This is a genomic window from Gordonia sp. GONU (assembly GCF_024733855.1).
Taxonomy (GTDB): Bacteria; Actinomycetota; Actinomycetes; order Mycobacteriales; family Mycobacteriaceae; genus Gordonia; species Gordonia amicalis.
Genome location: NZ_JANRHB010000004.1, coordinates 1 through 57,671 on the forward strand (window position 1 = coordinate 1; position 57,671 = coordinate 57,671).

51 protein-coding genes and 1 pseudogene (1 of these 52 running past the window's edge) are annotated in these 57,671 nt (G+C 68.0%); 13 read left to right on the forward strand and 39 right to left on the reverse strand.

All coding sequences use genetic code 11. The features are described from left to right. Positions 1–706 (forward strand): annotated as a pseudogene (locus tag NWF34_RS05165) (DUF222 domain-containing protein); the annotation flags it as partial. A gap of 63 nt (positions 707–769) precedes the next feature. Beyond that, complete coding sequence (locus NWF34_RS05170; RefSeq protein WP_024500327.1) at positions 770–1,144, forward strand: DUF5655 domain-containing protein; 375 nt, start codon at positions 770–772, stop codon at positions 1,142–1,144. A 7-nt stretch (positions 1,145–1,151) separates the two neighbouring features. Here NWF34_RS05170 and nadC read toward each other — a convergent pair whose 3' ends face one another. The 4 genes from nadC to NWF34_RS05190 all read right to left on the reverse strand — a co-directional run bounded on the left by nadC (position 1,152) and on the right by NWF34_RS05190 (position 4,121). After that, positions 1,152–2,060 carry a carboxylating nicotinate-nucleotide diphosphorylase gene (gene nadC / locus NWF34_RS05175; protein WP_024500328.1) on the reverse strand — a complete coding sequence of 303 codons (909 nt, stop codon included), beginning with the start codon at positions 2,058–2,060 and terminating at the stop codon, positions 1,152–1,154. 14 nt (positions 2,061–2,074) lie between these two features. After that, complete coding sequence (gene nadA / locus NWF34_RS05180) at positions 2,075–3,139, reverse strand: quinolinate synthase NadA (RefSeq protein WP_024500329.1); 1,065 nt, start codon at positions 3,137–3,139, stop codon at positions 2,075–2,077. 173 nt (positions 3,140–3,312) lie between these two features. Then, positions 3,313–3,834 (reverse strand): DUF1990 family protein, encoded by a 522-nt coding sequence (locus NWF34_RS05185; protein WP_258324359.1) that lies wholly within the window; start codon positions 3,832–3,834, stop codon positions 3,313–3,315. After that, positions 3,831–4,121: a helix-turn-helix domain-containing protein gene (locus NWF34_RS05190; RefSeq protein ID WP_006438561.1), complete on the reverse strand. Its 291-nt coding sequence runs from the start codon at positions 4,119–4,121 to the stop codon at positions 3,831–3,833. The genes NWF34_RS05185 and NWF34_RS05190 overlap by 4 nt, the downstream gene beginning before the upstream one ends. A gap of 87 nt (positions 4,122–4,208) precedes the next feature. Between NWF34_RS05190 and map the strand changes: the two genes are divergently transcribed. Together map and NWF34_RS05200 are read left to right on the forward strand one after the other, a co-directional pair. Beyond that, positions 4,209–4,994, forward strand: a complete 786-nt coding sequence (gene map / locus NWF34_RS05195; protein WP_006438560.1) for a type I methionyl aminopeptidase — start codon at positions 4,209–4,211, stop codon at positions 4,992–4,994. A 17-nt stretch (positions 4,995–5,011) separates the two neighbouring features. Next, entirely contained in the window at positions 5,012–5,824 is an 813-nt protein-coding gene (locus NWF34_RS05200) for an NUDIX domain-containing protein (RefSeq protein WP_024500333.1), read from the forward strand. Here the strand turns inward: NWF34_RS05200 and NWF34_RS05205 are convergent. From NWF34_RS05205 to NWF34_RS05230, 6 genes are all read right to left on the reverse strand, one after another. Further along, a complete protein-coding gene (locus NWF34_RS05205) occupies positions 5,787–6,416 on the reverse strand; it encodes a DUF2567 domain-containing protein (RefSeq protein WP_024500334.1) in 630 nt (209 codons plus the stop codon). The genes NWF34_RS05200 and NWF34_RS05205 overlap by 38 nt on opposite strands. Next, positions 6,413–6,652, reverse strand: coding sequence for a hypothetical protein (locus NWF34_RS05210; RefSeq protein WP_006438557.1), 240 nt, complete (start codon positions 6,650–6,652; stop codon positions 6,413–6,415). The genes NWF34_RS05205 and NWF34_RS05210 overlap by 4 nt, the downstream gene beginning before the upstream one ends. A gap of 61 nt (positions 6,653–6,713) precedes the next feature. Beyond that, complete coding sequence (gene bioB / locus NWF34_RS05215; protein WP_024500335.1) at positions 6,714–7,751, reverse strand: biotin synthase BioB; 1,038 nt, start codon at positions 7,749–7,751, stop codon at positions 6,714–6,716. Between the two features lie 50 nt (positions 7,752–7,801). Then, positions 7,802–8,560 (reverse strand): dethiobiotin synthase, encoded by a 759-nt coding sequence (bioD, locus tag NWF34_RS05220; RefSeq protein WP_024500336.1) that lies wholly within the window; start codon positions 8,558–8,560, stop codon positions 7,802–7,804. Continuing rightward, a complete protein-coding gene (locus NWF34_RS05225; protein WP_024500337.1) occupies positions 8,557–9,798 on the reverse strand; it encodes an 8-amino-7-oxononanoate synthase in 1,242 nt (413 codons plus the stop codon). Before NWF34_RS05225 ends, bioD begins: the two co-directional genes overlap by 4 nt. Then, positions 9,795–11,111, reverse strand: coding sequence for an adenosylmethionine--8-amino-7-oxononanoate transaminase (locus NWF34_RS05230; RefSeq protein ID WP_024500338.1), 1,317 nt, complete (start codon positions 11,109–11,111; stop codon positions 9,795–9,797). The genes NWF34_RS05225 and NWF34_RS05230 overlap by 4 nt, the downstream gene beginning before the upstream one ends. A gap of 135 nt (positions 11,112–11,246) precedes the next feature. Here NWF34_RS05230 and NWF34_RS05235 point away from each other — a divergent pair, with 135 nt between their 5' ends. The 4 genes from NWF34_RS05235 to treY all read left to right on the forward strand — a co-directional run bounded on the left by NWF34_RS05235 (position 11,247) and on the right by treY (position 19,107). After that, positions 11,247–11,804: a TetR family transcriptional regulator gene (locus NWF34_RS05235; protein ID WP_006438552.1), complete on the forward strand. Its 558-nt coding sequence runs from the start codon at positions 11,247–11,249 to the stop codon at positions 11,802–11,804. 144 nt (positions 11,805–11,948) lie between these two features. Then, on the forward strand, positions 11,949–14,126 hold the full coding sequence (locus NWF34_RS05240) for an acyltransferase family protein (RefSeq protein ID WP_024500339.1): 2,178 nt from the start codon (positions 11,949–11,951) through the stop codon (positions 14,124–14,126). A 117-nt stretch (positions 14,127–14,243) separates the two neighbouring features. Further along, positions 14,244–16,766, forward strand: coding sequence for a glycogen debranching protein GlgX (gene glgX / locus NWF34_RS05245; protein WP_375295624.1), 2,523 nt, complete (start codon positions 14,244–14,246; stop codon positions 16,764–16,766). A 4-nt stretch (positions 16,767–16,770) separates the two neighbouring features. Further along, on the forward strand, positions 16,771–19,107 hold the full coding sequence (treY, locus tag NWF34_RS05250) for a malto-oligosyltrehalose synthase (protein WP_006438549.1): 2,337 nt from the start codon (positions 16,771–16,773) through the stop codon (positions 19,105–19,107). 34 nt (positions 19,108–19,141) lie between these two features. On the opposite strand, the gene NWF34_RS05255 is transcribed toward treY, so the two are convergent. The 9 genes from NWF34_RS05255 to NWF34_RS05295 are packed head-to-tail and all read right to left on the reverse strand — an operon-like array spanning position 19,142 to position 28,513. Next, complete coding sequence (locus NWF34_RS05255) at positions 19,142–19,993, reverse strand: hypothetical protein (protein ID WP_006438548.1); 852 nt, start codon at positions 19,991–19,993, stop codon at positions 19,142–19,144. Between the two features lie 27 nt (positions 19,994–20,020). After that, positions 20,021–21,193 (reverse strand): MlaD family protein, encoded by a 1,173-nt coding sequence (locus NWF34_RS05260; protein WP_159404767.1) that lies wholly within the window; start codon positions 21,191–21,193, stop codon positions 20,021–20,023. Beyond that, the gene (locus tag NWF34_RS05265) at positions 21,190–22,347 is read right to left on the reverse strand and encodes an MlaD family protein (RefSeq protein ID WP_210737803.1); all 1,158 of its coding nucleotides are present in this window, start codon (positions 22,345–22,347) and stop codon (positions 21,190–21,192) included. The genes NWF34_RS05260 and NWF34_RS05265 overlap by 4 nt, the downstream gene beginning before the upstream one ends. Next, positions 22,344–23,447 (reverse strand): MCE family protein, encoded by a 1,104-nt coding sequence (locus NWF34_RS05270; protein WP_006438545.1) that lies wholly within the window; start codon positions 23,445–23,447, stop codon positions 22,344–22,346. Before NWF34_RS05270 ends, NWF34_RS05265 begins: the two co-directional genes overlap by 4 nt. Next, a complete protein-coding gene (locus tag NWF34_RS05275; RefSeq protein ID WP_159404766.1) occupies positions 23,441–24,430 on the reverse strand; it encodes an MCE family protein in 990 nt (329 codons plus the stop codon). Before NWF34_RS05275 ends, NWF34_RS05270 begins: the two co-directional genes overlap by 7 nt. Then, on the reverse strand, positions 24,427–25,461 hold the full coding sequence (locus NWF34_RS05280) for an MCE family protein (RefSeq protein WP_006438543.1): 1,035 nt from the start codon (positions 25,459–25,461) through the stop codon (positions 24,427–24,429). The genes NWF34_RS05275 and NWF34_RS05280 overlap by 4 nt, the downstream gene beginning before the upstream one ends. Next, on the reverse strand, positions 25,458–26,777 hold the full coding sequence (locus tag NWF34_RS05285; RefSeq protein ID WP_006438542.1) for an MlaD family protein: 1,320 nt from the start codon (positions 26,775–26,777) through the stop codon (positions 25,458–25,460). The genes NWF34_RS05280 and NWF34_RS05285 overlap by 4 nt, the downstream gene beginning before the upstream one ends. A 10-nt stretch (positions 26,778–26,787) precedes the next feature. Further along, positions 26,788–27,654, reverse strand: coding sequence for an ABC transporter permease (locus tag NWF34_RS05290; protein ID WP_096274084.1), 867 nt, complete (start codon positions 27,652–27,654; stop codon positions 26,788–26,790). Between the two features lies 1 nt (position 27,655). Continuing rightward, positions 27,656–28,513 (reverse strand): ABC transporter permease, encoded by an 858-nt coding sequence (locus NWF34_RS05295; RefSeq protein WP_006438540.1) that lies wholly within the window; start codon positions 28,511–28,513, stop codon positions 27,656–27,658. A gap of 354 nt (positions 28,514–28,867) precedes the next feature. Between NWF34_RS05295 and treZ the strand changes: the two genes are divergently transcribed. Next, positions 28,868–30,601, forward strand: a complete 1,734-nt coding sequence (gene treZ, locus NWF34_RS05300) for a malto-oligosyltrehalose trehalohydrolase (RefSeq protein WP_006438539.1) — start codon at positions 28,868–28,870, stop codon at positions 30,599–30,601. 37 nt (positions 30,602–30,638) lie between these two features. Here treZ and ilvA read toward each other — a convergent pair whose 3' ends face one another. Further along, complete coding sequence (ilvA, locus tag NWF34_RS05305; protein WP_006438538.1) at positions 30,639–32,018, reverse strand: threonine ammonia-lyase IlvA; 1,380 nt, start codon at positions 32,016–32,018, stop codon at positions 30,639–30,641. Between the two features lie 186 nt (positions 32,019–32,204). Between ilvA and NWF34_RS05310 the strand changes: the two genes are divergently transcribed. Beyond that, the gene (locus NWF34_RS05310) at positions 32,205–33,197 is read left to right on the forward strand and encodes an SMP-30/gluconolactonase/LRE family protein (protein WP_040005062.1); all 993 of its coding nucleotides are present in this window, start codon (positions 32,205–32,207) and stop codon (positions 33,195–33,197) included. Here the strand turns inward: NWF34_RS05310 and NWF34_RS05315 are convergent. The 5 genes from NWF34_RS05315 to lspA all read right to left on the reverse strand — a co-directional run bounded on the left by NWF34_RS05315 (position 33,140) and on the right by lspA (position 40,556). After that, positions 33,140–33,409, reverse strand: a complete 270-nt coding sequence (locus NWF34_RS05315; RefSeq protein WP_040005061.1) for a hypothetical protein — start codon at positions 33,407–33,409, stop codon at positions 33,140–33,142. The genes NWF34_RS05310 and NWF34_RS05315 overlap by 58 nt on opposite strands. Positions 33,410–33,707: 298 nt before the next feature. Then, a complete protein-coding gene (gene dnaE, locus NWF34_RS05320) occupies positions 33,708–37,253 on the reverse strand; it encodes a DNA polymerase III subunit alpha (RefSeq protein ID WP_096274086.1) in 3,546 nt (1,181 codons plus the stop codon). A 192-nt stretch (positions 37,254–37,445) separates the two neighbouring features. Continuing rightward, entirely contained in the window at positions 37,446–38,870 is a 1,425-nt protein-coding gene (locus NWF34_RS05325; RefSeq protein ID WP_096274088.1) for a serine/threonine-protein kinase, read from the reverse strand. Positions 38,871–38,956: 86 nt separating this feature from the next. Further along, on the reverse strand, positions 38,957–39,883 hold the full coding sequence (locus NWF34_RS05330; RefSeq protein ID WP_006438690.1) for an RluA family pseudouridine synthase: 927 nt from the start codon (positions 39,881–39,883) through the stop codon (positions 38,957–38,959). Then, entirely contained in the window at positions 39,876–40,556 is a 681-nt protein-coding gene (lspA, locus tag NWF34_RS05335; RefSeq protein WP_051995453.1) for a signal peptidase II, read from the reverse strand. Before lspA ends, NWF34_RS05330 begins: the two co-directional genes overlap by 8 nt. Before the next feature lie 40 nt (positions 40,557–40,596). On the opposite strand from lspA, the gene NWF34_RS05340 reads away from it, so the two are divergent. Then, positions 40,597–41,541: a hypothetical protein gene (locus NWF34_RS05340; RefSeq protein ID WP_006438688.1), complete on the forward strand. Its 945-nt coding sequence runs from the start codon at positions 40,597–40,599 to the stop codon at positions 41,539–41,541. Between the two features lie 43 nt (positions 41,542–41,584). Here the strand turns inward: NWF34_RS05340 and NWF34_RS05345 are convergent, their stop codons facing one another. Beyond that, the gene (locus NWF34_RS05345; RefSeq protein WP_191835012.1) at positions 41,585–42,067 is read right to left on the reverse strand and encodes a hypothetical protein; all 483 of its coding nucleotides are present in this window, start codon (positions 42,065–42,067) and stop codon (positions 41,585–41,587) included. Positions 42,068–42,350: 283 nt separating this feature from the next. Here NWF34_RS05345 and NWF34_RS05350 point away from each other — a divergent pair, with 283 nt between their 5' ends. Beyond that, positions 42,351–43,307, forward strand: coding sequence for an asparaginase (locus NWF34_RS05350; RefSeq protein ID WP_096274092.1), 957 nt, complete (start codon positions 42,351–42,353; stop codon positions 43,305–43,307). A gap of 26 nt (positions 43,308–43,333) precedes the next feature. Here the strand turns inward: NWF34_RS05350 and NWF34_RS05355 are convergent, their stop codons facing one another. Together NWF34_RS05355 and NWF34_RS05360 are read right to left on the reverse strand one after the other, a co-directional pair. Then, on the reverse strand, positions 43,334–44,833 hold the full coding sequence (locus NWF34_RS05355) for a DNA polymerase IV (RefSeq protein ID WP_051995454.1): 1,500 nt from the start codon (positions 44,831–44,833) through the stop codon (positions 43,334–43,336). Between the two features lie 70 nt (positions 44,834–44,903). After that, entirely contained in the window at positions 44,904–45,359 is a 456-nt protein-coding gene (locus NWF34_RS05360; protein ID WP_006438684.1) for a nitroreductase family deazaflavin-dependent oxidoreductase, read from the reverse strand. Between the two features lie 119 nt (positions 45,360–45,478). On the opposite strand from NWF34_RS05360, the gene NWF34_RS05365 reads away from it, so the two are divergent. Further along, positions 45,479–46,171 carry a TetR/AcrR family transcriptional regulator gene (locus NWF34_RS05365; protein ID WP_006438683.1) on the forward strand — a complete coding sequence of 231 codons (693 nt, stop codon included), beginning with the start codon at positions 45,479–45,481 and terminating at the stop codon, positions 46,169–46,171. A gap of 14 nt (positions 46,172–46,185) precedes the next feature. Here NWF34_RS05365 and NWF34_RS05370 read toward each other — a convergent pair whose 3' ends face one another. The 11 genes from NWF34_RS05370 to pgeF all read right to left on the reverse strand — a co-directional run. After that, entirely contained in the window at positions 46,186–46,572 is a 387-nt protein-coding gene (locus NWF34_RS05370; protein ID WP_096274094.1) for a metalloregulator ArsR/SmtB family transcription factor, read from the reverse strand. A 6-nt stretch (positions 46,573–46,578) separates the two neighbouring features. Further along, on the reverse strand, positions 46,579–47,817 hold the full coding sequence (locus NWF34_RS05375; RefSeq protein WP_006438681.1) for an MFS transporter: 1,239 nt from the start codon (positions 47,815–47,817) through the stop codon (positions 46,579–46,581). Between the two features lie 86 nt (positions 47,818–47,903). Further along, on the reverse strand, positions 47,904–48,812 hold the full coding sequence (locus tag NWF34_RS05380; protein ID WP_006438680.1) for an RNA polymerase sigma-70 factor: 909 nt from the start codon (positions 48,810–48,812) through the stop codon (positions 47,904–47,906). An 8-nt stretch (positions 48,813–48,820) separates the two neighbouring features. Beyond that, positions 48,821–50,020: an NAD(P)/FAD-dependent oxidoreductase gene (locus NWF34_RS05385; protein ID WP_006438679.1), complete on the reverse strand. Its 1,200-nt coding sequence runs from the start codon at positions 50,018–50,020 to the stop codon at positions 48,821–48,823. Between the two features lie 68 nt (positions 50,021–50,088). Then, positions 50,089–53,250 carry an isoleucine--tRNA ligase gene (gene ileS / locus NWF34_RS05390; protein WP_210737828.1) on the reverse strand — a complete coding sequence of 1,054 codons (3,162 nt, stop codon included), beginning with the start codon at positions 53,248–53,250 and terminating at the stop codon, positions 50,089–50,091. Positions 53,251–53,635: 385 nt separating this feature from the next. Next, positions 53,636–54,454, reverse strand: a complete 819-nt coding sequence (locus NWF34_RS05395; protein WP_006438677.1) for a hypothetical protein — start codon at positions 54,452–54,454, stop codon at positions 53,636–53,638. Positions 54,455–54,487: 33 nt separating this feature from the next. Further along, positions 54,488–55,303: a DivIVA domain-containing protein gene (locus NWF34_RS05400; protein WP_006438675.1), complete on the reverse strand. Its 816-nt coding sequence runs from the start codon at positions 55,301–55,303 to the stop codon at positions 54,488–54,490. Between the two features lie 300 nt (positions 55,304–55,603). Beyond that, positions 55,604–55,945, reverse strand: a complete 342-nt coding sequence (locus NWF34_RS05405) for a YggT family protein (protein ID WP_006438674.1) — start codon at positions 55,943–55,945, stop codon at positions 55,604–55,606. A gap of 56 nt (positions 55,946–56,001) precedes the next feature. Continuing rightward, positions 56,002–56,718: a cell division protein SepF gene (locus NWF34_RS05410; RefSeq protein ID WP_096274097.1), complete on the reverse strand. Its 717-nt coding sequence runs from the start codon at positions 56,716–56,718 to the stop codon at positions 56,002–56,004. 115 nt (positions 56,719–56,833) lie between these two features. After that, a complete protein-coding gene (locus NWF34_RS05415; protein ID WP_035761022.1) occupies positions 56,834–57,598 on the reverse strand; it encodes a YggS family pyridoxal phosphate-dependent enzyme in 765 nt (254 codons plus the stop codon). A gap of 26 nt (positions 57,599–57,624) precedes the next feature. After that, on the reverse strand, positions 57,625–57,671 hold the end of the coding sequence (gene pgeF / locus NWF34_RS05420) for a peptidoglycan editing factor PgeF (protein ID WP_024500371.1). Its footprint extends 676 nt past the window's final position; only the last 47 of its 723 coding nucleotides appear in the window; the start codon falls outside the window, past its right edge; its stop codon occupies positions 57,625–57,627.

Consider the following 57,671-nt stretch of genomic DNA (forward strand, 5'->3'; position numbering starts at 1 on the left):
TGCTCGGCAAGAGTCACCGCGGGTTGCCGATACAGGTGATCGTCAAAGCCGACCTCAACGATCTGATCCGCGAAGCCGGGTTCGCCACCACCGCCACCGGCACCCTGATCCCCATCCCCGATCTAATCGACATGGCCGCCGACGCCCAATCCTGGCTGGCGGTGTTCAAAGACGCCACCGCCGTCCCGCTCTACTTCGGCCGCGGCAAACGCCTGGCCACCCGCGAACAGCGACTGGTGTCCTTCGCCCGACCCGACGGCGAGGCCTGCTCCACACCCGACTGCGACCTATCCGCCGCACACGTGGAAATGCACCACGCGCAACTGGATTGGGGTCTCGGTGGCCTCACCGACATCACCGACCTGACCCCGCATGCCCGAAACACAACCGCATGGTCGGCGATCAACCCGGACAATACACCACCCGCATGGTGCGGGAAGGACCCGATGAGGGCCGCTGCGTCTGGCGGCTCAACGCCGAACCCGGCGCACCCCCGAATCCCGAACGCATCAACCGGCGACCCGACCTACCCCGACGGTTCGCCGAGCACCTTGAACAGGTGCGCACCGAAATCCACGGACCCACAACGGCGTCCGGCGATCAGCCGCGCCTGCACCTGCGCCAGATCATCGACCTACGCAACGCCTCCGACGCCGAAGCCACCCTCGCCTCGATAATGCTCGCCGCCGCATACCCGCGCGCCTGAGAATCACGCTCGGGAAGAAATGGTGGACCGCCTTCGAAGATCACGTGCGATTCTGGAGCAAGCATGACCACGGACACCCCGCACGACGTCGAGGACTTCTTCGCAGGCTCGCCGGAGGGCCTGTCGATCCATGGCGCGGTCGAGGAAGCCATCCGTGATCTGGGAGACGACATCGCTGTCCGAGTCACCAAGAGCCAGATAGCTTTCCGACGCCGGACCGGCTTCGCCTACGTGTGGCGCCCCGGCATGTACGTGCGATCCGATGTGCCGGCGGTGTTGTCGATCGCCCTTCGGCACCGCGTCGACTCTGCTCGTTTCAAGGAGGTCGCGCACCCGTCACCGCACGTGTGGATGCATCATCTGGAGATGCGTGCCAGGGCGGACGTGGACGCGGAGGTCCGCCGGTGGCTCGGCGAGGCCTACGACGCCGCGGGCTGACCGTCGATCAGACCTGCGGCGCGGGGACGTCCAGCCCGAGGTCGAGCACCGTGACCGAATGCGTCAGTGCACCGACGGCGAGGTAGTCGACGCCGGTACGGGCATAGTCCTCGGCGACGTCGAGGGTCAGGCCGCCGGAGCTCTCCAGCTTGGTATGCGGCGAACGAGTGTTGCGTCGCTGCACGGCCATCTGGGTTTCCCACGGCTCGAAGTTGTCGAGAAGCACCAGCTGCGGTTCGAGGGGAAGGACCTCGTCGAGCTGGGCGAGCGAGTCGACCTCGACCTCTACGGGCAGACCCGGAGCCGCCGCACGAACGGCTTCCAACGCAGCCGCGACCGAACCGGCGGCGACGACGTGGTTGTCCTTGATCAGGGCGGCATCGCCGAGACCCATCCGGTGGTTGACTCCGCCACCGGCGCGCACCGCGTACTTCTGCAGCAGACGCAGACCTGGCAGCGTCTTACGCGAGTCACGGATCTGAGCGGACGTACCGGAGACCGCATCGACCCACGCCCGGGTCGCAGTCGCGATCCCGGACAGGTGGCAGATGAGGTTCAGCGCAGTGCGTTCGGCCGTCAGCAGAGCGGCCGTCGGAGCGTGGACGCGCAGGACGGTGTCGCCGGGTTGGACGACACTGCCGTCGGCGACAACGTCCGTCACCTCGAAATTGCCCTCGCCGATGACCTCGTCGAACACCGCGATCACCACCGGAACGCCGGCGATGACGCCATGTGCACGACTGACGATCGCGGCGTCGACGACGGAGCCGGCCGGGACGGTCGACGCGGTCGTGATGTCCGGTCCGTACCGCAGGTCCTCGTCGAGCGCGGTCCTGATCAGCGCACGGATCTCGTCGTCGACAACCAGTTCCAGCGCGCCGCCGGCCGACGCCTGACCGATGAAACCGTCACTCACCGCAGAGCTTCCGGTCACTCGCCCGAACCCGGGTTACCGATCGCGATCATCCGCTCGACGCTCTTCCGGGCCTTCTCCGCGACGTCGGTGTCGACGAACACCTCGTCGCGACCCTCACGCAGGCACCGCAGCAGCGCAGCCGGCGTGATCATCTTCATGTAGGGGCACGACGCGCGGTCGTTCACCGCCTGGAAGTCGACCCCGGGCGCGGCCTTGCGCAGCTGGTGCAGCATGCCGACCTCGGTGGCGACGAGAACCTGCTTGGCGCCGGTCTCGCGAGCAGCGTCGAGCATGCCGCCGGTCGACAGGATCTTGACTCGATCCTCGGGCACGGCACCCTCACCCGCCAGGTAGAGAGCCGAGGTCGCACAACCGCATTCGGGGTGGATGAAAAGGTCGGCATCGGGGTGCGACGCGGCCTGATCGGCCAGCTCGTCACCGTTGATGCCGGCGTGCACGTGGCACTCACCCGCCCAGATGTGGATGTTGTCGCGGCCGGTCTCACGCTTGACGTGCGCACCGAGGAACTGGTCCGGAAGGAACAGGACGTCGCGATCGGGGTCGATCGACGCGACGACGTCGACGGCGTTCGACGAGGTGCAGCAGATGTCGGTCAGACCCTTCACCTCGGCGGTGGTGTTCACGTAGGACACCACGACCGCATCGGGGAACTCGGCCTTCCAGGCGCGCAGTTCGTCGGCGGTGATCGAGTCGGCCAGCGAGCAACCGGCGCGCTCGTCCGGGATGAGGACGCGTTTCTCGGGGCTGAGGATCTTGGCGGTCTCCGCCATGAAGTGGACGCCGCAGAAGATGATCTCGTCGGAGTCGACCTCGGCCGCAATACGCGACAGGGCGAGAGAGTCACCGACGTGGTCGGCGACATCCTGGATGGCGGGAAGCTGATAGTTGTGCGCGAGCAGGGTCGCGTTGCGGGCACGTGCGAGGCGTCGGACCTCGTCCGCCCACTCCTGAGTCGGCTCCACACCGGCGTAGCCACCCGGTGCGTCGAACCATTCGGCATCGAGGAGCCCGGCTGCTGGCGCGGTCACGGCCGCCGGGCGATCACTGGTGATGCTCATTGCCACTCCTCTGGCTGTCCCGGGGGGCGTCTACGACCCCGGGTCATCGGGTCCCCGGAGCACGGGCCGTGTGTCCGAGGCATGGTTTTCGACTCATGGTCGAAAACACTATGCATCGTAACATTCACCACACCGGGTTCATTCCCGTCACCCTCGCGGCAGATCACGCACCCTCAGGCGCACATCAGGGCATCGAGGTAGCGTTCGGCGATCCGCGACTGCACCACTCGCCCGATCGGGCCGCCGATCCGCGTGAACCAACGACCTGGCCGGGAGAAGGCGACGACGTGCGCGATCACGGAATCGTCCGGAAGTCGCTGAACCCAGAACCGCTCCTCCCCGATCTCGGGATGCCCCGACAAGGTGCCGTACGCGAAGCCGCGTTCGGTCCCCGCATCGCTCGAGACCGAGTCGATCACCTCGATGACCCGGCACGCGGCGGAGATGCCCACCGGACCCAGCCCCAGACGCATCGTCACCACCGAGCCGACCGCGGCACGCGGGGTCGAGGCATCGACGCCCACTCCGGCACGACGATGCATGTCCCAGTTCAGGATTCGTCGCGCGGCCAGGTCGAAACATCCCTCGCCGGCACCGATCACACGCGAGCGGCGCAGATGGTGATAGCCCGCCGGTAGCTCTCCGGCGGTCGCACCGACCTCCTCGTAGGTGAGGTCCGACGGGTGCGGGGTCACCCGGCGCGCACCACCGCGGAGTCGAGGCCGGCGTCGCCGAGGACGGTGTCGGTGAACACCAGGGCCAGGTCGTCGAGGGAGGTGTTCAGCGACCGCGCGAGTGCAGCGATCGTGGCGAACGCGGGAGTCGGCATCCGGCCCGTCTCGATCTTGCGCAACGTCTCCGGAGAGATTCCGGCGCTGACGGCGACCTCACCGAGGGACCGGTCGGCGCGGAGTTCGCGCAGTCGTGCGCCCAGACGGCGGCCGGCGGCGATCTGTTCCGGGGTCAACGGGTTGCGGACCATGCACAGAGCCTAGCGGATCCGGTATACATATACCGATTGCTGGTATTTCTATACCAGTCCACTCATCCGATCGCGAAGGGAACGAGAATGGTCGAGCTGAAGTCGCCATCCGAGATAAGCGCCATGGGGGTGACCGGTGCGTTCATCGCGGACCTGCTCGCCGACCTCGCCGAACGAGCCGATGTCGGCGTCAACCTGCTCGAGCTCGAGCATCGCGCCCGTGACCTCATCGCCGAACGCGGCGCGCAGTCCTGCTACTGGGACTATTCCCCGTCCTTCGGCCGCGGCCCCTTCCGCAACGTCATCTGCCTCTCCGTGAACGACGCCGTGCTGCACGGGCTGCCCCACGACTACGTCCTGGCCGACGGCGATCTGCTGTCCATGGACATCGCGGTCTCGATCGACGGTTGGGTGGCCGACTCGGCCCGCAGCGTCATCGTCGGCACGCCCCGCCCCGAGGACCGGCGACTCGTACAGGCAACCGAGGAAGCGTTGGAAGCAGCCATCGACGCCGCCCGGCCCGACGCCCGGCTCGGCGACATCTCCGCGGCGATCGGGGCCGTCGCCAAGTCGTACGGATACCGCGTCAACACCGAGTTCGGCGGCCACGGACTCGGCCGCACGATGCACGAGGACCCGCATGTCGCGAACATCGGCAAGGCCGGTCGCGGAATGAAACTGCAGCCCGGGTTGACGCTGGCGCTCGAGCCCTGGTTCACGCTCGGCTCCGAGCGGGTCAAGTTCGACGCCGACGGCTGGACGATCCGATCGTTCGACGGCTCTCGCGGCGCGCACAGCGAACACACCATCGCGATCACCGACGGCGCGGCGCGCGTGTTGACGTCTCCGAATGGGCGGTCGCCGGGCGTCTGACCCATACAATCGACGCCATGCCAGCCGCCGGGTCCGACCCCTCCAGCTCCGACGGCCCAGAAGTGGTCAACGGCCCCGAAGCGTTCAGTGGCCCCGAAGCGTTCAGTGGCCCCGAAGCGTTCAGTGGCTCCGGCGTTCTGCGGGTCGAGGTCCTCAGCGTCGTCTTCCAGGTCCGCACTCCGCCCTCTGCCGACGGCTCCGACGTCCGCCCCGCGCTCTGCGTCCTGCTCTCTCGGGCCGGTACCGACGCCGAGCCCGGCCGGTGGTCTCTTCCGGGCGGCGACGTCGCCGGTGACGAGAAGCTGTCGGTCGTCGCTCGACGCCTCGTCGCCGACAAGATGGACGTCCGCGACATCGCTCACCTCGAACAGCTGTCGGTCTTCTCCGATCCCGGACGCGTTCCCGGCATCCGCACGATCGCCTCGACGTACATGGGCCTCGTCCGCTCGGACAGCCCGGTGACCCTTCCCGACGGCGCGGCCTGGTTCGACGTGGACGCACTGCCCCCGGTGGCCTTCGACCACGCCGAGATCATCGACACCGCCCGGCACCGGCTGGCCGCCAAGCTCTCCTACACCAACATCGCCTTCGCGCTGGCACCGAAGCAGTTCCCGATGTCGGAGCTGTCGGAGATCTATTGCGCCGCACTCGGCTACGCGGTGGACACGACCAACCTGCTACGCATCCTGAGTCGACGCGCCGTGGTGGTGTCGACCGGCACCGTCGGCAAGACCGGGCGATCCGGCGGGCGGCCGCCGGCGCTCTATGCCTTCGCCGACAACGAGTTACGCGTCACGGATGAGTTCGCGACACTGCGTCCACCGATGTGACCTCGGACCCTGACGGATCGTCACCGGCACGGTGATCGACGTCGAGATCGCCGACGCCGAGGTCCGCCGTGCGTGAGGACAACACGCAGACCAGGTAGACCATCGCGAAGGCGAACGGCGCGCAGATGAGCAGGGTCCAGGGTGCGCTGTGTCCGGCGCGCGTACCGCCGTCGAGCCAGAGTTCGGGCAGCACGCGGTACACCGATTCGAGCGGGAGCCCGGCGATGTCGTCGTCGAATCGCAGGCCGGCCAACCACATTCCGACCTGCGCACCGATCGCGGACCCGGCCACCGTACCGAGCGCGGGGACGAGGAATCCGGTGACGCCGCGCCACGGCCGCGCCGCCGCCCATGCGACGAGTGCGGCGATGCCACCGTAGGCGAACATGATCAGCGCGAAGGCGCCGACAGCGTCGAATCCAGTCGGGATGTCCTCACGGGTCAGGCCCTTGACGACGACGCCGGTCGTGGGCGGTGTCACCAGCGCCCAGATCGCGCCGGCGACCGCGCCGAGCACGATCACCGCCGCGGTCGCGGTGAGCAGTGTCGCGACCGGCCGGGCGACATGCCGCCCGGACGCCGGACCGCTCACCGACGACCCAGTTCGGCCGAGTCGACCGTCCCGTGGCGGGAGCACCTGGCGCTCCAGCCGTCGGGTCGGACCTGCACGACCATGCGGCGCCCGCACTGCCCGCAGAAGCGCGGAGGTTCAAGCCCCAGACGCGCGGCCGGCGGGATGGCGTCGGGTGCCTGCAGTTCCAGTTCGAGGCCCGTGTACACGCCGTACCTGCACGGTTCGGCGAGCGGCCCCGGGACGGTGTCGATCATGAGAGAACACGCTACCGATCGTGGCGAGGATGTAGGAGAGGACCAGCGTCGATCGCGTCCCTCAGATGGTGTCGTTGAGTGACTTGATCGGCATCGACAGGTCGCTGAGCAGGTCGAGGTCGTCCTCCGCGGGCCGGCCGAGCGTCGTCAGGTAGTTGCCGACGATGACCGCGTTGATGCCGCCGAGGATGCCCTGCTTGGCGCCGAGGTCGCCCAGGGTGATCTCGCGGCCGCCGGCGAAACGCAGGATCGTGCGCGGCAGAGCGAGGCGGAAGGCCGCCACCGACTTCAGCGCCTCGGACGCGGGCAGCACGTCGAGGTCACCGAAGGGCGTACCCGGACGCGGGTTGAGGAAGTTCAGCGGGACTTCGTCGGGCTCGAGTGCGGCCAGGTCGGCGGCGAATTCGGCGCGCTGCTCGAGGCTCTCACCCATGCCGAGGATGCCGCCGCAGCACACCTCCATGCCGGCCTCGCGGACCATGCGCAGCGTGTCCCAGCGCTCCTCCCACGTGTGGGTGGTGACGACGTTCGGGAAGTGGCTGCGCGCCGTCTCGAGGTTGTGGTTGTAGCGGTGCACGCCCATGTCGCGGAGCTGGTCGACCTGCTCCTGGGTGAGCATGCCGAGGCTGCAGGCGATCTGGATGTCGACCTCGTTGCGGATGGCCTCGATGCCGGCGGCGACCTGGCTCAGCAGACGCTTGTCGGGTCCGCGGACGGCGGCGACGATGCAGAACTCGGTGGCACCGGTCTTGGCGGTCTGCTTGGCGGCCTCCACCAGCGACGGGATGTCGATCCAGGCACTGCGCACCGGCGAGGCGAACAGACCCGACTGCGAACAGAAATGGCAGTCCTCGGGGCAGCCACCGGTCTTCAGCGAGATGATGCCCTCGACCTCGACCTCCGGTCCGCACCAGCGCATGCGGACGTCGTGGGCCAACTGCAGCAACTCGGTCAACCGGTCGTCGTCCAGGCGCAGCACCGCCAGGACCTGGTCGCGGTCGAGCGGTTCACCGCGCTCGAGCACCTGCTCGCGGGCGATGGCGAGGATGTCGTCGGACGTCTGTGCGTCGCGGGCGGTGTCGACGGTTGCCTGTGTCACGGGCTGAACTCCTTGTACTGGAACTGATTGGGCGGGCTGGAAAAAACGGTCTATGAGGTCCCGGCGAGCGATGCCGGATGGTTGGTGAGGGAGCCGGCGAGCCAGTCGGGGTCGAACCAGGTCGGCGCGGTCCGGCGGAACCGGGCGGGATCGAGGGCGGCGGCACCCGCGGGCAGCACGCCGATCACCGGGACGCCGGTGATCCGCGGCAGGTCGGATCGGTTGCAGCGCATGGCGAGGTCGGGGTCCGGCGGCCACCACCCGATGACGAGTCCGGCGGGCCGGAGGCCTCGAGCGCGCACGGCGTTCACGGTCAGCTCGGCATGGTTGAGCGCACCGAGGCCCGGTGCGACGACGATGACGACGCCGTCGTTCGTCCCGGGTGCCAGTGTCGCTGCGGCGACGTCGAGGATCGTAGCGGACTCCCCCAGTCGCACCAGCACACCGCCGGCGCCTTCGACGAGGGTCAGGTCATGCTTGGCCGCGAGGTCGTCGACCGCCCGCACGATGACGTCAGGATCGGCGAGCGGCATCCCCGCGCGTCGCGCCGCGGTGTCCGGGGCGAGCGGTTCGGGATAGCGGTAGGACTCGACCGTGGTCACCTCACCCGCAAGACGCGCGACTTCGGCGAGATCGCCGGGTTCGCCTGGTGCGACGCCGGTTTGGACGGGTTTGCAGACGGCGACGGCGCTGTTCGCACAAACGGCGGCGGCGAGGGCCGCCGTCGCGACCGTCTTGCCGACGTCGGTCGAGGTGCCGGTGACGGCGAGAACGCGTCCGCGTTCCGGTGATGGTGTCGTCGCGCTCATCGTGCACCCACCTCACGCAGTGCGGCGTCGACGACCTCGGCGACGTGGTCGAGGGTCGCGGCATCGAGGTCGGCGCGCACGGTGATGCGCAGCCGGGAGGTGCCCGGCGGGACCGATGGCGGGCGAAAACACCCGACGAGCACTCCGCGGTCACGGCAGGCCGCAGCCGCGTCGACGGCGCGTTGCGGGTCGCCGACGATGATCGAGATCACCGCTGCGGCGGGTTCCTCGGCGCCGCATGCGCGGGCCAGGCGACGGGCGTTGCCGCGCAATCGGTCCGGTAGCGCGGGATCGGAACGCAGGACACGCAGTGCGGCCCGAGCCGCGCCGACCGCCGCCGGATTCAGTCCGGTGTCGAAGATGAACGGACGCGCACAGTCGATCAGGTGTGACCGTAGGATCTCCGGCCCGAGGACCACTCCGCCCTGCGATCCGAACGACTTGGACAGCACGGTGGTGACCACGAGGTCCGGCGCGCCGGAAAGTCCTTGTTCGGCAACGAGTCCACGCCCGCCGGGACCACGGACGCCGACGGCATGGGCCTCGTCGACGAGCAGCACCGCACCGTGCGCGCGAGCAGCCGCATACAGATCGGCGACGGGGGCCGGTTCGCCGTCGATGCTGTACACCGAGTCGGTGACGACGAGTGCGCGTTCCTCGGTGCGTTCGGCGAGGGCGGCCCGCACGCCCTCATGATCCCCACGATCCACCACGACGACCCGTGCCCGTGACAGCCGGCACCCGTCGATCAGCGACGCATGCGAACCGGTGTCACTCACGATGAGATCGCCGGAGTCATCCGGCCCGCTCGCTCTGCTCCCGGCGCCGCGCCCAGCGAGTGCGGTGACCGCGCCGACATTGGCCAGATAGCCGGAGGAAAAGACAAGTGCGGCAGGGAAACCGAGGAAGTCGGCGAGTTCCGTCTCGAGGTCGACGTGCGCCTGCGTGGTGCCGACGACCAGCCTCGACGCCGTCGATCCGCCACCCCACTGCGCGGCCGCGGCCCGCGCGCCGGCGACGACGTCGGGGTGCGTCGACAGACCGAGGTAGTCGTTGGAGCCGAGATTGATCGCGTCGGCACCGACTCGGCGGACGTGCGGCTCGCGATGCAGTCCGGCGGCGGCGCGGTCGCGTGCGGCCCCGGCAAGCCAGGCGAGTCCGACCTCGCCCGAAGCCACCCCACCCGAGGCGATGTCGTCGGCCTGGCCGGTCGTGGGCTGTCCCGAGGTGATGGTCATGACCGTGCTCCCACGAGTTCGGTGGTCGTCGAGTTCTCGTCGCCGAGGGTCGCCCGCACCGCGGCCGAGATACCGCGAACGATCGTCGAGATGTCGTCGGGCGTGGAGATGAACGGCGGCATCGTGTAGACGAGGTTGCGGAAGGGCCGCAGCCACGCACCGGCGTCGACGGCGGCCGCGGTGGCCGCGGACATGTCGACGGGACGGTCGAGTTCGACGACCCCGATCGCGCCGTGGATCCGCACGTCGACGACGCCGTCGAGCTCCTGCAGTGGCGCCAGGCCGTCGGAGAGACCTCTCTCGATCTCCGCCACGCGTTCGGCCCAGGGCGTCTCCAGCAACAACTCGATGGCGGCGACCGCCACCGCGCAGGCGAGCGGGTTGGCCATGAAGGTCGGGCCGTGGGCGAGTCCGCCGGCCTCCCCCGCACTGATGACCTCGGCGAGGTGTGAGGTGCAGAGTGTGGCGGCAAGCGTCATGTACCCGCCCGTCAGCGCCTTGCCGACGCACATGATGTCGGGGGCGACGTCCGCGGCGTCGGCGGCGAAGAGCGTCCCGGTCCGACCGAAACCGGTGGCGATCTCGTCGAAGATCAGCAGGACGCCGTGGCGGTCGCAGATGTCGCGCAGGGCGGACAGATATGCCGGGTCGTGGAAGCGCATGCCGCCGGCGCCCTGGACGACCGGTTCGACGATGACGGCGGCGAGCTCGTCGCGGTGCTCGCGGATCGAGGCCTCCAGCGTGGCGACGTACTCGGGTCGATACTCGGCGGGCGGAGCGTCGACGAAAACCTGCCGCGTGAGGACCGCCGACCACATCGAGTGCATGCCGCCCTCGGGGTCGCAGACGCTCATCGGGGTGAAGGTGTCGCCGTGGTAACCACCACGCCAGGTCAGCAGGCGTGTGCGCTGCGACTGGCCGCGGCTGCGCCAGTACTGCAGCGCCATCTTCACCGCGACCTCCACCGAGACCGAGCCCGAGTCGCAGAAGAACACCTTCTGCAGCGGTTCGGGGGTGAGTTCGACGAGGAGTTGTGCGAGCCGGGCGGCGGGTTCGTGGGTGAGCCCACCGAACATCACGTGCGACATCCGTCCCATCTGAACCGCGGCCGCGGCATCGAGGCGCGGGTGCCGGTAGCCGTGGATCGCCGCCCACCAGGAACTCATGCCGTCGACGACGGAGCGCCCGTCGGCGAGTTCGAGGTGAACTCCCGACGCCGACGACACCACCAGGGGGTCGGTCGTCGCGGGCAACGCCCCGTAGGGATGCCAGATGTGCTCCGCGTCGACACGGCTGATCTCGCCCTGGTCCACGGCGCGCTCCTCCTTCTTCAACCCCGGGGATCACCTGGACACCGTCCAGGATTCCTGAACACCGTACAGGGAGGCCTGGACGGTGTACAGGCGGCTCGCGCGGGCCGGCGTCGAACCGGTGACTACGCTGACCGCGTGAGCAACAGCCGGACCGACGTCCTCCGCGCTGCCCGCGACATCCTGCGCGAGCACAGCCTGGCCGACCTGTCGATGCGCCGGCTCGCCACCGAGCTCGGAGTGCGTCCCAACGCCCTGTACTGGCATTTCCCCAACAAACAGACCCTGTTGGCCGCACTTGCCGACGACATCCTGGGTGCCGTCTCGATTCCGGCCACCGACCTGGCGTGGGACGAGCGGCTACGTCTGCTCGCCACCGGGATGCGTGCCGCCCTGCTCGATGTGCCCGACAGTGCCGAGGTCGTGTCGTCGAGCTGGGCGAGCGGCCTGTCCACGAAGGCGATCACCGCCGACATCGTCTCGGCCGGACATGCCGGCGGGTTGTCGCTCCGCGACGCGGAGGCCGTCAGCACTGCCGTCTGTCAGCTCGTCATCGGTCTGACCATCGAGGAACAGACCCGCGCGCAGATGGAACGCCTCGGCGTCACCGGACCGTCGGGCCGGGACTTCGACGGCGAATTCGTGGACGGGCTGACGATCATCCTCGACGGGGCACGCACCCGTGCGCGTCGGTGAGATCCCCCGACCCGTGACCGAGTCCACCGACCGTCCCGGGCGGTGCGAATCGAGAAATCACAGGTTCGACGGGTAGATTGCTACGCGGCCGAACCGCCCGTCCCCGACCCGAAAGACTTCCCTGTGGCATCGACGACCCGAGTAGTGGCGCCGGAGTCGGCCCCCTCGACGCCGACGACCCCTGCCTACCGCACCGACCTCGACGGTCTGCGCGGTATCGCGATCACCCTCGTGGCCTGTTTTCACGTGTGGTTCGGCAAGGTCTCCGGCGGCGTCGACGTCTTCCTCACCCTGTCGGGGTACTTCTTCCTCGGTTCACTACTGCGACATGCGATCTACGTCCAGAAGCCGAACGTCACCTTCCGCGACACCCTCAACCCGTGGCCGCGACTGAAGCGACTGCTGAAGCGCCTACTGCCCGCGCTGGTCACCGTGCTCCTGGCCGTCACCGTCCTCACCGTCGTGGTCCTGCCGCAGACGCGCTGGGCCAACATCGGGCAGGAGGTCGTCGCGAGCGCGCTGTACTACCAGAACTGGTATCTCGCGTTGAATTCGCAGGACTACCTGGCCGCGAGTTCGGCGAACAGCCCGCTGCAGCACATCTGGTCGATGTCGATGCAGGGACAGTTCTTCGTTCTGACCCTGCTCGTCGCGCTGGCCTTCGCCGGGTTCCTGAAAGTCGCCGCCCGGTTCGCGCGTCCGTTCGCCGACTCTCGCGTCATCAAGTTCCTCGTCGGCGCCGCGGTGTTCGTGGTCGCGCTGGGGTCGTTCTACTGGGCACATCGTGGGATGGCCATCAACCAGCCGTACAACTACTACTCCACGATCTCGCGGCTCTGGGAGCCGCTCGCCGGCGGCCTTCTGGCGATCTGGCTGCCGAGTTTGCGGGTGCCGAACTGGGTGCGCAACGCCGCGACCGTCGTGGCCCTGGCACTGATCATCACCTGCGGCTTCTGGATCGACGGCGTCGACGAGTACCCGGGTCCGATGGCGCTGGTCCCGGTCGGCGCGACACTGCTCATCATCTGGGCCGGCGCGACCGCGCTGCAGAAGCCGGCGCGAGGCGGTCACGCGGCGCCGGACACGATGCCCGCGGTCAACCGGATACTGGCGAGCACCTGGCCGGTGTGGCTGGGAACCATCGCCTACTCGCTGTACCTGTGGCACTGGCCGTTCCTGATCTTCTATCTCACCTGGCGTGACAAGAACCACGCGAACTTCCTCGAGGGCGTCGGGATTCTCGGGTTCTCGATCGGTGTGGCCTGGCTCACGAAACGCTACATCGAGGACCCGCTCCGCGGCGGTGACCGGTCGGCCCTCACTCGAGGCACCCGCGACGGCCGGTCGCGCTGGCTCTCCTACACGTCGGTGGTGACCTCGATCCTGCTGCTCGGCACCGTCGTGGCCGGCGTCGGTATTAAGCTGTGGGAGAACCACGTCGACAACATCGTCGTCGACACCAAGAATCTCGACCCGCGGTCGTACCCGGGTGCGCGCGCACTGCTCGACGGGTGGCCCGTCCCCGCGCTCGACCCGCAGCCGTCGGCCCTGGAGGTGATCCAGGACTTCCCGGAGACCTCGACCGACGGGTACATGAGCGACTTCACCGACAACGAGATCCACGTCGGCGTCTACGGCGACCCGAATGCGACCCGCACGATCGCTCTGGCCGGCGGTTCCCACGCGGAGATGTGGATCTCCGCGCTCGACACCCTCGGCAAGCGCAACGGGTTCAAGGTCAAGACCTATCTGAAGATGGGTTGCCCGCTGTCGACCAACAAGATCCCCAAGCAGCGCGGCGTCCCCTATCCCGAGTGCTACGACTGGGGCCAGCGGGTCATCGACCGGGTGATCTCCGAGAAACCCGACGCCGTCTTCACCAATTCGACGCGTCCGCGCGACTACCAGCCCGGCGACTGGATGCCGCCGGACTACTCCCCGATCTTCGATCGCTTCCTCGACGCCGGCATCCCGGTGCTCGGCATGCGGGACACCCCGTGGCCGAAGAACGGCAAGGGCACCATCGACACCCCGATCTGCCTCGCCGACGGCGGCGACGCGGAGAGCTGTGGTTCGCGGCGCGCTGCCGTCCTCGCTCCAGAGGACCCGGCGCGCGAACTCGCCGCCACCCGCCGAGACTTCCACCCGCTGGACATGTCGAACGGCATCTGCACCGACGACTTCTGCCCGGCGATCGTCGGCAACATCACCGTGTACAAGGATCCCCATCACCTCTCGGCGACGTATGTCCGGAGTCTCACCGACGAACTCGGCCGGCAGATGGAGGCCCAACTGCCGTGGACCGGCCCACTGGTTCCATGACCTGTGTCTTCCGCATCGCGGTCCACCCGCGGACACGCGAACGGTGGACGTGACCGCTTTGCCCGATGATGCCCTGTCCGAGATGACCGCCTGACGCAACACGACTAGTGTCGACCCATGACGTCGTCTCCGAAGGTGGGCACTACCGCTTCGCCAACCACGGGTGAACACCCGGACCCGAGCACGACCGACACCCCGCCGGTCCCCATGCCGGAGGATCCGGTTCAGGCCGACGCGCTCGTCGAACCCGAACCCGCGCCGATCCCCGTCTGGCCGGGCACCCCGTTCCCGCTCGGCGCGACCTACGACGGTGCGGGGACGAACTTCTCGTTGTTCTCCGAGGTCGCCGAAGCCGTCGAGCTGTGCCTCATCGACCGCGAGGGCAAAGAACGGCGCATCCGCCTCGAAGAGGTCGACGGCTATTGTTGGCACTGCTATCTGCCGAATGTGGTGCCCGGACAGTTCTACGGTTTCCGCGTCTACGGCCCCTATGATCCCGCCCGCGGCCTGAGGTGTGACCCGAGCAAACTCCTTCTCGACCCGTACGGCAAGGCTTTTCACGGCGACTTCGACGGCGACGCCTCGCTCTTCTCCTATCCCCTGCCGACGCACGACGACACGGAGGAGTCGCCCGAGGCGTCGGACGCGGACGCCGCCGGAGCCGATGACACCGGAGCCGATGACACCGACACCGGGGACACCGGAGCAGAGGATTCGGGGGCCGAGGATTCGGGAACGGAGGATTCCGGCGCTGAGGATTCCGGCGCTGAGGATTCCGGCGCTGAGGATTCCGACGCTGAGGATTCCGGCGCCGACGGCGCACCGGCCCCAGAAGCGACTGTGCTGGAACCACTTCCGGAGAACCAGCCCGCGCCCGAGAACCCGATGCCCGCGCTCGACTCGCTGGGACACACGATGGTCTCGGTGGTCATCAACCCGTACTTCGACTGGCAGAACGACCGGTCGCCCAACCGGCCCTACCACCAGACGGTCATCTACGAGGCCCACGTCAAGGGTATGACCGCCACCCATCCCGGGGTGCCCGAGCATCTGCGCGGCACCTACGCCGGTCTCTGCCACCCGGTGATCATCGACCACCTGAAGTCGTTGGGTGTCACCGCGATCGAACTGATGCCGGTCCACCAGTTCATGCAGGACTTCGTCCTCCGCGACAAGGGACTGCGAAACTACTGGGGGTACAACACCTTCGGGTTCCTGGCACCGCACATCGAGTACTCCTCGACGCCCGACCAGCCCGCGAGTGCGGTGACCGAGTTCAAGGCGATGGTACGGGAGTTCCACAACGCGGACATTGAGGTCATCCTCGACGTGGTCTACAACCACACCGCCGAGGGCAACCACCTCGGCCCGACGATCAGCTTCCGCGGCATCGACAACGCGGCCTACTACCGACTCGTCGACGACGACCCCGAGATGTACATGGACTACACGGGGACCGGGAACAGCCTCAACGGACGGCATCCGCACACGCTGCAGCTCATCATGGACTCCCTGCGCTACTGGATCCTGGAGATGCACGTCGACGGTTTCCGCTTCGACCTCGCCTCCACGCTGGCCCGCGAACTCCACGACGTCGACCGTCTGTCGGCGTTCTTCGATCTGGTGCAACAGGATCCGGTGGTGAGCCAGGTCAAGCTGATCGCCGAACCGTGGGACATCGGCGAAGGCGGCTATCAGGTCGGCAACTTCCCGCCGTTGTGGACCGAATGGAACGGGAAGTACCGCGACACCGTCCGCGACTACTGGCGCGGGGAGCCGTCCACGCTGGGCGAGTTCGCGTCCCGGCTCACCGGGTCGTCGGATCTCTACGAGGCGACCGGCCGACGACCGCTGGCGAGCATCAACTTCGTGATCGCCCACGACGGCTTCACGCTGCGCGACCTGGTGTCGTACAACGAGAAACACAACATGGCCAACGGCGAGGACAACCGCGACGGCGAAAGCCACAACCGGTCCTGGAACTGCGGCGTCGAGGGTCCGACCGACGACCCCGAGATCAACGCGCTGCGCGCCCGGCAGCAGCGCAACATCCTGGCGACCCTGTTCTTGTCGCAGGGCACACCGATGCTGGCCCACGGCGACGAGATCGGCCGCACCCAGCAGGGCAACAACAACGTGTACTGCCAGGACTCCGAATTGTCCTGGGTGGACTGGTCACTCGCCGAGGAGAACGCCGACCTGCTGGAGTTCACCCGCAAGGCCATCGCCCTGCGCACCGCACATCCGGTGTTCCGTCGACGCCGATTCTTCGGCGGCAAGCCGATCCGGTGGGGCGACCAGGCCCTCGACATCGCATGGCTCACCCCCGCCGGCGTGGAGATGACCAGTGCGGACTGGGACAGCGGATTCGGGAAGAGTCTCGCGGTGTTCCTCAACGGCAAGGGACTCGGCGAGAAGGACGAACGGGGCGAGTGGGTCGTCGACGACTCGTTCTTCATCTGCTTCAACGCCCACTACGAGCCCATCGACTTCCACCTCCCGCCGGAGCAGTACGGGCTCGAATGGTCCGGCGAACTCGACACCACCCACCCGACCGGCGACTCGGATCTGACTGCGGCGTCCGGTGATTCGGTGACGGTCGGCGGCCGGTCCGTGCTCGTCCTGCGGAAGACGTCCTGACACGATGAGCACACGTCCGACGCCTCGGGCCACCTACCGCTTCCAACTCAACGCCGACTTCGGGTTCGCCGACGTCGCGAAGACGCTCGACCATCTCGTCGAGCTCGGGGTCAGTCACGTCTACCTCTCCCCCATCGGAACCGCCTCGGCCGGGTCGACCCACGGCTACGACTGGCTCCCGCCACCGGCCGTGTCCGACCTCCTCGGCGGTGTCGACGGTCTGCGTGCGCTCCGCAGGGCCGCAACCGACCGCGGCCTCGGCCTCATCATCGACATCGTCCCCAACCACACCGGCGTGGCGGATGCGCTCGCCAACCCCTGGTTCGCTGACCTGTTGCGTCACGGCGTCCGTTCGCCCTACGCCTCGTTCTTCGACATCGACCTCAGCGACGACAACGGCGCCGGCGGCAAGATCGCACTCCCGGTCGTCGCCGCCGACGGTGACCTGAGTCCGCTCGAGATCGACGAGCAGGGCAACCTGCGCTACTACGACCACGCCTTCCCTGTGGCACCCGGCACCGAGAACGGCACGCCCGCGGAAATCCATGCGCGACAACACTACAAGCTCGTGCCGTGGAACAGCGGCCTGATCGGGTACCGCCGCTTCTTCACCGTCAACGAGCTCGCGGGCCTTCGGCAGGAGGACCCCGCGGTCTACGACGCCACGCACGAGTGGCTGCGCGAACTCCTCGCCGAGGACCTCATCGACGGTGTCCGCGTCGACCATCCGGACGGACTCTGGGACCCCCAGCAGTACCTCCACCGACTCCGCTCCGATGTCGGCGACGACCGACTGCTCTACATCGAGAAGATCCTCGCTCCGGACGAACCCCTCGAACCGACGCTCCCCGTCGAGGGCACCACCGGCTACGACCAGATGCGCGTCATCGACGCCCTGTTCGTCGCCCCGTCGGGCGTCGTCCAGCTCACCGAACTCAACGAGCACCTCACCGGTGACACCGGCGATGCGCAGTGGATGGCATCGGTGGAACACCAGCGCAAGCTGACGACTCTGCGCGAATCCTTCCCCACCGAACTCCGTCGACTCGTCCGCGCGATCACCCACTCCGACCCCGCCGCCGACGCCGACGCCATCGCCGAGGCGTGCGCCGAGCTGATCGCCTCCCTCGGCGTCTACCGGGCGGACTATCCGTCGCTACGGCCGCGACTGGAGATCACAGCCGTACGGATCGCGACCGAGAAGCCCTCGCTGACACGAGCGCTCGACACGATCGTGCGGGCGACACGCAGTCCGGGCGCGGCCACCTCACGCCTGGCGCAGACCTGCGGTGCGGTGACCGCGAAGAGCGTCGAGGACAGCCTTTTCTACCGCACCGCGCGCCTGGTGTCGGCGCAGGAGGTCGGCGGCGATCCGGCGAACCCGTCGGTGTCGCTCAACGCTTTCCACGACCACAACATCGATCGGTCCCGCCGCTGGCCGCTCGCGATGACCGCGACGTCGACCCACGACACCAAACGCGGTGAGGACGTCCGCGCTCGTATCGCCCTCCTCGCCCAGGTGCCCGAGCGGTGGTCCCTGCTCATCGAACGCGTCTGGCTGGGCACGGACGTCCCGGACAACCTGACGTGCTATTTCCTGCTGCAGAACATCTTCGGGGTGTGGCCGGCCGCCGGGTCCCGGCCCGGCGCAGAACCCGCCGACGGGGTGGTCACCGACGAGTTGCGTACCCGCATCGTCGATTACGCCCGCAAGGCTGCCCGTGAAGCCGGTCTTCGTACCACCTGGACCGAGGTCGACGAGGACTTCGAAGCCGCGATCGAACGGTGGATCACCCAGGTCACCACCGAACCGATCGCGAGCGCGGTCAGTGAACTCGTCGCCCGGACCGAATCCGCCTGGCGGCAGGAAAGCCTCGCGCGCAAGGCGATAGCTCTACTCGGTCCCGGCGTCCCGGACATCTATCAGGGCACCGAGTGGTGGGAGGACTCGCTTGTCGACCCCGACAACCGGCGGCCCGTGGACTTCGGTCGATCCCTGGATCACCCGAAGGCCGAGCTGGTACGGACCGCGCTCGGTGTCCGTGCCCGATACCAGGACGCGTTCGGCGCCACGAGCACCTATGACCGCCTTCCCGCCGACGGTCCGGCCTCCGACCGCACCGTCGCATTCACCCGCGGTTCCCGCGAGGTCGCCGAGGTCGTCGTGATCACCGCACGGTTCACGCACAGCCTCGACCCCGAGGCGGCGATCGACACCGTCATCGGACTGCCCTCGGGGGTGCGCTGGCGCGATGTCCGCACCGGGAAGGTCTACGACGAGACCGTCGACCTGGCCATGGCCAGGGCCGACCATTCGGTCGCGATCCTCGTCCGGGACTGAGTTCCCGCGCGGCTGGAGCGGAATCCGCGGTCGGTCAGCCGGCGGGGGCGGGCGCCGGCGCGGGACTCGGCGCAGGTGCGGGTGCCCCACCGGCCCCCGGCAACGACTGCGAGGGGTCGATCTGACCGCTCGGGCTACCGGGCGGACCGTCGACCTTCGAGACCAGCCACGTGCCGTCCTCCTTGCTCAGATCGAGCCGGAACACCATGAGACTGGTTCCCCCGGAGGGCAGTTTGACGCTGCGTCCGGTCACCTCCGCCATCACGACCGTCTTGGCGGTGTCGGTGTCCACGGTCTCGACCGCGACGACACTGATCTTCGACGAGACCTCGATCTTGAGCGACTCGACGTTCTGCTCGGTGTCCGCGCGCTCCTGCTCGAGACGCTGACGCAGCTCACCGGTCGACAGCGGACCGAGTAGTTCCTTGGAGTTGCCCGCATTGTCTGCGTTGAGGGTCGTCACCAGCTTGGTGACGAAATCCGCCGACGCGGTCTTTGCGTCGGCGAAGGCATTCGCCTCGCTCTGCAGCGTGTAGGTCCGCCAGCCGAGGAACACGCCGGCCACGATCAGCGCGACGATCGCCAACGCACCGAATGCGCGCTTGATCCCGCTCGCGGTGACCGTCAGCGAGAACTCCTTCTTGCCGGCGGCCGCGGGGCCGGGCTCGGGATCGGGCTCGCTGACCGCCGCTCCGGAACCGGTGCGACGAGCCGACTTTCCGCGCGGGGTCGTGGCAGCGTCCGTGGCCTGCCGCGCTGCGGTCGTCTTCTCCTCGGCTCCCGATCCTCCGGCGCCGAGTTCGTCTGTGCCGCTCTCCTCGCCGGTGGCGCTGTCCGCGGTCACGTCGGTGTTCTTGTCGAGATCTGGCTTCTCACGGTCTGTCATCTACAGGTCACGCAACTTGTCTGGGCGTCATTTGTCGAGCGGCACTGTGCGGGCATTCGGGTCGTAACGCGGTGGCGGCCCGGCAGTGTCGTCGCCCGGCGGTCGTGGTGCGTTGGCCGAGCCACGGATCTGCTGGTTCGGATCCTCGGTCACACAGTACAGATTGGTCGGGATGGTCAGCTCGAGGACCTTGGTCGGCCGACGCGGGGTGACCGGGTAGCTGCAGCTCGGCCGCGGATACACCGAACCGAAAGTCCACCACGCGCCGTCGTGGAACATGGTGAGGCTCTTGATGCTCGCGTCCCGGATCGACGGCATCAGCGTCGCCAGAGCCGGTGCTCGCAGCGCGCCCTGCTCGGCGATGTCGAGGAACTGCTTCATCACGTCGGTCACCGGATCGGTGAGCTGATTGATCGAACCGGCGAGGCTGGTCATCTGCGACGGGTCGCGATCGAGCAGGGTGCGCAGTTCCCTGTCGGAGGCGGCGGCGTTGTTGATCAGGTCGCTCAGCGACGACACCGTGTTCCCGAAGTCGGGCTGGATGTCGGCGGTCGTCTTGAAGATGGTGCCCGCGTTCTGGATCAGCCTCGTGGTCTCGGGCAATGCGGTGTACAGCCGCGCGAAGATCGTGCCGCCCGAGTCGAACAGCACTTCCAGATCGTTGGAGCCGTCCTCGGAATACAGCGCGACCTTCAGATTGTCCACCGCCGAGCGGAGTTCGGCCGGATCGATCTGCTGGATGAGATCCAGGGAGGACTCGAGAAGGTCGGAGAACGGCACGGTGACCTTGGTCTGGCCGGCCTTGATCACGTCGCCGTCCTTCAGGTACGGCCCCTCGGAGGTGGTCGGCTGGAAGTCGACGTACTGCTCGCCCGCCGCCGACAACCCCAGCGCCGCAACGGTGCTGTCGCGGTTGATCTTGTACCGGTCGTCGACCGTCACCTTCACCGTCACCGAATCCGGTTCCACGCGGATGGTGTCGACCTCGCCGATACGCGCACCGCGCAGCGTCACACCCGAGGTCTCCTGCAGACCACCGGAGATCGGGAACTCGACGGTCAGCTTGTACTTGTCCGCGAACGGTTCCCACCGCAACGTGCCGAGCGCCAGGTAACCGAGTCCGACGACCATGACCAGCACGAGCCCGATGTTCCCGACGAGCACCGAATTTCTACGCAGGAAACCGAATACGCCGCTCATCCGCAGCACCCCTTGGTTCCGGTGAGTCGGGCCAGCAACCGGGTGAGGGTCTGCTGGAGCGCTGCCGAGCCCGAGTCGATGTCCTCGAGCTCGGGAAGCCTGCTCGCCGAATCGAACCCGACGCCCGGGTTGAGCCAGTAGACCTTCGACGACACCGCGGCCGCGCTACCCGGTGTGGACTTGATCCACTTGGGGGTCAACGTGTGCAGATTGTCGGCCAGCGAACCGAGCGGACCCGCCGCCTGTCGCAGACCGGCCAGGACGGTCGACAGATGACCGAGCATCTCGACGAAATTGTCCTGGTCGGTACGCAGGAAGTCATTGGTCGCCGAGGTCACCTGCTGGGTCTTGTCCAGCGCGGTCAGGATCGAGCCGATCTGACCGTTCAGCGACTCGAGGGCGGGGCCGAGCTTGTTGATCGACGCCATGATCTGGGCACGACCGTCGGCCAGTTGTCCGGTCAGGATCCGGGTGTTCGCCAGTGACCGGTCGACCTGCGCCGAACTCTGGTTGAGCTTGCGAATACCGGTCGTCAGTCCGCGGATCGCGCCGTTGAGGTCCGACGGGTTGGTCGCGACCGCGGCACTCAGTTCGGTCAGGATGACCGTGAGCGAGTTCAGCGAGCCGCTGTCCACCACACCGCTCATGCTGATGAGCAGGTCCTCGACCGTCGCCGCCGCGGAGGTGGGTCCGGTCAGGGTGTCCCCGTCGACCATGAAACCCTTCGGCGCGTTGGGCGGCGGCAGCAGGGCCACGAACACGTCTCCGAGCGGCGTCGCCTGTCGGAGTTCGGCGCCCGTGCCCACGGGCAGCTTGGTCTTCTTGCTGACGTCCATCGTGACGATCGCGGAGTAGTCCTTGGCGACGATGGTGTCGACCTGCCCCACGTCGGTGCCGTTGAGCTTCACCTTCGCGCGCGTCGGCAGGTTCAGGGCGTTGTCGAAATTCGCCGTCAGCCTGATGGAGTCGCCGATGCCACCGGGGGCCGGCAGCGGGATCTGCTCGACGGTCAGCCCGGGCAGCACCCCACAACCGGTGAGCCCCATCAGCGCGCTGAGGAGCAACGCCGTCACCGCGCCGCGTCGCATGCGGGAGCGGCGTCGTGCCGGTTCAGCGACCGTGCGACCCAGGGAAGCGCTTGTCACCGCTCTCATTTCGTCAGCTCCAGCATCGCGGAGTAGATGCCCATGTCCGGACCGAAGTCCTTCAGCTTGCCGGTGCGGCAGCCGTCTTTCTGCAGGTTGATCGCCTCACAGAACTCGGCGAGCAGCTCGTTGTCGACGAGCGACTTGTCCAGCAGGACCTGGGCGCGCCAGGTGCCCTGCTCGGCGGAGATCGAGTTGCCAAGGTTCTGGAAGAGCAGCGGACCGACGTCGATGGTCTCCACCACCTGCCGTGAGTAGTCGCTCAGGTTCGCGGTCAGCGCGGCGAGCCGGTCGAAGGAGACCGAGATCGTGTTGGTGTTGTTCTGCAGGAAGGCCGTGGTGTTCTGCAGGGTCTGGTTGAGGTTGCGCAGCGTGGCGACGAGACCGGGTGACTGGCTGCCGAGCAGCTCGGACACCTCGTTGACCGACTTCGAGAAGGCGGTCATCTTCGGGTAGTTCTTCACCAGCGTGGTGGTGAGTCCCTCGATGGTCTCGATGATGTCGACGAGTGCATCGCTGTTGCCCGACACCACGTTCGACGCCTGGCCCAGCTGGTCGAGGGCGGCGCGGATCTCCTCGCCGTTGCCGGTGGCGATCCCCGAGGTGATGTCGATCATGTCCGCGAGCGGGCCGGAGCCCGGGCCCTCGCCCTTCAGGGACACGACGAGACCGTCGATGGCGTCGAACAGTTCCCCGACGGACACCGGGGCCTTGGTCTCCTTCAGCACCGAACCGTCCTCCAGCCTGGGTCCGCCCTCGTAGGCGGGGGTGAGCTCGACGTGGCGCGTGGTCACGATGGAGGTGTTGACGATGGCGGCCGTGGCGTCGGCGGGCACCGGCACGTCGTTGTCGATGGTCATGGTGACCTTGACCCGGTCACCCTGCGGCTCCACCGCGGTCACCTGACCGACCGGCATGCCGAGCACCGCGACGTCGTTGCTGACGTAGAGGCCGGCGACGTTGTCGAAGTACGCGGTGACCTCGATCGCCTGCCCGAATGCGGCCTTCCAGCTTCCCGGGATCATCGAACATCCCGACAGCCCCAGGATGCCGAGCAGGGAGACGCACACGAGGAGCGTCGAACGACGCAGTCTCTGCGGGTTCAGCATCCGTCCACCACCCGGGCCAGGCACAACCAGTTGTCGGGGAAGATGCCCCAGGGCAGGTAGCCGTTCACGTACGGCCCGTCGCCGATGACGTTGTTGGTCAGTCGAGCCGTCACGGGCAGGATCTCCAGCAGCTTGCGCAGGTTGTTGCGGTTCTTCTCGAGACCCTGCGTGATCGTGTTGAGGTTCGCCATGATCGGGGCGAACTGGTTGGCGTTCTCACCCGCCACCGCACTGGCCTGTTCGGTCAGTTCGGCGATGCCGTCGAGCAGGCGGGTGATCAATTCCTCACGGGCCACGATCTTCTGGGTCAGGTCGCGACCCTGGCCGACGATCACCGCGAGCTGCGCCTGATTGTCGTTGACGATGATGGTGATCGTCTTGGTGTCGGCGATCAGCTGGTTGATCTGGTCCTTGCGGTTGGTGATCACCTCGGACATCTGCGTCAGGGCCTCGAATGTCGGTTCGGTGATCGCGGGAACACCGGCGAGCTGACGGTTGAGGGTGCGGATGCTCTGCGAGAGGGTCTTGTCGTCGACGCCGGTCAGGATCGGCGCCCCCTCCTCGATGGTGCGGTTGAGGTCGTAGGGCACCGCGGTCCGCTCGATGTGACCGTCGGGTGCCTCCTCGGGCGAATCGCCCAGCGACACATCGACGTAGCGCTGACCCAGCAGCGTCGACATCTTGATCTCGGCCATACCGTTCGACGTCACCCGCACGTCGGTGTCGACCTTCATCGTCAGCGCGACGTGGTTCCCGGCGAGTTCGGTCTCGGTGACCTCACCGACGTCGATGCCGGCCACCCGCACTTTGTCCCCGGGCCGGATTCCGCCGGCCTGGGCGAAGTCCGCGGTGAGCGTCTTCTTGCCGAGATGCGCGCCCGCCAGTGCCGTCACGCCCAGCAGGAGGGCGACGATGACGACCGCGCCGATCACGCCGTACCAGATCCGGGTGTTGCTGCGGAAGTTCTTACGGAACCAGTTCATCGGCACACCACCGAATGATTCGTGCCACCGATCTTGTTGAAGATCCCCGGCGGCAGCAGGACGTCACCGATCGCGACGTCGAGGTCACAGGCATAGATGTTCAGGTACGCACCCTCTCCGAGTACCAGCGGGAAGTGACCGAGGAAGACCGGCGCGTCGACGGCCATCCGGTCGAGCTTGGAGCCGTTCTGGATGAGCGTCTTGGTGGCGATCCGTCCGTCGGTCGCGGCGGCGGCGAGGCTGTCCCGGCTGCGGCTCAGGACGTCGGCGAAACCGCTTGCGGTGCGTCCGATGTCGGAGACCGCACTGCCGAACGCCGCCGAGTTCGAGTTGAGGTTCGCGATCAGATCGGACATCGACCCGATGACCGTGCCGAGCTGACCGCCCTGGCGGGACAGGTCACGCATCACGGTGCTCAGGTTGTTGATGATCGCGCCGATCACGATGTCGCGGTTGGCGGTGTCCTCGGCGAGCCTGCCCACCTCGGCGACCGTGTAGCTCAGCGAGACCGAATTGCCCTGGAAGGCCTCGAGAAGACCCTGCGAGAGTGCGTTGACCTGCTCGGCGTCGAGTGTCTCGAACACCGGCTGGAACCCGGCGAGCAGCTTGGTGACGTCGAAGGAGTCCTCGGACGGCAACTCCAGTGTCGACCCGGGCGACAACGGCTTGCTGTCCCGGCCCTCCACCAGCGTCAGGTTGAGGTACCGCTGACCGATGAGGTTCTGGTAGCGGATCGCGGCACGGGTGTTGGTGTAGACCTGCTGGTCGTTCTGCACCTCGAATTCGACTCGGGCGCGGCCGTTGTCGAGTTCGATCTTGTCGACGCGGCCGACGCGGACACCGGCCATCCGGACGTCGTCGCCGCTGGAGAGACCCGAGGCGTCGGTGAAGAACGTCGTGTACTTGTTCGTCGATCCCGACACCGATCGTTCCAGGGTCGAGAAGATCACATACGACACGAGCAACGCGGCGATGGCGAAGATCGGGAAGCCGATCAACGGTTTTCGGATCGAATCCGAGGCCGCGCTCATCGTCCCCCTCCGTGGTCGGTGGCAGCATCACGCGCGTCGATCGACTGGACCAGCGGTCCGAGCATGACCGTGTCGGCGGCCGACGGCTCCCGGCGCAGCACCGCACCGAGGGTCTTGTTGTCGGAGTCGGTGGTCACCATGCCCACCGGCCGGTTCTTGCGCATGCCGTCGGACGGGTAGATCTGCAGCGGACCCGACATCGTCGGTCCGGTACCGGTTCCCGGCCCGACACATCCCGGGCCGCGCAAGGTCCCGTACGGGCCGCCGTTGTAGACCGGGCAGTTCTGCCGGGTGTAGCGCACGAACGCACCGAAGCTCACACCGAGGTTGAGCTTGACGTGTCCGTTGGTCCCGGTGAAGACCGTGAGCACCCGGGCGGCCAGGTTGTTGAGCGCGATGACCGCCTGCGGCAGCGAGTTCGGTTCGAGGACGGTGGCACCGAGCATGCGGTTGAGGTCGGTGACGAGTCGCTGACCGCCGTTTCCGTTGCGGGCGAACATCAGCTGCGTCTGGTCGAGCAGTCCCTGGCTGCCGGAGAGCAGTGCTGCGAGGTCGCGCTGCTTCTCGGCGAGCGTCACCGCCGGTATCACGCTGCGCCCCAGGGTGTCGAGCAGTTCCGGCGCGGACTCCGCGAGGCCGCTGATCGCGGCGTCGAAGTTGTCGAACCCCGGGGGTGCACCCGGCGGGAACTGCGCGTTGATCGAGTCGAAGTAGTTGCGCAGCACGCCGACGAACGAACCGAACACCGAACCGCCGCCCTTGAGGGCGTCGGCGATGACACCGAGCACCTGGGCGAGTTCCTCCGGCGGCACCGCGTCGAGGATGGCACTCAACTCGTTCTGCGCGTCCTGCAGTTTGATCGTCTCGAGAGACTTGTCGGCGGGGACGGAATCGCCCGACGACAGCCGCTCGGTGCCCGGTTCGGCGGGCCGCACCAGTTCGACCGAGTTGACGCCGAACAGGTTCGACGGCACGGTCCGCGCGGTCACCGATGCCGGGATGCCCTCGGCCTGCGCGGGCACGATGTCGATCTCGACCTTCTTGATCACCTTCGTCGCGTCGGTCTCGCCGGTGTCGGCGACCGAGATCGACTTCACCGAGCCGACGATGAGCCCGTTGTACCGGACGTCGGCACCCGACGTCAGACCGTCACCGACATCGACGAGGTCGGCGGTCACGGCCACCGTCTTGCTGAATGTGCCCTGGTACCGCATGAACAGCAGCACGAAGATCACCAGCAGGACCAGCAGGAAGGCGACGCCCCGCAGCACGTACTGCAGCAGCGATGGGTTGCGCCCATCGGTCGCGATGTTCACCGGCTCCCCCTCAGCCCGAGATCTTGATTCCGGGCGAGGTGCCCCAGAACACGAGGGTCATGATCAGATTCGCGAACACGATGACGATGATCGCGAGTCGGATGGCATGTCCGGCAGCAACTCCCACACCTTCGGGCCCCCCAGAGGCGAAGTATCCGTAGTAGCACTGGATGAACGTCGTCAGCAGCACGAAGACGATCACCTTGATGAACGAGAACACCATGTCCCACGACACGATGAACTGGTTGAAGTAGTACAGGTAGGTGCCCTCGCCCTGGCCGCTCTGGACCATGAACATGAACTGGCACGCAAGGTAGTTGGCGGCCAGCGACACCGAGTACAGCGGGATGATCGCGAGCACCGCGGCCAGCATGCGGGTGGTGACCAGGTACGGCAGCGGCCGGATCGCGATCGCCTCGAGGGCGTCGATCTCCTCGGCGATGCGCATCGAACCGAGCTGTGCGGTGAAGCGGCAGCCCGACTGCGCGGTGAACGCCGTGGCCGCGAGGAGCGGGGCGATCTCACGCGTCGTCGCGAACGCCGACAGTCCGCCGGTCACCGGCGACATGCCGAGCAGGTTCAGCGCGGTGTAGCCCTCGATCCCCACGGTCGCACCGCCCATGATCCCGAGGATCACCATGACACCGACCGTGCCGCCGCCCACGACGATGGCGCCGTTGCCCCACGCGACGTCGGCGAGCAGCCGCCAGACCTCTTTGCTGTAGTGCCGGAAGGCCAGCGGGACGGCACCGATGGACCGGACCAGGAAGGTGATGAGGTGACCCATCGCCGCGAGCGCGTCGCGCGGCCCCCGATAGACGGCTTTGGCGGCCTCCACGGGCCTGAGCGCGGGTGGCACATACCGTGACGCGGTCATCTCACACCACCTTCGACGGGAAGAGGATCGCGAACAACTGCGTGAGGATCACGTTCACGGTGAACAGGAGCAGAACCGAGTTGACCACCGCAGCATTCACCGAGTTCGCGACACCGGCGGGACCGCCCTTCGTCGAGAGGCCGCGATCGCAGGCGACGATCGCCACGATCGCGCCGAATATGACCGCTTTCGCCAACGCGAACATCAGGTCCGCGGTCGTCGCGAACGATGCGAAAGTGCCCGTGTAACTGCCTGGCGTACCGCCCTGGAAGTACACGTTGAAGACGTAGCCGGTGATGAAACCGACGAAGCACACGAAGCCGCAGAGCAGGAAGCTGACCACCATGGTGGCGAGGAGTCGCGGCGAGATCAGCCGCTCGATGGGGTTGACGCCCATCACCTTCATGGCGTCGATCTCGTCGCGGATGGTGCGCGAACCCAGATCGGCGGCGATGGCCGAGCCGACCGCGCCCGCGAGGAGCAACGAGGTGACCAGGGGTGCGCCCTGCCGGATCACGCCGAGACCGGTGGCGGCACCGGAGAACGACGTGGCGCCGACCTGGCCGGCGATGTTGGACACCTGGATCGAGACGATGACGCCGATCGGGATGGCGACGAGGAGGGTCGGGAACACCGACGTGGTCGCCATGAAAGCGCACTGGCGGATGAACTCACCGAACGGGAACCGCCGCTTGGCGAGGTCGACGAAGAGCGTGCGGAACACCTCGACGAACATGCCCAGCTGGCGTCCGAAGGTGTCGAAGGACGCGACGACATGCTTGTCGAACCACGCCCGAACCGCATTCGGTCTCTTCCGACCGACCTCCTCGTCGTCCGAGGTGACTGCGTCTGTGCTCAATCCCTACCCTTGCGTCTCGGCTCACCCGTTCACCGGCCGTCAGGTCGCCGAGCACGTGATGCGCCAACTCGTGCGCATCGGCTCGGCTGATCTGCTCGAGGTGCCCCCTTGGACATGAGCGTCGCCGTAATATACCCCGCTTTCGTCCGGCGATTGTGATCGGCCTCACAGTATCGCGCGATGCGCCTTCGAGAGCCCCGACATACCTTGCATGATGTGAGGAATTCCCCGACGACGTCCGCGACTGATGACCAGAGCACCAAAACTTGGTCAGTCGACCAACGGGAACAATACCTACCACTTCGTTCCAATGTGGGCCCTTACCACCCGCCACGCTCGGTGAACGAGATCCGGGTGTGGGCGCCCGAGGCCGGGAAGGTGGACCTCGTCGTACGATCCGGCGGTCCCGGCTCCCCCACCCGGTCGGTGCCGATGTCCGCCGGCGCCGGCGGGTGGTGGCAGGTCCCGTCGGACAACGCGATCGAGACCGGCCCGGACCTGCGCTACGGGTTCTCGCTGGATGACGGCCCGGCCCGGCCCGACCCGCGTTCCGTCCGCCAGCCCGACGGGGTCCACGAATTGTCCGCACTCTTCGGCGTCGACGAGAGCCGGTGGACCGACGACGACTGGGCCGGCCGCGACGCGCACGGGGCCGTGATCTACGAACTGCACCTCGGGAACTTCACCCCCGCAGGCACTCTCGACTCCGCGATCGAACGGCTCGACCACCTCGTCACCCTCGGCGTCGATCTGGTCGAGCTGATGCCGGTGAACGCATTCAACGGCACCCACAACTGGGGGTACGACGGCGTCGGCTGGTACGCGGTGCACGAGACCTACGGCGGCCCGGCCGCACTCGCCCGCTTCGTCGACGCCTGTCACGCCAAGGGACTCGGCGTCGTCCTCGACGTCGTCTACAACCACCTGGGACCGTCCGGCAACTATCTGCCGGACTTCGGACCGTATCTCAGTGAGGGCACGACGTCGTGGGGGTCGTCGGTGAACCTGTCGGGACCCGATTCCGACGAGGTGCGCGCTTTCATCGCCGGCACCGCCCTACGCTGGTTCACCGAATTCCACATCGACGGACTGCGTCTCGACGCCGTCCACGCCCTCGCCGACCATCGTGCGGTCCACATCCTCGAAGAACTCGCCGCGGCGACCGACGCCCTCTCGGCCGAGCTCGGGCGCCCGCTGTCACTCATCGCGGAGAGCGATCTCAACGACCCCCGGATGATCATGCCGCGATCTCGCGGCGGTCTCGGGCTGGCGGCCCAGTGGGACGACGACATCCACCACGCCGTCCACACGCTCGTCTCCGGCGAGCGACAGGGCTACTACGCCGATTTCGGCAGCTTCGGCTGCCTCGCGAAGGTCCTGACCGGTGGGTTCTTCCACGACGGCACCTACTCGTCGTTCCGGCGCCGCTGCCACGGCCGGCCGATCCCGACCGACCTCGTGCCCGCGTCGTCGTTGCTGGCCTACACGTGCACCCACGACCAGGTGGGCAACCGGGCGATCGGTGACCGGCCGAGTGCCTACCTGGACGGCGGGCAACTCGCCATCAAGGCCGCCCTGGTCCTGTTGTCCCCCTACACCCCGATGCTGTTCATGGGCGAGGAATGGGGCGCGGCAACGCCTTTCCAGTTCTTCACCTCGCACCCCGAACCGGAGCTGGGCCGGGCGACCGCGCAGGGCCGGAAGGCGGAGTTCGCCGAACACGGGTGGGACAGTGAGGACGTGCCCGACCCGCAGGACCCGGAGACCTTCGAACGGTCGAAGCTGGACTGGTCGGAGCTCACCCGTACCGACCACGCGCGGGTGCTCGACTTCTACCGGTCACTGATCGCATTACGGAAAGCCGAACCGGCCCTCCATGATCCGGCATTCGCCTCGGTCGACGCCGAATTCGACGAGGCGGCAGGGTGGTTCGCGATGCATCGCGCCGACTGGTCGGTGGTGTGCGTCCCCGGCGGCGCGTCCGTGACACTCCCCTGGCCACTCGACGTCCGGCTGGCCTGGGAGCAACCGGACGACGGAGTGTCACCCGGACACAACGTGATCGTCGGCGTCCGGCGCGATTCATAGCCCGAAGCCGCGCCGGGCGGGTCCCGGCCATAAACGATCAGGTCAGGTACTCGTAGGCCGGCGACCCCGGCTCGAGGCGTTCGCAGTGCAGGCGGGAACGCGACATCCGGTCCATCAGATCGCCCAGGTCATCCGGGGTGCCGAGTTCGACACCGACCAGTGCGGCACCGGTCTCGCGGTTGTTGCGCTTGACGTACTCGAACAGCGTGATGTCGTCATCCGGTCCCAGGACCTCGTCGAGGAAACGGCGCAGCGCACCCGGCTCCTGAGGGAAGTCGACCAGGAAGTAGTGCTTGAGGCCCCGGTGCACCAGCGAGCGTTCGATGATCTCGCCGTAGCGGGACACGTCGTTGTTGCCGCCGGACACCAGACATACGACGACCGCGTCGGCGGGCAGCCGCAGCTTGTCGAGTGCAGCGACCGCCAGCGCTCCCGCGGGTTCGGCGATGATGCCCTCGTTCTGGTACAGCTCCAGCATCGCCGAGCAGATGGCGCCCTCGTCCACATGTGTGATGTGGGCGGAGCCCGGGGTCGGCGACACCGGGCCGTCGGGGATGACCCGGACGGCCGGGTTCGCCGAGATGCTCGCCAGGACCGGATGATCGCTGACGCTCGCGCCGAGCTCGGACATCACCCGGTGTCCGATGGTGCCGATCCGCTTCACCGCCGCGCCGTCGACGAAGGGGTCGATGTCGTCGAGGGTGACCGGCCCGCCGTTGACGAGCGCCGCGCTCAGTGACACGGCGCCGGTCGGTTCGACGCCGACGATCGCCACCTCGGCGGAGAGCCCACGCAGGTAGGTCGCCATGCCGGCCAGGCAGCCGCCGCCGCCGACCGGTGCGACGACGACGTCGGGCATCCGGCCGAGCTGCTCGACGATCTCGCGTGCGATGGTTCCCTGACCGGCCGCGGTCCGCGGGTCGTCGAAGGCATGGATCCACGCGGACCCGGTGCGCATCACATCGGCCTGTGCGGCGGCAGCGGCCGCATCGTAGGTGTCCCCGATCGCTTTCAGCTCGACGAATTCACCGCCGTGCCAGGCGATCCGGTCGCGCTTCTGTTTCGGGGTGGTGGTCGGGACGTAGATCCGTCCCGGCACCTTCATGCTCCGGCACGCGAATGCGACTCCCTGCGCGTGGTTTCCGGCACTGGCCGCGACCACACCTCGGGACAGTTCGTCGGCCGAGAGCTGCGCCATCACGTTGTAGGCGCCGCGGATCTTGTAGGAGCGGACGGTCTGCAGGTCCTCGCGCTTGAGGTAGATCTGCGCGCCCGACGTCGACAGTCGCGGGCAGGCCTCGAGCGGGGTACGCGCCACCGCGTCGGCGATTCGCGTCGACGCCGACTCGATGGCGTCGAGGGTCAGTGCCGGACCGTGCTGGTGAACGGGGACGTGGTGCGTACTCACGACTGCCATGTTCTCACTGCGCAGGATCGTTCGGACCGTCCGGGTGCACCGATTCCGACACGGCGGGTGGGTGCCGGGGTTGCCCTGACGGACGGGTGGGTATACCCGCGGAGCCACTCGTCGCCCCGCACCCGTGCGCAAGACCGGGCGAGATCACGGCAGCAGCACGGCCCGCCACCTGACCAGGGAGCAGTCATGACATCTCGCCACCCATCCCGGCGCCGGCGCCGGCGCACCTCTCGCCTCACCCGGATCGCCGCCGGCGCATCGGCCGCCGCCGTGGCGCTCGGTCTCGCCACCGCCGTCGGCCCCGCCCCCGCCTCGGCCGCGCCGCTCTGTCCGGGAGCCGCTCCCGCACGGCTCGTCGGCGTCGTGCCGGGTGCCGCACTCGAAGGCCTGACGGTCGACGCCAGTGGACGCCTCTACACCACCGATCTCGTCTCGGGGCGCGTGTATCGGCTGTCCGGGCCGGGTGCACCGGCGGTGCCGATCGCCCGCGTGCCCGGTGGGAGCGGGGCGGGTGCACTCGCCTGGACGCCCGACGGGACCCTGCTCGTCGGGTACGGCGCCGATCCGCGCGTGTTCGTCGGCGATGCGCTGCGGCACGCGTCCATCGGCCGTCTGGACGTCAACACACGCGCATTCCGTCCGTGGGTGACCGGCCTGTCCGCGGCGAACGGGATGGATGTGTCCGCGCGTGGAAACGTCTACGCCACCAATGATTTCGGCAACCTCATCGGACGCGTCTCACCCGGCGGTGCCGTGAACGCCGCGTGGGGCGCCCTGCCGAGCGCCAACGGCGCGGTCCTGAGCCGCGACGACCGTTGGCTCTACGTCTCGCGGACATTCGTGAACCCGGGCGTCAGCCGGATCTCCACCGCCGACCCGCGGAACGTGCAGAGTCTGCTCGGCGTCGGTACACCGTCGACTCCCGATGGGCTGACCCTCGATTCCCGGGACCGGCCGGTCGTGCCGTTCAACGCGACCGGCGAGATCGTCCGGATCACCTCTCCCGGACGTCACTGCGTGCTGGCGACCGGTCTGTCGACCTCGAGCGTTCTCTCGTACGGTCGCGGCGACCGCGGGTTCTCCGCCGGGCGCCTGTACCGGGCCGGATTCGACGGACGGATCTACGAGATCCCGGGCGGATTCGATCGGGGCGCGACCGCCGCATTCCCCGCCAGGTAGCGCTCGCCCCACCACACCGCGAGGACTGCCACCGCCGTCGCCCACGCAGTGGCCTGTAACGATCCGAGGATCAGCAGGGTCACGACGGCGGTGGCGATGCCGGCGAGGACGGCGTGAGCCTTGTGGGCGGGCCACTCGATGCCGAAGACGTCGATCGTGCGCGGCGCGCGCCGAACCGGACGGTGCACGTTGATGCCGATCATCGTGGTCATCTGCGAACACTCCCCTCTACGGCTGGGCGCTACTGGACGTGGCGTCGAGTATAGCGCCACAGCGAAGAGAAATGTTCGGTGGACCGAAATCCTGGTGACGGGGACCCTGTCGGTGTTCTGGTCGGGCGGTTTCGACGCGGTGGCTCGCTTCGCTCGCTACCGGCTCAACCAGCAGGACACGCCTCGCCGCCAGCGCTCCTCTGGCTCAACCAGCAGGACACGCCTCGCCGCCAGCGCTCGCTACCGGCTCAACCAGCAGGGAGCGGCTTCACCAGCAGAACACGGCTCGACCAGCAGGTCAGCCCAGGCAGCTCGGTCCCAGCAGCGCTTTCAGGTCGCCCATCAAGGCCGAACTCGGCGCCACACGTAGGGACTCGGTCAGCTTGAGCTGCGTCTGTCGTTTGTCGCTGACGAGCGTCACATGCACGTCCGCCATCCCCGGATGGCGCGTGAGTACCTGCTTGAGCGCCTGGACCCGATCAGGGGTGCAGAGTCGCGCGGACAGTGTCAGTGCGACCGGTTTGGTGGCTCCCGCGGTCTCCAGATCGGGAACGGCCAGGTCGTTGGCGCTGATCATCATGCTGTCCTCACGCAGGTTGACCCGGGCCTTGATCAGCACGATGTTGTCGGCCACGATGTCCATCCCGTACGCCACGTACGCGCGCGGGAAGAAGTAGACCTCGACGCCACCGACCATGTCCTCGAGGGTGACCGCGGCCCACGGCTCCCCCTTCTTGTTCACCCGGCGCGTCACCGACGAGATGATGCCGCCGATGGTGATCTGGGCACCGTCGGAGATGTTGCCTTCCAGCAGCGACGTGATCGAGGTGTCGGTGTGCGCGGCGATGGCGTGTTCGACGCCGGCCAGCGGGTGCCCGGAGACGTAGAGACCCAGCATCTCCCGCTCGATCGCGAGCTTGTGCTTGGTGTCCCACTCCTCCTCGGGCACCTTGACCGCGAAGACCTCGGCCAGTCCGGGATCCGCGGCGTCGTCCCCTCCGCCGAACAGGTCGAACTGACCGATCGCCTCGGCCTTCTTGGTGCCGATGACCGATTCGACGGCCTCGGCGTGCACGAGGAACAGCCCCTTGCGCGGGTGGCCGAGCGAGTCGAACGCGCCGGCCTTGATCAGCGATTCCGTCACCTTCTTGTTGCAGGCGGTGACGTCGATCTTGCCGAGGTAGTCGGAGAAGCTGGTGAACTTCCCCTTCTCCTCACGGGCGTTGATGATCGAGCCGACCACGCCCGAACCGACGTTGCGGATCGCGGCGAGACCGAAGCGGATGTCGGCGCCGACGGCCGCGAAGTTGCGCTGCGACTCGTTGACGTCCGGCGGCAGAACCGTGATGCCCAGCTTGCGGCAGTCGGCGAGGTAGATGGCCGCCTTGTCCTTGTCGTCGCCGACGGAGGTGAGCAGACCGGCCATGTACTCGGCGGGATAGTTCGCCTTGAGGTAGGCGGTCCAGAACGAGACGAGGCCGTAGCCGGCGGCGTGCGACTTGTTGAACGCGTAACCGGCGAACGGCAACACCGTGTCCCACAGCGCGGTGATCGCCGCCTGCGAGAATCCGTTGTTGCGCATGCCCTCCGCGAAGCCGTCGTAGGCCTCGTCGAGGATCTCCTTCTTCTTCTTGCCCATCGCGCGACGGAGCAGGTCTGCCTGTCCGAGCGAGTAGCCGGCGACCTTCTGCGCGATCTGCATGATCTGCTCTTGGTAGACGATCAGACCGTAGGTCTCGGAGAGGATCTCCTTGAGCGGTTCCTCGAGCTCCGGGTGGATCGGCCGGATCTCCTGGAGACCGTTCTTGCGCTTGGCGTAGTCGGTGTGTGCGTTCACACCCATCGGACCGGGCCGGTACAGCGCGAGGACGGCCACGATGTCCTCGAACCCGGTCGGCTGCATCATCTTCAGGAGTTCGCGCATGGCCGCGCCGTCGAGCTGGAACACGCCGAGCGTGTCACCGCGGGCGAGCAGTTCGTAGGTCTTCTCGTCCTCGAGCGGCAACGAGTCGAGGTCGAGGTCGATCCCGCGGTTGAGTTTGATGTTCTCCAGGGCGTCACCGATGACGGTGAGGTTGCGCAGACCCAGGAAGTCCATCTTCAGCAGTCCGATGGCCTCACACGACGGGTAGTCCCAGCCGGTGATGATCGCGCCGTCCTGGGCGCGCTTCCACACCGGGATCGCGTCGGTCAGCGGCTCCGAGGACATGATCACCGCACAGGCGTGCACGCCCGCATTGCGGATCAGGCCCTCGAGGCCGAGCGCGGTGTCGTAGATCTTCTTGACGTCCGGGTCGGTCTCGATGAGCGTGCGGACCTCGGCGGCCTCGCCGTAGCGCTCGTGTTCGGGGTTGGTGATGCCCCAGACCGGGATGTCCTTGGCCATGATGGGCGGCGGCAGCGCCTTGGTGATGCGGTCGGCGATCGCGAACCCCGGCTGGCCGAACTGGACTCGCGCGGAGTCCTTGATCGCGGCCTTCGTCTTGATCGTTCCGAAGGTGATGACCTGGGCGACCTTGTCGCTTCCCCATCGCTCCGTCGCGTAGCGCACCATCTCGCCTCGACGACGGTCGTCGAAGTCGATGTCGATATCGGGCATCGACACGCGTTCGGGGTTGAGGAATCGCTCGAACAGCAGTCCGTGCGGGATCGGGTCGATGTTGGTGATACCCAGCGCCCAGGCGACCAGCGAGCCGGCCGCCGAACCGCGGCCCGGGCCGACTCGGATGCCGACCTCGAGGGCGTGGCGGATCAGGTCGCCGACCACGAGGAAGTAGGCGGGGAAGCCCATCTGGATGATGACGTCGAGCTCGTAGTTGGCCCGGTCGAGGTATTCCTGCGGCACCTCGGTACCGGCGAAACGACGCTCCTGGAGTCCCTTCGCGACCTCCTTGCGCAAGAAGGTCTGCTGGGTCTCGCCGTCGGGCACCGGGAAGACCGGCATGCGGTCGCGGTGGGTGAAGACATCTTTGTAGGACTCGACGCGCTCACCGATCTCGAGCGTGTTGTCGCAGGCGCCCGGGACCACCGAGTCCCACTGCTCGCGCATCTCCGCGGCCGACTTCAGGTAGTAGCCGTCGCCGTCGAACTTGAAGCGGGTCGGGTCGGACAGCGTCTTGCCGGTCTGCACGCACAGCAGCGCCTCGTGGGCGGCGGCGTGTTCCTTGGTGACGTAGTGGCAGTCGTTGGTGACGATCGGCTTGATGCCGAGCTTGCGGCCGATGTCGAGGAGACCGTCGCGCACGCGGCGCTCGATCTCGAGTCCGTGCTCCATCAGCTCGAGATAGAAGTTCTCCTTGCCGAAGATCTCCTGCCACTTCGCCGCGGCTTCGAGGGCTTCACGGTCATGCCCCAGACGCAGACGGGTCTGCACCTCACCGGACGGGCAGCCGGTGGTCGCGATGATGCCCTCGGCGTACTGGGCGATCACGTCGGCGTCCATACGCGCCCACTTGCCGAGCTGACCCTCGATGGAGGCGAGCGAGGACAGCTTGAACAGGTTGCGCAGGCCGGTCGCGTTCTCCGCGACCATCGTCATGTGCGTGTACGCGCCCGAACCGGAGACGTCGTCGCTCTTCTGCTCACGCGTGCCCCACTGGACGCGTTTGGTGTCGAACCTCGAACCCGGCGCGATGTAGGCCTCGATGCCGATGATCGGCTTGATGTCGTTCTTGATCGCGGTGTTGTAGAACTCGCTGGCGCCGAACATGTTTCCGTGGTCGGTCATGCCGATGGCGGTCATGCCCAGCCGCTTGGCCTCGGCGAACAACGGTGACACCTTGGCCGCACCGTCGAGCATCGAGTACTCGGTGTGGTTGTGCAGGTGAACAAACGAGTCCGTCACTGTGCCTCTTCTGTGCTCGCTGGTTGCTGTCTCGCGGGGATCATGCGCACGCTGATCTCGTGCCGCCGGTCGCCGAGTCCGGGTCTACTCTAGGCGCGCCCACCGACACCTCCTGGGAGGCACTCCGGGCGGTGACGAATGGGACAGCTGTGACAGCATGGCCGCCTCGCGCACACCCCGATCCACGTCGGGCTACAGCGCAACGAGAAACACGACGACGATCAGGATCAGCAGCACGGCCGCCACCCCTGCCAGCACCAGGGGCAGGCGGTTCGGGCTCGACGACGGACGCGGACCGCCGGACGACATCGGCCCGCCTGGGAACGGTGCACCACCCGGCGGCCGTCCCATCGGTCCCGACCCCGCGGCGCGGAGATGGTCGTTGGTCTGGCGGTGCGGACCGGACGGTGGGTGCTGCCACACGGCGGGATCGGCTCCGGTGGCCGGACGCGGTGGTGCCGGCCGGTCTCGCGGCTGCCTGTCCCCGGACGGGCGTTCACCGGCACGCCGATCCGGGTTCGGCCGGGGTGCGGCCCGCCGCGTCGCCTCCCCGCCGGGCGGGGCGGGCGGAGGTCCGCCGCGGTACGGACGTCCCGGCGCCGGCGGCGGAACCGCGCGACGTGTGGCCGGCATCGGCCCGGGTTGGTTTCGCGAGGCCTGATGGTTCCCGCCGGCCGGGCGCGGCGAGAGTCCGCGCACGGTGACGGCCTCGGCGTCGGGAACCGACGGTCGAGGCACGTGCCGGAGACTCGCCGTCAGTGCGTCGGCGAACTCGCGGCAGTTCGCGAACCGCTCCTCGGGTGTCTTCGCCATCGCCCTGGTGATCACCGCGTCGACCCCGGTGGGCAACCCGGCGACGAGTTCGGATGCCCGCGGCACCGGGTCCTTGAGGTGTGCGCCGATGACCGCGCCGGTGTCGCGGTCGTCGAACGGCACCCGGCCGGTGAGCAGGTGGAAGGTCGAGGCCGCCAGCGAGTACTGATCGCTACGACCGTCCAGCGTCCGTCCCATCAGCTGTTCCGGTGAGGCGTAGGACAGGGTGGCCAGCACGGTGCCGACCGAGGTGAGGGCCTCGGTCTCGTCGGAGATCTTGGCGACGCCGAAGTCGGTGAGCAACACCCGCTGTTCCTCGACCGTCGAGTCCTCGTCGACCTCGGCGAGCAGGATGTTCCCGGGTTTGACGTCGCGGTGGGTGAGACCCCGGCGGTTGGCGTGGTCGATGCCGCGGGCGACCTGCGACGCGATGTGCGCGACCCGCGACGGTGTGAATCTCCCGATGTCGGCGAGCTCACGGGCACAGTCGGTGCCCGGCACGTACTGCATCGCGATCCACAGCACATCCGACCGACCGGTCTCGGACGCGGTGGGGACCGTCGCCCGGCCGCGATTGAAGACGGTCACGATGTTCGGGTGGTCCAGGGTGGCCGCGACCTCGGCCTCGCGGAGGAATCGGCGCCGGAAGTTGTTGTCGGTCAAGCCTGCCGAGTCCTTCAGCACCTTCAGTGCGTCATACCTGGGGAGCTCCGGGTGCCGGGCGAGGAAGACAGCGCCCATGCCGCCGCTGCCGAGGAGTCGCTCGACGCGGTACCCGGCGATCACCGTTCCAGGCTCGAACACTCTCTCAATCTAGGCGAGTTCACCGACGATGTCGCCGGTTGACGGCCGAACGAATGCAACGCCTCCGGCGAGGCCCGACCCGATGCTCAGGTGGCGCGCAGGACGTCGAGTGCGTGCTGGAGGTCCTCTGGATAGTCCGAGGTGAACTCGACCGTGCGACCGTCCGCGGGATGCGCGAAACGCAGCGTCCGCGCATGCAGCCACTGTCGTTCGAGACCGAGCCTGCGGGCCAGGACCGGGTCCGCACCGTAGGTCGGGTCGCCGCAGCACGGATGGTGCAGCGCCGCGAAGTGGACGCGGATCTGATGCGTACGGCCGGTTTCGAGGTGGACGTCGAGCAACGACGCCGCCGCGAACATCTCGAGGGTGTCGTAGTGGGTGATGCTCGGCTTGCCGTTCGCGGTCACGGCGAACTTCCAGTCGTTGCCCCGATGCCGGCCGATCGGCGCGTCGATGGTGCCCGACGGCGGGTCGAGATGTCCTTGGACGAGGGCGTGGTAGCCCTTGTAAACGGTCCGCTGCTTGAACGCCCGCTTGAGCAGCGTGTAGGCGCGTTCGGAGACGGCGACCACCATGACGCCGGAGGTTCCGACGTCGAGGCGGTGGACGATCCCCTGCCGCTCGTGCGCGCCGGAGGTCGAGATCCGGAACCCGGCGGCGGCCAGCGCGCCGATCACGGTGGGACCACTCCAGCCGAGCGATGGATGCGCGGCCACTCCGACCGGCTTGTCGACGACCACGATGTCGGAATCGTGGTAGATCACCTCGAGGTCCTCCACCGGCGTCGGCTCGACCCGCAGCGGTTCCTCGGGTTCGGGCAGCGTGACGTGCAGCAGGGTGCCCGCGGCGAGCTTGTGTGACTTGCCGACGACGATCCCGTCGACGAGGACGTCGCCGTCCTCGGCCAGGGTGGCCACGACGTTGCGCGACAGTCCCAGCATGCGGGAGACGCCCGCGTCGACGCGCATGCCGTCGAGTCCGTCGGGTACCGGTACGACGCGTGATTCACGCATGGGTACTGCCCCCGTCCTCGTTGCCGTCGGTCTTGTCGGTGCTGCCGGTGTCGTCGGGATGCCGGTCACGCCGGGCCGCCCACCCGGTGCGGCTGCCGTCGTAGTCGAAGCCCAGGGCCGACAGGGCCACCAGCAGGATCGCCCCGCAGACCACGGCGGAGTCGGCCACGTTGAAGACCGGCCACCAGCCCACCGAGACGAAGTCGACGACGTGGCCCTGAAGCGGCTCCGGTGCGCGGAAGATGCGGTCGATGAGGTTGCCGATCGCGCCGCCGAGCACGAGCGCGAGACCGATCGCCCATCCCCACGAGTTCAGTCGACTGCTGTAGCGGATGATGACGGCCACGACGATCAGTGCGATGACGGTCAGGACCCAGGTGTATCCCGAGGCCAGCGAGAAGGCGGCGCCGCTGTTGCGCACGAGTCGCAGCGTGACGACGTCGCCGATGATCTCGATCGGGCGCTGCGGATCGAGGGTGGCGACGGCGATGGTCTTGGTCAGCAGATCGAGCCCGATGACGACGAGCGCGACGCCGAGGAGCGCTGCGGTCACCTTGGAGAAGCGTCGTCCGGGGGTCGCGTCGTCCGATCGGACCTGATCGCGGTCGGCGTCCGGAGAGCGGGCGCCGCGCGGATCCGCGTTGCCGGAATCCGTCAGGGGTTGGTCATCCACAGCCTCATTGTCCACGACCGGTCGAATACGCTGGCTACCCGTGTCCTCGCATCGTCGTTTGTTCCGGTCCGTTGTCTCCGCGTGCGCAGTCGTCACGGCGGTGTCCGTGCTGGTCGCGGGGTGCTCGTCGGACTCCGACGACGACACCGGCACAGGTTCGGCGACCTCGGCCGGCTGTGTGAACGAATCACCCTCCCGGGCAGCCGGAGCGGCGCCGGTGCCGATCTCGCCGGCCACGGTCACGCTGGTCGACGCAGGTGAAGGCGAGCGCCGGGTCGCCTCCCCCGCTCCTGACACCTCCTCCACACAGTCGGTGACCTTGGTGACGACCTCCGAGGTCGCCTCGCCGGGGTCGGCGGACGCCGAGACCGTCGAGACACCGCTGACCGCGCGGTTCTCCTGCACCGACAGGTCGGAGGTGGAACTCGAGCTGGGCACCGTGACCTCGCCGGATGCGTCCCTCAACGGACAACTGCCGGCGATGGCCGGGACGAAGGCCGGACTGACGACGGGTCCCGGGCTCGCACCCGTCGCGTTGCGTCTCGCCCCGCCGGAGCAGGCGGGCGAGGAAGCGCGCCTGGCGGTCGAACAGTCCCTGGTGACGGCGCTGAACACCTCGATCGCACTGCCGACCGAACCGATCGCGGTGGGCGCCAGGTGGCGCACCGAACGCGTCATCTCGGCGGCCGCGACGGTCACGCAGACGATCGACGCACGACTCTCGGCCTGGGACGGCAACCGTCTCACCATCCAGTTCTCCGCGGAGGAGACCCCGGTCAACTCGGTGTTCGCCATCCCGGGCGGCAACGACACGCTCACGATCAGCCGGTTCAGTTCCGAAGGCGGTGGAACCGTGGAAGTCGACCTCACGCGCGGGCTCCCGGTCGGCGGCGAGCTGACCTACACCGGTGCGCGCGAACTCGTCGGGGCGGACCCGTCGCGTCCCCTGGTACAGAAAACCGGGTTGACCGTCACCTGGCGGTGAGGGACAACCCGGTTTCCCCGGGGTCAGCCGAGAGGCCGCCTGCCTAGCTCGCAGGCTTGCACATGGCGCTCTGGACCTGGTACAGGCCGAGCAGGTTGCACACGGTCTCGTTGGACAGCTTCCAGCGGCCGTCGTCGTAGACGATGGTCGACTCGGCGTTGGTCGGCGGGTTGCCTGCGGTCTCGATGCGGACCTTGACGCGGGCCTTCTTCGGGCCGGAGCTGATGACCGGGTTCACCAGGACCCAGTCCACGTCCGAGTTCTCCGCACGGGCCTTGACCAGCTCGTCGAAGATGGCCGGATCCTTCTCCGAACCCTGGACGAGGACGATCTTCTCGTCACGGGGGACCTTCGGGTCCACGGCGGTGGCGACGAGCTCGTTGAGGGCGGCGATCGACGGCGGCTTGTCACCGTTGGTGATCGCGGAGCCGGTGTCACCGCCGGCGGCGGCGTCGGCGGTGCTGGTCAGGGTCGGGGCGGGCGGTGCGTCGCTGTCGTCACCACCGCAGGCGGCGACGCCGGTCATCAATGCGGCCGCGATCATGGTCGCGCCAAGAAACTTCCGATACTTCAACGATCTCCCTCACTATGTCTGTGGACGTGGGCGCGCCGGGGCGCTTTCCCGTGGTTCGCCGATGGGGTCTGCCGGGCGAGCCCGGCGACAGCCCACACCACTATGCCAAACGCAGCCGCGACATCCGGGTTCCACGCCGTGGGCGACGACGCTCGACGGCTCCTGGAGATGCCAGCGGGCTCGACGCGGTCACGGTGCTTGACGGCCCGGCGACGTGCCGTGAGGCTTGACGTCCATGACCGCTAATCCGCCGCCCGCCCGGTCGACCGTGCTGCTCACCACCGGTGGCACCATCGCCGCCCAGACCACCGCCGACGGTGCCGTGCCCGCGCTCGGTGCCGACGACCTGTTGTCGGCGACCGGGGACACCGGCGCGGGCACCGTTCGCAGCGTCGACCTGATGTCGGTGGACAGTTCGGCGATGACCGTCGCCGACCAGTTCGCGGTGGTGCGGTCCATCGCCGAGGCGCTCGCCGACCCCGAGGTCGACGGCGTGGTGGTGACCCACGGCACCGACACGATGGAGGAGACGGCCTTCCTGGCGGATCTCTACTGCCTCGACGAGCGGCCGGTCGTCTTCACCGGCGCGCAGTTGCCGGCCGACCACCCCCACGCGGACGGTCCCCGGAACCTCGGCGCGGCCCTGGCGGCGGTCCGCGACCCGGAGTCGCGCGGTCGCGGCGTCCTCGTGGTCGCCGGCGGCCGCGTCCTGCCGGCCCGCGGGCTGTTCAAGGTGTCGACGACCGACACCGCCGCCTTCGATTCGGTGCGCACCGACCTGCCGCGTCCGGTGCTGACCGACGAGATCCCCATCGGCCGGACCGCGCGAGTCGACACCTTCGCGCTGTATCCCGGCGTGTCGCCCGGGCTGATCGCGGCCGCGGTCGCGCAGAACGCCGCCGGCATCGTGCTCGCCGCGACGGGTTCGGGCAACACCCATCCGGACATCACCGCCGAGGTCGTGCTCGCGGTCGCGCACGGGGTGACCGTCGTGGTGACGAGTCGGGTGCCGTACGGCGAGGTGTCGGCGACCTACGGCGGTGGGGGCGGCGCCGTCGACCTGCATCGTGCGGGCGCGATCGTGTCACCGTGGCTGCGTGCGCCGCAGGCCCGGATGGCGCTGATCGCGCTGCTGACGGCACGCTCGAGCCCCGAGGCCATCGCCGAGTTCTTCTCCGCGTCCGGGACGTGACGCCGCACGAGTGGCCGGCGCGGCGATCACTCCTCGTCGCCGGCGAGATCCCATTCGAGGCTGTCGAGCGGGTCGGCGAGGCGTAGGTCGGGGTCGTCGACGCCGAAGGTGCGCGTCCGTCCGGGCCCGGTGGTCCGTGTCTCGAAGCGGACGGTGACGACGCCGTGCCCACTCCCCTGCACCCACCCGTGACCGAACTCGGGGTGTTCCACATCGGCGCCGGGAGCGAACGGCGCCCGGCTCAGCGGATTGCCGCCGGGAGCGAATCGCACGGGTTCGGGTGATTCGGTGTCGGCGGTGGGATCGTGAACCGTCTCCGACACCTCGACGACGTCACCGGATTCCGGTGACGATCCCGGGGCGGATCCCGCCGACGCGGTGTCGTGGTGCGTCGTCTCGTCGGGCGAGGTGTCGAGGTCGTCGAACAGTGCGTACTGCTGCACCGCCGTGAGACCCGAGAAGCCCACGCCCACAAGCCGTATCGACCCGACCGTCCGCGGGTCGAGAGCGAGGCGCTGGGCGGTGCGCTCGAGGTCGTCGAGATCGGTCGTGGCCGCGGCGGTGGTCGCCGACCGGGTGAGGATCGACATGTCGGAACGTTTGAGCTTCAACACCACCGTGCGCGCGCCGCGCCCGTCCTTGAGCAGCCGACGATGCGCGTCGGCGGCGGCTTTTCGTATCGCCTTGCGCAGTTCGTCGAGGTCGACGATGTCGGTGGCGAAGGTCGACTCGGCGCTGATCTGTTTGGCCGAGGCACGCTCGGCCACCGGTCGGTCGTCGACCCCCTGGGCGAGACGGTGCAGTGCCGGTCCGACCGTGGCGCCGAGTACCGAGGCGACCTCGATCGGCGACATCGCGGCGAGGTCGCCGATGGTGTCGATTCCCAGACGTGCGAGGCGATCCCCCGAGACCGGACCGATCCCCCACAGTTTGCGCACCGGCAGTTCGTGCAGGAAATCGATCTCCCCAGACGGCGGGATCACCATCACGCCATCGGGTTTCGCCATTCCCGACGCGATCTTGGCGAGTTGCTTTCCGCTGCCGAGCCCGACCGAGGCGGCGAGTCCGCATTCGGTGCGGATGCGGGTACGCAACATCTCCGCGAACTCCCGCGCATGCGCGACCGTCGCCCCGGCGAGTTCGGCCGGTTCCGCGAACGCCTCGTCGAAAGAGAGCGTTTCGATCACCGGAACCGCTTCGCGAACAATGCGGAACACCCGCTTGCTGACCTTGCCGTAGACCGCGCCGCGCGGGGGTACGACGACGCCGGTCGGGCCGATGAGGCGTCGGGCCTGATGCATCGGCATCGCCGACCTGGCTCCGAACACCCGTGCTTCGTAGCTCGCCCCGGCCACCACTCCCCGGCCACCGGAACCGCCCACGAGGACCGGGCGGCCACGCAAAGTGGGCCGGGTGAGCTGTTCGACCGAGGCGAAGAACGCATCCATGTCGAGATGCATCACCCAACGGGCCCCGCGCTCGGAGTCGTCGCCCGCCGGCGCGGCACCCGACTGCCCGCCGGACATCCACCGCTCGGGAACCGATGAACCGTCGGCGATCGTCGAGTCGGGATCCGGGCGCACCACTCGTCCGAGTCTAGTGAGCAGGACGGATGACGAAGACGGGGATCGAACCTGCATGGCGCGCGAGGTCGTCGTCGGACGGCTTGGTGCCGAGCCCCTCGGGCAGGAACCGGCCGACCTCCCAGCCCCACTTGCGCAGATACTCGCCGATGATCGGCGGACGCCGGTCCGCGTCGACCTCGGTCAGGGCGACGACGGTCCGCCGGCGGCCCCGGCTGAGTTCGGCCGTTCCGGCGGCGCGCACGTTGCGAACCCACTGGGTGTTGCCGCGCGGCGAGACGAGGTACTCGCCGCCGTCGAATCGCAGGACGTTCACCGGGACGCGCTGCGGATCACCGCTGCGGCGACCGACGACGGTGAGGTTCTGGGCACCGGCCAGGTTGACGCCGTGGTCGGCGAGCCAGCGGACGGTGCGGTTGACGACGTTGTCGAAGCCCTCGGGGGCGCGGTAGTGGGTGGTCGAGGTCATGGTGTCGACGCCTTTCATGGTGGCCGGAAGAATTCGAGAGCACCGCTCTCGTTTCAAGTGTGCACCCGGACGCGGTAGAAATCAAGAGCACTGCTCTCGAATTGTGGAAGGATCGTCGCATGGCGACCGGACGAAGCCGCGCGGAGAACCGCGCGATGATGACCGACGAGATCCGCAGACTCGGACGCGAGCATCTCGCCACCCACGGCGCAGCGGGTCTGTCACTGCGGGCGATCGCCCGCGAGATGGGTGTCGTGTCGTCGGCGGTCTACCGATACGTCCCCAGTCGCGACGACCTGCTGACGATGCTGCTCGTCGAGGCCTACAACGACGTCGGCGATGCGATCGACGCGGCGGTCGAGACGGTCGACCCCACCCGCCGCCGGGAGCGACTGCTCGCCGCGGCCGAGGCCGCCCGGGACTGGGCACTCGCCGACCCCGCCCGCTGGGCACTGCTCTACGGCAGTCCGGTCCCGGGCTACACCGCACCCGGCGACCAGACCATCGAGCCGGGTACGCGCATCCCCGCCCTGCTCCTGCGCGAGTGCGCGGCCGCCTACTCCGAGGGTCTCATCCGGGACGACCTACCTACTCCCGCAATCGAAGTCACCGATGACATGGCCGCCATCCGCGACGAGTTCGGCATCGACACCCCGGTCCGCGTGCTGGCGGCGTCGACCACCCTGTGGGCGGTCCTGGTCGGCGCCATCAGCCTGGAGACCTTCGGCCAGTACGGCACGGACACCTTCGCCCATCCGCGTGCGCTCTTCCGGTCCCAGATCGAACTGACGCTGTCGATGCTGTTCACGTGACAGCGCACGGCCGGTCAGTCGTGCGGTGGTTCGCCGGTGACGAAGTGGTCGGCATGGTTGAGCCCTTCCCGGACGAGGCGTGCGAGGTGTCCGTCGTGAAGGCGGTAGACGATCCGGCGGCCGTCTCTGCGGGTCTCGACGAGGCCCGTGAAGCGCAGCTTGGCGAGGTGCTGGCTGACCGCGGTGCGCGATGCATCGCAGGCTTCGGCGAGCGCGGAGACGTCGGCTTCGCCGTGACTGAGTTGCCACAGGATGTGGAGCCGAGTGGAATCGGCGAGCATCCGGAATGTCCGGGTGGCCGCGTCGAGCCTCTCGGCATCCGGTGGTGTGCGGTGGTCGAGACTAGGCCTCGTCGACGTGAGCGAAGGGGCGGGATCGGCGCCTTCCGTGCCACTGCCCATTCGTGTTCACCTTTCCACACCGGCCATGATGGGCCTCGGGTAAGTAGCCGGCCAGAGTCGTGTGGCCGCCATCGCTGAAAGTGTAGCCAGGGCTGCCAGGATGATGGCGGCAGTGAGCTGGGACACCTGCGCCCCCACCCAGCCGGCAAGCGGGTAGGTGACGAGAAAACACGCATGCGACAGCGAGAACTGCGCGGTGAACACCGCGGGCCTGTTCGACTCGGTGGAGTAGTCGCGCAGCAGACGGGCCGTCGGGGTGCTGATGGCCGACGTCGCCGCGCCGATCACCGTCCACGCAGTGATCAGCCAGACCCATCCGACGACCGGGGACACCGAGGTGGCGAGCAGGATCGCCGTACACACCAGACCGACGACGACGAGCAGCGCGCCGGTCATCATCACGCGCCGATCCGACATCCGTCCGAGAAGTCTCGGCATCGCCAATGCGACGAGCATCGACCCACCGCCGTACGCTGCCAACGCCATGGCGACACCGGCATTGACCCCGCCGAGCAGCGATCGGACATAGACGACGGTGTTGACGACCACCAGGCCGGTCGCGGTGGCGACCACCATATTCAGTGCGAGCAGGCCCCGGAGAGGTGCGTGGCCGACCATCACCCGGGCTCCCTTGGTGATCCGCGTACGTAGTCGCTCGTTCTCGGCGGCCGCGGTGATGCGCGGAAGTCGGGTGGAGATGACCAGCGCCGCGGATACGAGGAACCCGAGCGCCGTGGCGACGAAGAGTTGGTTGTAGGAGATGACCAGCAGCAGTGCGCCGGCGATCGCGGGGCTGGTCAGCGACTCGAGGTCATACGCCAGCCGCGAGAGCGACAGGCCCTTGGTGTAGTCGTCGGTGTGGGTGAGCACGGACGGGATCACGGCCTGGAAGGTAGGAGTGAAGGTCGCCGAGGCGGCCTGCAACACGAAGATGAGCACATAGATCTGCCACGTCGAACCGATGAACGGCAGCATCAGCGCGATCACGGCCCGCACCGCATCGGCCGAGACCATCACCGCTCGCCGCGGCAGACGCTCGGTCACCGCCGTGATCACCGGCGCGACGACGACATAGGCGACCATCTTGATCGCCAGTGCGGTGCCCAGCACCGCCCCGGCGTCCTCGCCGGCGATGTCGTAGGCGAGCAGCCCCAGCGCAATGGTCAACAGCCCCGTCCCCACCAGGGCCACCACCTGAGCGGTGAACAGCCTTCGGTAGACCGGATGGGCCAGGACATCCCACACAGCGTCTCCTCATTCCGCCTGACTACACGATGCAGCCATCCTACATGTGCGCAACTGCGCACATGTAGGTGCATGAGTCGGTCGCGTCAGCGGGCGATCGTGCGCGGCTCCTCCACCCCGACCAGCTTGTCGGGATTGCGCATCGCGTAGATCTGCTCGATCACACCGTCCACGATGTGGAACGTGAAGGCGCCCTGTAGTTTCCCGTCGAAGTACACCAGCATGCCCGGCTCGTGATTGAACACGGCGACCTCGACCCGGTAGTCGTCGATCGTCGCCCCGAGCCGCGCGAAGCCGGTGAGCAGGCGTGCCACCGGCAGGGCGCCCCGGACCGGCCGTTTGACCGCGGTGGCCTTGCCGTCGCTGTCGGCCGTGAACACGACGTCGGGAGACAGCAGCGCCATGAGGGACTCGACCTCCCCGGACTGCGCGGCGGCAAGGAACTCCTCGACGACCGCGCCGGCACGTTGCGCATCGACCGGTTCGAAACGGGGCCGCCGCGACTCGACATGCGACCGTGCCCGATGCGCGATCTGGCGAACCGCAGCCGAGGACTTCGAGACCATCGTCCCGATCTCGGTGTAGGAGAAACCGAACACCTCACGCAGGACGAACACCGCACGCTCGTCGGGGTTCAGGGACTCCAGCACCACCAGCATCGCCGTGGACACCGACTCGGCCAGTACGACGTCGTCGGCGAGATCGCGGTCGTCGAGCAGGATCGGCTCTGGAAGCCACGGGCCGACGTACTCCTCCCGACGCCGCGAGCGGGAACGCAGGGCGTTGAGTGCCTGGCGCGTGACGATCTTCGCGAGGTAGGCCTTCGGGTCGGTGACATCGGCGTCGTCGACCTCGGCCCACCTCAGGTAGCTCTCCTGCAGGACGTCGTCCGCGTCGGCCGCGGACCCGACGATCTCGTAGGCGACCGTGAACAGCAGCGGCCGAAGTTCCGCGAAACGTGTTGCTCGACGGTCGGATTCGCTGCTGTTCACCATCGTGCCTCTCATCGGAGGGCCGGTTCGGTCGTCGTGGTCAGGTCGCCGCCGCGGAACCACCGGAACGCACCGGGGTGGGTGGCCTCATGACGGATGTTCCACACCGTACCGCGGCACACCAACTCCTTGGTCCAGGCCGCGAGACGACCGGTCACCACTGCACGCGCCGGCGAATCGTCGCGACGCGTGAACTGTAGGGTGGCCGCGCGGCGGCCGATGCTGGCGCACTGCGCGACGAAACCCTGGTCGACGGGATTCGGCTGCTCACCGGCGATCCGGGCGAGCACCGCTTCGGCCGCCTGAGCACCCAGCGGCTCGGCGGCCTGGCAGCTCATCCTCAGGGGCATGCCCTCGACCGCGACCGCGTCACCGGCGCCGACGATCCGATCGTCGTCGATGCCGGCCAGGGTCGCGTCGGTGCGCAGGCGGCCGATCTCGTCGGTCGCCAGGCCGCTGTCGGCCGCCAGTTCCGGGGCCTCGAAGCCGGTGGCGAGAATCGTTGCCGCGCTCGGCAGTACGTTTCGTTCGCCGTCGATGTCGACGGTGACGGTCCGCTCGCCGATCTCGACCACGCGGCCCGTGTCCACGACGTCGACGCCGAGTCGGATCAGCTGCTTCTCCGTGGCGCTCCGGGCCCGCTCCCCCACCGATGACGCGATCCCCCTGCCGCCCACCAGACGCACGTCGTGGCCGCGTTCGGCGAGTTCGGCGGCGACCTCGATCCCGGTGAGTCCCCCACCGACGACGGTGATCATCTCGTGTGCGCCGAGACCTTCCACGCGTTCGCGAATCCGTTGTGCGCTCGCCCAATCGGCGATGAACAGGGCATGCTCCGCCCCGGGGATCTCCGGGGTTCGGTGCCGGGTACCGATCGCATAGATCAGGTGGTCGTAGTCGAGGTGCGCGCCCGACGCGAGATGCACACGGCGCGCACCGGCGTCGATACGGGTAGCGGTGTCGACGACGACGCGGATGTCGTCGGCCAGCACGTCGTCGAAGCCGACCAGCGGATCACCGGTTCCCGAGACGAACTGGTGCAACCGGATGCGCTGCACGAAGAACGGTTGCGGGTTCACGACCGTGACGGCGACGGCGGGGTTGCGCCGGAGCCGGTTGGCCGCCATCGCGCCGGCATAGCCCGCGCCGAGGACGACCACGTGCGTCCGTGCGACTACCTGGATTTCCTGCGTGGTGTCGGTGGTGCTCATGGTTCTGCCTTCCGTCGGTGTTCGAGGTGGTCATCCTCGAGACACCGACGGCGGCAGAAATGTGACAGCTACCGCGAAATCGGTGGTAAGCCGGCCTTCGCGACGTCGGCGGTGACCCCGTCACCGAGTTCGACGGACCCCGGCGCGCCCTCCGCGGTGACGTCGAACTCCACGGCGAGAACCTCACCGGCGATGAGTCCGGCGTGGGTCTGCGCCCACTCGAGACGCTCGGCGGGGACGACGAGGCGCACCGTGATGCGATCGGAGACGTCGAGGTCGAGGTTGCGGCGCGCGTCCTGCAGCTCGCGCACACGGTCCTTCGCCCAGCCCTCGGCCTCCAGCTCGGGGGTCACCGCGGTGTCGAGGACGACCAGTCCCCGACCACCGGGCAGCTCCGCGGTGGAATCGGGTTCGACGGCCACGAGCTTCCTGGTGAACTCACCGTCGTGCAGCTCGATGCCGTCGGCGACGACGACCTCGGAACCGTCGGCCCCGGCCTGCACCGACCAGTTGCCCGACTTCACCGCCTTGATGGCGCGCTGCACGTCCTTGCCCAGACGCGGCCCGGCCGCGCGGGCGTTGACCGCGATCTCATAGCGCCCGTACTCGCTGGCGTCGGTGGCGAGCGTGACCGCCTTGACGTTCATCTCGTCCTTGACCAGGTCGACGTAGGGCTCGAGCGCGGCGGCGGTCGGCGACGCGACGGTCAGACCGGGCAGCGGGAGACGCACACGCAGCTTGTTGGCCTTGCGCACGCTCGACGCGACCGAACAGACCGCCTGCACCTCGTCCATCGCGGCGACCAGGTCGGCGTCGGCGGGCAGCTCGTCGGCGGTCGGCCAGTCGGTCAGGTGGACCGACCGTTCGCCGGTGAGCCCGCGCCAGATGGCCTCGGTCGCCAGCGGCAGCAGGGGCGACGCGAGGCGGGAGGCCACTTCGAGCACCGTGTACAGGGTGTCGAAGGCGTCGGTGTCCTCGTCCTGACCGGCCCAGAACCGTGCCCGCGAACGACGCACGTACCAGTTGGTCAGCGCCTCGACGAACTCGCGGAAGGCGTCGCATGCACCCGCGATGTCGTAGACGTCGAGCGCCTCGGTCATCGCGTCCCGGGTGGTCGCGAGCTTCGCCAGGATGTACCGGTCGAGGACGTGCCGGGAGTCGGTCCGCCACGTCGCCGGACGCTCCGCGTACAGCTGCAGGAAGCTGTAGGCGTTCCACAACGGCAGCAGCGCCTGACGCACACCCTCCCGGATGCCGCGCTCGGTCACCACCAGGTTGCCACCGCGCAGGATCGGCGACGCCATCAGGAACCAGCGCATGGCGTCGGAGCCGTCGCGGTCGAAGACCTCGTTGACATCCGGGTAGTTGCGCTTGGACTTGGACATCTTCTGGCCGTCGTCGCCCAGCACGATGCCGTGCGCGGCAACGGTTTTGAATGCCGGGCGGTCGAAGAGGGCCGTCGCCAGCACGTGCATGGTGTAGAACCAGCCGCGCGTCTGTCCGTTGTATTCGACGATGAAGTCGCCCGGGTTGTGCGGCGGGGCGCCTGCCGAGTCCCCACCGTCGAACCAGTCGCGGTTCTCGAACGGGTAGTGCACCTGGGCATACGGCATCGAACCGGACTCGAACCAGCAGTCGAGCACCTCGGGCACACGGCGCATGGTCGACCGCCCGGTCGGATCGTCCGGGTTCGGCCGGGTCAGCTCGTCGATGTGAGGCCGGTGCAGGTTGTCCGGGCGCACGCCGAAGTCGCGCTCGAGTTCGTCGAGCGAACCGTAGACGTCGGTGCGCGGGTACTCCGGGTTGTCGGAGATCCACACCGGCAGCGGCGCACCCCAGTAGCGGTTGCGGCTGATGTTCCAGTCGCGCGCACCCTCAAGCCACTTGCCGAACTGGCCGTCACGGATGTGTTCGGGCACCCAGGTGATCTGCTTGTTCAGCTCCACCATGCGGTCGCGGAACTGGGTGACGGCCACGAACCACGACGGCACCGCCATGTAGATCAGCGGCTGTCCCGACCGCCACGAGTGCGGGTAGGAGTGCTCGATGGTCTCGTGTCGCAGGATGCGGCCGGCCGCCTTGAGGTCCTTGATGATGACCGGGTTGGCGTCGAAGACCATCTGGCCCTCGTACGGCGGGACCTGCGCGGTGAAACGGCCGCCCGGGTCGAGCGGCTGCACGACCTCGATGCCGTTGGCGGTCGCGAGTTCCATGTCCTCTTCACCGAACGCGGGCGCGAGGTGCACGACGCCGGTGCCGCTCTCGGTGGTCACGTAGTCGCCGACCAACACCCGGTGCGCGTTCGGGTGTCCGACGAAGAAGTCGAAGGGCGGTGTGTAGGAGAGGTTCTCGAGATCCTTGCCCAGATGGGTGCCGACCACCTCGGGTTCGGCGATCTCCTTGGCGTACGCGCCCAGCAGCGCCTCGGCCAGCAGGTACTGACGGCCGTCGGCGGCCTTGACGTGGACGTAGGTGACCTCGGGGTTGACCGCGATCGCGAGGTTCGAGGGCAGCGTCCAGGGCGTCGTGGTCCAGATCAGTGCGTTGACACCGTCGAGCGAGGCCAGCGGACCCTCGGGCACCGACAGCGGCATCAGAACGGTCACCGCCGGGTCCTGACGCATCCGGTAGGCGTCGTCGAGCTTGGACTCCTGGTTCGACAACGGCGTCTGCTCGTACCAGCTGTAGGGCAGCACGCGGTAGCCCTGGTAGATCAGGCCCTTGTCGTAGAGCGCCTTGAACGCCCACATGACCGACTCCATGAAGTCGAGGTCGAGCGTCTTGTAGTCGTTGTCGAAGTCCACCCAGCGCGCCTGGCGGGTGACGTAGTCGCGCCACTCGCCGGTGTAGCGGAGAACCGAGTCACGACAGTACTCGTTGAACTTCGCCATGCCCATCTTCTCGATCTCCGACTTGTCGGTGATCCCGAGCTGCCGCTCGGCCTCGAGTTCGGCGGGCAGACCGTGTGTATCCCAACCGAATCGGCGATCGACCTTCTTGCCACGCATGGTCTGGTACCGCGGTACCACATCCTTGACGTAGCCGGTCAGCAGATGGCCGTAGTGGGGCAGGCCGTTGGCGAAGGGCGGGCCGTCGTAGAAGACGAACTCCTCGGCGTCGGCACGGTTGTCGATGGAGGCGGCGAAGGTCGAGTCGTCGTCCCAGTATTTCAGGACGTTCTGCTCCACGGACGGGAAATCGGGGGCGCTTCGCCCCGTCCCACCCGTCATGTCGACTTTGGGGTACACACGCCCGGTCGCATTCGCGCCCGTCTCGTTGGCGTTGGTCACGGCTCGTCTCCTCGTGCCTGGTGATGTCGCTCCTCGGCACGGGGACGCACACCGTCAGGTCTGCGCGGTACCACCCCGCTTGCGCCGGAACTCCGGCGCCACTCATCGGATCGCGCGGGTCACCCCGTACGGTCCTGTGGCTGTAACGGGCCACGCCCGCCCGGTTCTACTGAGCGCCTCACGGTGCCGTTCTTCCGGGTGCTCCCCGGTGATGGCCGGATCAACGCGTCAACCAGTGTAACGACGCACCGCCCGAACGGGCGAATCGCCTATCGCCGTCCGGGCGGTGCATCGTCGCGAGAATCAGATCCTCGTATGAACAAGATCAGTCGATCGGCGGACGCCAGTTCGGGTCGAGCGGATCGAAGTCCGGCGCGCGTCGCCGTCCCGGCCTCGGTTCAGGGGATTCGGTCTGTTCCCCCGGCGGCCGTTCGCCGGCCTGTGCCGGATCGGATCGCGGGGAGTCCTGCCCCCACCCCGGCAACTGTCCGGAAGGCCCCTGCCCGTACTGCGGCTGGGGACCCGAAGTCGGCGCCCCGTACTGCGGAGGACGTGGACCGGGCTGGGACGGACCGGACCGGAAGGGACCGGATTGCGGCGAGCGGGGAGCCTGGGGTGGCCGGCCCCCGGACTGCTGCGGACCCGCCGTCCGCTGGGGCGCACGCGGCGGCGGCCCCGATGGCGCCCGGCCAGGGGCCGCCTGTCCACCCGGCGTCGGACCCGGTGACGGCGTCGGGCCGGAGTCGGCTGCGGGGCCGACGGGCTCGCCGACCGACCGCAGGTAGTCCTCGAGGTTGCCCTCGCGACGTTCCGGCGCCGGACGACTCTCGGGTGACGCCGGCCGAGAAGCCGACGGTCCCGACGGTTCGGCCATCCCGGGTTCGAAGGACGGAGGCTCGTAGGCAGCCTTTTCGCGATCGGCGTTGTCGTCGGTCTCGTCCTCGCGTCCGACTCCCGGGACCATGTCTTCCAGAGATCGCGCGGCGTCCCGGTTACGACCCGAGAACACATCGACGAGCAGGAAGGCCAGGCCGAGGAGACAGATGACGATGCAGGCAACGGCAAGCCACACGGTCCCGGTGATGAGACCGAGGATGAGCAGCACGAACCCGATGAGGGTCGCGCCCAGGGCCAAGCTCAGCACATCACCAGCCTAGGGTGCATGACCGGCGCGCGGTCAGCTCGGCGAGTAGCTGCTGAAACCGCCGCTGCCCGGGTCGTTCGAGAACGACTGATCGGGACGACCACCCTCGACCGGTGCCGCGCTGCCGCGCTGCTGCAGCTCCTCGAGCTGCGATTCGAGGTAGGTCTTCAGGCGGGTGCGATACTCACGCTCGAACGTCTTGAGCTGCTCGATCCGACCCTCGAGCACACCACGCTGCTGGTTGATCGTGCCCATGATCTCGCTGTGCTTGCGCTCGGCATCGCTCTGCAGTGCGTCCGCACGCTCCTGCGCTTGCCGCAGCTGCGCCTCGGAACGGGTCTGCGCGTCGGCCAGGATGGCCTCCGAACGCTGACGCGCGTCGGCAAGCATGGCATCGGACTTGCTCTGCGCCTCCGAAACCATCGTGTCGGCGCGGGTCTGCGCATCGGCCAGCATCGCGTCGGCATCGGCGCGTGCGCTGCCGGTCAGGCGATCCGCGGTGTCCTGCGCCAGCGCGAGGACGCGGGCGGCGCGGACGTTGGCGTCGTCGTTGGCGGCAGGCGCGGCGGGCTGCTGGACGGGAGCGGGCTGCTCCTGCACCGGCGGCTTGGCGAACATCTGGGTCCGCTCTTCGGCGGGGGCGGCGCCGGCTCCCGACCGGGCGTCGGCGAGCTCACCCTCGAGCTCCTCGACGCGCTGCTTCAGGTCGGTGTTCTCTTCGATCAGCCGGGCGAGCTCGGCCTCGACGAAATCGAGGAACTGATCGACCTCATCCTCGTTGTAGCCGCGCTTACCGATAGGCGGTTTGCTGAACGCGACGTTGTGCACATCAGCTGGAGTCAGCCGCATGTCGGTTCCCCTCGTGTCTGTGGTGGAGCTTGTGTTCAATTGGCGTGCCGTCCAACCCGGATCGCGCGACGTGAGTCGTTCGACCAATACAGGTTGTCACTAACTATTCATACCAGTCAAAAATAGTAACTGGCGTCCAATCCTGTCACATGCGAACCGTAGGTTGCACCCTTGATCTTCGGCCGGATCGAAACTGTCCGATTCGGCAGGGACATCTGAAGACGACCACCAACGGTAGTTCATCGCCGTACCTCAAGGTACTCGGGTCGGAGGGGTGCCGGGGGCCGAGCCGCGGGCGGACTAGGAGCGGGTGAGAACCAGTGCGGCGGCCAGCGACTCGGCGACCGCGTCGGCGCGGAGACCATTGACGACATTCATGGCGATGATGACGACGAGCATGACGATCATCAGCGACAGATCCAGGCGGATCGGACCCAGCGGGATCGGCGGCAGGATGCGGCGCAACGCCTTGATCGGCGGATCGGTCAGGGTGAACACCGTCTCGATGATCACCACCGCCACCCCGGTGGGTCGCCACTCACGGGCGAACGTCCGCACCAACTCGACGACGAGCCGACCCAGGAGAAGCAACCAGAAAACCAACAGGACGTAGTACAGGACGCCCAACAAAATCGCAGCCACGCGTCAAGATTGCCTGAAGAGCACCGAACGATGCGAACCGAGGGCGCCCACCTGCATCAGGCGTGGTTGTAGAAGCCGGTCTCGGCGATCTTGCGCCGATCCTCGGGCGACACGTCCACGTCGGCCGGCGACAGCAGGAAGACCTTGGTCGCGACCTTGTCGAACGAACCGCGGAGCGCGAAGGCCAGGCCCGCGGCGAAGTCGACGAGACGCTTGGCGTCGTCGTTGGTCATGTCGACGAGGTCCATGATGACCGGGTTGCCGTCGCGGAAGCGCTCACCGATCGTGCGGGCCTCGCCGTAGTCCGAGGGACGCAGGGTGGTGATCTTCTGCAGCGGGCCGTCGGCGAAGACACGCTCGAGTTCCCGGTGCTCGGCACTCATCGGTCGCGACGAGGCGGCACGCAGGGCGGCACTCGACGAACGCTGCAGCGGCTCGAGGCGAGCTGCCGAACGCATCGGCGCCTCGGGGGCGGGTCGCGGTCCGGCGTAGGCGAATTCGGGGGCGAAGTCGCCGGCGAGTTCGTATCCGCCGTCGAAACGACGGTCGTCGTAGGCCATCTCGTCGCGGTAGCCGGCGTCGCGGAAACCGACATCGCGGAGCGACGGCTCGTAGCCGGGGTCGTAGGAGGAGTCGCCGTAGTAGTCGTCACGGTAGGCGCGCTCACGCGACGGGACACGCAGCGCCGAGCCCGACTCCTCGAGGTAGTCGTCCTCGTACTCGCTGGGCGGCACCATGCCGAAATACGCCTTGAACTTCTGCATCGTGGTCATTGTCGGCCTCTCTGTCGTGCGACGCCGGTGTGTGCAACCCCGCCGGATGGTGCATCTGATGTCACTGAGCTTGTTGAGATGTCTGTGTCACTTGGTTCTGGTGTTACCAATGTGATTACTGAGAGAGTAGCGGCCGCTCGCCCATGATCGCGGTTCCGACACGCACGCATGTCGACCCGGCTTCAATCGCATCTTCCATGTCACCGGACATTCCCGCGGACAGTTCGACGGCGTCGGCGTACTGCTCGCGAAAAGCGTTGTGGATACGGGCGGATTCGGCCATCCAGTGCTTCCGCTCGCCACTGAGCGGAGCGATGACCATGAGGCCGCGCAGCGTCAGCGCATCGTCGTTCGACACCTGTTCGGCGAGTGCCGGAAGACCGACCTCGACGACTCCACCACGCTGCGGGTCTCCGTCGAGACTCACCTGGAGCAGCACGCCGAGAGGCTCGGCCCGCTCCCCTTCGTCGAGCGCGGCGCGCGCGGCCCGACCGAGGGCGTCGACCACCTTCGGACGGTCCACCGAGTGCACCGCACGCGCCCAGCGCGCGATACTACGGGCCTTTTTCGACTGGACCGTGCCGATCATGTCGAACACCGGTACGTCGGCCACATCGGCCGGACTCCAGTCGGCGAGCACCTCGGCGACCTTCCGCCCGGCCTCGGGTTCACGGGACTCGCCGAACAATCGGACCCCCAGCGTCAGCAACCGCCGGACGTCGTCGGCCGGGAAGTACTTGGTGACGACCATGAGCGCACACGAACCCGCCGGACGGCCCGCGGATGCGACGGCTGCGTCGAGTCGCCCGCGCACCGCGTCGAGACGCCCGGAGAGCTCGGCGGTGCGTGCGTCATCGAGAGAGTCGTTCATGTCCCCCATCATTCTCCGCGCGGAGCACCGGGGGCCTACTCCCCGTCCGGCGCACTCTCGTCCATCCAGATCACCGATGCCA

Coding starts and splice junctions, on each gene's coding strand:
- NWF34_RS05350 (WP_096274092.1), top strand. CDS start 42,351: ATGACCGCTAATCCGCCGCCCGCCCGGTCGACCGTGCTGCTCACCACC.
- NWF34_RS05290 (WP_096274084.1), bottom strand. CDS start 27,654: ATGACCGCGTCACGGTATGTGCCACCCGCGCTCAGGCCCGTGGAGGCC.
- NWF34_RS05225 (WP_024500337.1), bottom strand. CDS start 9,798: ATGACCATCACCTCGGGACAGCCCACGACCGGCCAGGCCGACGACATC.
- NWF34_RS05275 (WP_159404766.1), bottom strand. CDS start 24,430: ATGAACTGGTTCCGTAAGAACTTCCGCAGCAACACCCGGATCTGGTAC.
- NWF34_RS05415 (WP_035761022.1), bottom strand. CDS start 57,598: ATGGGGGACATGAACGACTCTCTCGATGACGCACGCACCGCCGAGCTC.
- NWF34_RS05360 (WP_006438684.1), bottom strand. CDS start 45,359: ATGACCTCGACCACCCACTACCGCGCCCCCGAGGGCTTCGACAACGTC.
- NWF34_RS05365 (WP_006438683.1), top strand. CDS start 45,479: ATGGCGACCGGACGAAGCCGCGCGGAGAACCGCGCGATGATGACCGAC.
- NWF34_RS05380 (WP_006438680.1), bottom strand. CDS start 48,812: ATGGTGAACAGCAGCGAATCCGACCGTCGAGCAACACGTTTCGCGGAA.
- NWF34_RS05270 (WP_006438545.1), bottom strand. CDS start 23,447: ATGCTGAACCCGCAGAGACTGCGTCGTTCGACGCTCCTCGTGTGCGTC.
- NWF34_RS05330 (WP_006438690.1), bottom strand. CDS start 39,883: ATGCGTGAATCACGCGTCGTACCGGTACCCGACGGACTCGACGGCATG.
- NWF34_RS05310 (WP_040005062.1), top strand. CDS start 32,205: ATGACATCTCGCCACCCATCCCGGCGCCGGCGCCGGCGCACCTCTCGC.
- NWF34_RS05280 (WP_006438543.1), bottom strand. CDS start 25,461: ATGAGCGCGGCCTCGGATTCGATCCGAAAACCGTTGATCGGCTTCCCG.
- ileS (WP_210737828.1), bottom strand. CDS start 53,250: ATGACGGGTGGGACGGGGCGAAGCGCCCCCGATTTCCCGTCCGTGGAG.
- NWF34_RS05385 (WP_006438679.1), bottom strand. CDS start 50,020: ATGAGCACCACCGACACCACGCAGGAAATCCAGGTAGTCGCACGGACG.
- nadA (WP_024500329.1), bottom strand. CDS start 3,139: ATGAGCATCACCAGTGATCGCCCGGCGGCCGTGACCGCGCCAGCAGCC.
- NWF34_RS05410 (WP_096274097.1), bottom strand. CDS start 56,718: ATGACCACGATGCAGAAGTTCAAGGCGTATTTCGGCATGGTGCCGCCC.
- NWF34_RS05355 (WP_051995454.1), bottom strand. CDS start 44,833: ATGTCCGGCGGGCAGTCGGGTGCCGCGCCGGCGGGCGACGACTCCGAG.
- treY (WP_006438549.1), top strand. CDS start 16,771: ATGAGCACACGTCCGACGCCTCGGGCCACCTACCGCTTCCAACTCAAC.
- NWF34_RS05200 (WP_024500333.1), top strand. CDS start 5,012: ATGCCAGCCGCCGGGTCCGACCCCTCCAGCTCCGACGGCCCAGAAGTG.
- NWF34_RS05265 (WP_210737803.1), bottom strand. CDS start 22,347: ATGAGAGCGGTGACAAGCGCTTCCCTGGGTCGCACGGTCGCTGAACCG.
- NWF34_RS05190 (WP_006438561.1), bottom strand. CDS start 4,121: ATGGTCCGCAACCCGTTGACCCCGGAACAGATCGCCGCCGGCCGCCGT.
- NWF34_RS05315 (WP_040005061.1), bottom strand. CDS start 33,409: ATGACCACGATGATCGGCATCAACGTGCACCGTCCGGTTCGGCGCGCG.
- NWF34_RS05255 (WP_006438548.1), bottom strand. CDS start 19,993: ATGACAGACCGTGAGAAGCCAGATCTCGACAAGAACACCGACGTGACC.
- map (WP_006438560.1), top strand. CDS start 4,209: ATGGTCGAGCTGAAGTCGCCATCCGAGATAAGCGCCATGGGGGTGACC.
- NWF34_RS05260 (WP_159404767.1), bottom strand. CDS start 21,193: ATGAGCGGCGTATTCGGTTTCCTGCGTAGAAATTCGGTGCTCGTCGGG.
- NWF34_RS05210 (WP_006438557.1), bottom strand. CDS start 6,652: ATGATCGACACCGTCCCGGGGCCGCTCGCCGAACCGTGCAGGTACGGC.
- NWF34_RS05170 (WP_024500327.1), top strand. CDS start 770: ATGACCACGGACACCCCGCACGACGTCGAGGACTTCTTCGCAGGCTCG.
- NWF34_RS05370 (WP_096274094.1), bottom strand. CDS start 46,572: ATGGGCAGTGGCACGGAAGGCGCCGATCCCGCCCCTTCGCTCACGTCG.
- glgX (WP_375295624.1), top strand. CDS start 14,244: ATGACGTCGTCTCCGAAGGTGGGCACTACCGCTTCGCCAACCACGGGT.
- NWF34_RS05345 (WP_191835012.1), bottom strand. CDS start 42,067: ATGACCGGCGTCGCCGCCTGCGGTGGTGACGACAGCGACGCACCGCCC.
- ilvA (WP_006438538.1), bottom strand. CDS start 32,018: ATGGCAGTCGTGAGTACGCACCACGTCCCCGTTCACCAGCACGGTCCG.
- bioD (WP_024500336.1), bottom strand. CDS start 8,560: ATGAGCGCGACGACACCATCACCGGAACGCGGACGCGTTCTCGCCGTC.
- NWF34_RS05400 (WP_006438675.1), bottom strand. CDS start 55,303: ATGCGGCTGACTCCAGCTGATGTGCACAACGTCGCGTTCAGCAAACCG.